56 protein-coding genes and 1 riboswitch (2 of these 57 running past the window's edge) are annotated in these 54,589 nt (G+C 73.0%); of the genes, 31 read left to right on the top strand and 25 right to left on the bottom strand.

Going from position 1 to position 54,589, the window contains the following annotated elements; all coding sequences use genetic code 11:
• Window positions 1–690, bottom strand: partial view of a helix-turn-helix transcriptional regulator gene (locus E6R62_RS14555; protein WP_168714049.1) — the 5' portion only. 582 nt of this gene lie to the left of the window's left edge; the window shows 690 of its 1,272 coding nt (coding positions 1–690); its start codon is at window positions 688–690; its stop codon lies beyond the left edge, outside the window.
• Between the two features lie 273 nt (window positions 691–963).
• Between E6R62_RS14555 and E6R62_RS14550 the strand changes: the two genes are divergently transcribed.
• Window positions 964–1,347, top strand: a complete 384-nt coding sequence (locus E6R62_RS14550; protein ID WP_136213818.1) for a hypothetical protein — start codon at window positions 964–966, stop codon at window positions 1,345–1,347.
• A 43-nt stretch (window positions 1,348–1,390) separates the two neighbouring features.
• Here the strand turns inward: E6R62_RS14550 and E6R62_RS14545 are convergent, their stop codons facing one another.
• Window positions 1,391–3,871 (bottom strand): HAD-IC family P-type ATPase, encoded by a 2,481-nt coding sequence (locus tag E6R62_RS14545; RefSeq protein WP_136213817.1) that lies wholly within the window; start codon window positions 3,869–3,871, stop codon window positions 1,391–1,393.
• Between the two features lie 132 nt (window positions 3,872–4,003).
• Window positions 4,004–4,288, bottom strand: coding sequence for a DUF2530 domain-containing protein (locus tag E6R62_RS14540; protein ID WP_136213816.1), 285 nt, complete (start codon window positions 4,286–4,288; stop codon window positions 4,004–4,006).
• Between the two features lie 184 nt (window positions 4,289–4,472).
• Between E6R62_RS14540 and E6R62_RS14535 the strand changes: the two genes are divergently transcribed.
• Window positions 4,473–5,900, top strand: a complete 1,428-nt coding sequence (locus tag E6R62_RS14535; protein ID WP_136213815.1) for an NCS2 family permease — start codon at window positions 4,473–4,475, stop codon at window positions 5,898–5,900.
• Between the two features lie 9 nt (window positions 5,901–5,909).
• Here E6R62_RS14535 and E6R62_RS14530 read toward each other — a convergent pair whose 3' ends face one another.
• Window positions 5,910–6,092 (bottom strand): hypothetical protein, encoded by a 183-nt coding sequence (locus E6R62_RS14530; protein WP_030156886.1) that lies wholly within the window; start codon window positions 6,090–6,092, stop codon window positions 5,910–5,912.
• A 157-nt stretch (window positions 6,093–6,249) separates the two neighbouring features.
• On the opposite strand from E6R62_RS14530, the gene E6R62_RS14525 reads away from it, so the two are divergent.
• The 4 genes from E6R62_RS14525 (at window position 6,250) to E6R62_RS14505 (ending at window position 10,064) form a co-directional block, all read left to right on the top strand.
• Window positions 6,250–6,687, top strand: a complete 438-nt coding sequence (locus tag E6R62_RS14525) for a MarR family winged helix-turn-helix transcriptional regulator (RefSeq protein ID WP_136213814.1) — start codon at window positions 6,250–6,252, stop codon at window positions 6,685–6,687.
• A gap of 102 nt (window positions 6,688–6,789) precedes the next feature.
• Window positions 6,790–8,046, top strand: coding sequence for an MFS transporter (locus E6R62_RS14520; RefSeq protein ID WP_306432428.1), 1,257 nt, complete (start codon window positions 6,790–6,792; stop codon window positions 8,044–8,046).
• Between the two features lie 157 nt (window positions 8,047–8,203).
• Window positions 8,204–8,785, top strand: coding sequence for an RNA 2',3'-cyclic phosphodiesterase (gene thpR, locus E6R62_RS14515; protein WP_136213812.1), 582 nt, complete (start codon window positions 8,204–8,206; stop codon window positions 8,783–8,785).
• Window positions 8,786–9,074: 289 nt separating this feature from the next.
• Complete coding sequence (locus E6R62_RS14505) at window positions 9,075–10,064, top strand: aldo/keto reductase (protein WP_136213810.1); 990 nt, start codon at window positions 9,075–9,077, stop codon at window positions 10,062–10,064.
• A gap of 130 nt (window positions 10,065–10,194) precedes the next feature.
• Here E6R62_RS14505 and E6R62_RS14500 read toward each other — a convergent pair whose 3' ends face one another.
• Window positions 10,195–10,884, bottom strand: coding sequence for a GDSL-type esterase/lipase family protein (locus E6R62_RS14500; RefSeq protein ID WP_136213809.1), 690 nt, complete (start codon window positions 10,882–10,884; stop codon window positions 10,195–10,197).
• A gap of 76 nt (window positions 10,885–10,960) precedes the next feature.
• Here E6R62_RS14500 and E6R62_RS14495 point away from each other — a divergent pair, with 76 nt between their 5' ends.
• The 3 genes from E6R62_RS14495 to E6R62_RS14485 all read left to right on the top strand — a co-directional run bounded on the left by E6R62_RS14495 (window position 10,961) and on the right by E6R62_RS14485 (window position 13,867).
• Window positions 10,961–11,971, top strand: a complete 1,011-nt coding sequence (locus E6R62_RS14495; RefSeq protein ID WP_136213808.1) for an esterase-like activity of phytase family protein — start codon at window positions 10,961–10,963, stop codon at window positions 11,969–11,971.
• 45 nt (window positions 11,972–12,016) lie between these two features.
• Window positions 12,017–12,223, top strand: coding sequence for a hypothetical protein (locus E6R62_RS14490; protein WP_136213849.1), 207 nt, complete (start codon window positions 12,017–12,019; stop codon window positions 12,221–12,223).
• 129 nt (window positions 12,224–12,352) lie between these two features.
• A complete protein-coding gene (locus E6R62_RS14485; protein ID WP_240801669.1) occupies window positions 12,353–13,867 on the top strand; it encodes a flotillin family protein in 1,515 nt (504 codons plus the stop codon).
• Window positions 13,868–14,090: 223 nt separating this feature from the next.
• Here E6R62_RS14485 and E6R62_RS14480 read toward each other — a convergent pair whose 3' ends face one another.
• Window positions 14,091–14,999 carry a DUF3027 domain-containing protein gene (locus tag E6R62_RS14480; RefSeq protein WP_136213807.1) on the bottom strand — a complete coding sequence of 303 codons (909 nt, stop codon included), beginning with the start codon at window positions 14,997–14,999 and terminating at the stop codon, window positions 14,091–14,093.
• Window positions 15,000–15,341: 342 nt separating this feature from the next.
• Here E6R62_RS14480 and E6R62_RS14470 point away from each other — a divergent pair, with 342 nt between their 5' ends.
• From E6R62_RS14470 to E6R62_RS14455, 4 genes are all read left to right on the top strand, one after another.
• Window positions 15,342–16,700, top strand: a complete 1,359-nt coding sequence (locus tag E6R62_RS14470) for an MFS transporter (protein ID WP_136213806.1) — start codon at window positions 15,342–15,344, stop codon at window positions 16,698–16,700.
• A 233-nt stretch (window positions 16,701–16,933) separates the two neighbouring features.
• Window positions 16,934–17,431: a DUF2771 domain-containing protein gene (locus E6R62_RS14465; RefSeq protein WP_136213805.1), complete on the top strand. Its 498-nt coding sequence runs from the start codon at window positions 16,934–16,936 to the stop codon at window positions 17,429–17,431.
• A gap of 7 nt (window positions 17,432–17,438) precedes the next feature.
• Window positions 17,439–18,170, top strand: coding sequence for a futalosine hydrolase (locus E6R62_RS14460; protein ID WP_136213804.1), 732 nt, complete (start codon window positions 17,439–17,441; stop codon window positions 18,168–18,170).
• The gene (locus tag E6R62_RS14455; protein WP_136213803.1) at window positions 18,151–19,020 is read left to right on the top strand and encodes a 1,4-dihydroxy-6-naphthoate synthase; all 870 of its coding nucleotides are present in this window, start codon (window positions 18,151–18,153) and stop codon (window positions 19,018–19,020) included. The genes E6R62_RS14460 and E6R62_RS14455 overlap by 20 nt, the downstream gene beginning before the upstream one ends.
• A gap of 90 nt (window positions 19,021–19,110) precedes the next feature.
• Here the strand turns inward: E6R62_RS14455 and E6R62_RS41740 are convergent, their stop codons facing one another.
• Complete coding sequence (locus tag E6R62_RS41740; protein ID WP_136213802.1) at window positions 19,111–19,494, bottom strand: cold-shock protein; 384 nt, start codon at window positions 19,492–19,494, stop codon at window positions 19,111–19,113.
• A gap of 175 nt (window positions 19,495–19,669) precedes the next feature.
• Here E6R62_RS41740 and E6R62_RS14445 point away from each other — a divergent pair, with 175 nt between their 5' ends.
• Window positions 19,670–19,942 (top strand): hypothetical protein, encoded by a 273-nt coding sequence (locus E6R62_RS14445; protein ID WP_136213801.1) that lies wholly within the window; start codon window positions 19,670–19,672, stop codon window positions 19,940–19,942.
• 2 nt (window positions 19,943–19,944) lie between these two features.
• On the opposite strand, the gene E6R62_RS14440 is transcribed toward E6R62_RS14445, so the two are convergent.
• Together E6R62_RS14440 and E6R62_RS14435 are read right to left on the bottom strand one after the other, a co-directional pair.
• Window positions 19,945–20,607 (bottom strand): HAD family hydrolase, encoded by a 663-nt coding sequence (locus tag E6R62_RS14440; protein ID WP_136213800.1) that lies wholly within the window; start codon window positions 20,605–20,607, stop codon window positions 19,945–19,947.
• 338 nt (window positions 20,608–20,945) lie between these two features.
• Window positions 20,946–21,956, bottom strand: a complete 1,011-nt coding sequence (locus E6R62_RS14435; RefSeq protein WP_136213799.1) for a hypothetical protein — start codon at window positions 21,954–21,956, stop codon at window positions 20,946–20,948.
• Window positions 21,957–22,053: 97 nt separating this feature from the next.
• Here E6R62_RS14435 and E6R62_RS14430 point away from each other — a divergent pair, with 97 nt between their 5' ends.
• The 3 genes from E6R62_RS14430 (at window position 22,054) to E6R62_RS14420 (ending at window position 27,092) form a co-directional block, all read left to right on the top strand.
• On the top strand, window positions 22,054–24,579 hold the full coding sequence (locus E6R62_RS14430) for a helicase C-terminal domain-containing protein (protein WP_136213798.1): 2,526 nt from the start codon (window positions 22,054–22,056) through the stop codon (window positions 24,577–24,579).
• Window positions 24,580–24,696: 117 nt separating this feature from the next.
• Complete coding sequence (locus tag E6R62_RS14425; RefSeq protein WP_136213797.1) at window positions 24,697–25,287, top strand: DUF4291 domain-containing protein; 591 nt, start codon at window positions 24,697–24,699, stop codon at window positions 25,285–25,287.
• A 161-nt stretch (window positions 25,288–25,448) separates the two neighbouring features.
• Window positions 25,449–27,092 carry a DNA repair helicase XPB gene (locus E6R62_RS14420; protein ID WP_136213796.1) on the top strand — a complete coding sequence of 548 codons (1,644 nt, stop codon included), beginning with the start codon at window positions 25,449–25,451 and terminating at the stop codon, window positions 27,090–27,092.
• Here E6R62_RS14420 and E6R62_RS14415 read toward each other — a convergent pair.
• Both E6R62_RS14415 and E6R62_RS14410 read right to left on the bottom strand, forming a co-directional pair.
• The gene (locus tag E6R62_RS14415) at window positions 27,058–27,888 is read right to left on the bottom strand and encodes a glycosyltransferase family 87 protein (RefSeq protein WP_136213795.1); all 831 of its coding nucleotides are present in this window, start codon (window positions 27,886–27,888) and stop codon (window positions 27,058–27,060) included. The genes E6R62_RS14420 and E6R62_RS14415 overlap by 35 nt on opposite strands.
• A 215-nt stretch (window positions 27,889–28,103) precedes the next feature.
• Window positions 28,104–28,289: a hypothetical protein gene (locus tag E6R62_RS14410; RefSeq protein ID WP_136213794.1), complete on the bottom strand. Its 186-nt coding sequence runs from the start codon at window positions 28,287–28,289 to the stop codon at window positions 28,104–28,106.
• 665 nt (window positions 28,290–28,954) lie between these two features.
• Between E6R62_RS14410 and E6R62_RS14400 the strand changes: the two genes are divergently transcribed.
• The gene (locus E6R62_RS14400) at window positions 28,955–31,024 is read left to right on the top strand and encodes an AAA family ATPase (protein WP_240801671.1); all 2,070 of its coding nucleotides are present in this window, start codon (window positions 28,955–28,957) and stop codon (window positions 31,022–31,024) included.
• Between the two features lie 192 nt (window positions 31,025–31,216).
• The gene (locus E6R62_RS14395; protein WP_136213792.1) at window positions 31,217–31,732 is read left to right on the top strand and encodes a hypothetical protein; all 516 of its coding nucleotides are present in this window, start codon (window positions 31,217–31,219) and stop codon (window positions 31,730–31,732) included.
• Window positions 31,733–31,886: 154 nt separating this feature from the next.
• Here E6R62_RS14395 and E6R62_RS14390 read toward each other — a convergent pair whose 3' ends face one another.
• Window positions 31,887–32,573 (bottom strand): copper homeostasis protein CutC, encoded by a 687-nt coding sequence (locus E6R62_RS14390; RefSeq protein ID WP_136213791.1) that lies wholly within the window; start codon window positions 32,571–32,573, stop codon window positions 31,887–31,889.
• A 110-nt stretch (window positions 32,574–32,683) separates the two neighbouring features.
• Here E6R62_RS14390 and E6R62_RS14385 point away from each other — a divergent pair, with 110 nt between their 5' ends.
• On the top strand, window positions 32,684–33,331 hold the full coding sequence (locus E6R62_RS14385) for a hypothetical protein (RefSeq protein ID WP_136213790.1): 648 nt from the start codon (window positions 32,684–32,686) through the stop codon (window positions 33,329–33,331).
• A 133-nt stretch (window positions 33,332–33,464) separates the two neighbouring features.
• A complete protein-coding gene (locus E6R62_RS14380) occupies window positions 33,465–34,670 on the top strand; it encodes a Cmx/CmrA family chloramphenicol efflux MFS transporter (RefSeq protein ID WP_136213848.1) in 1,206 nt (401 codons plus the stop codon).
• A gap of 169 nt (window positions 34,671–34,839) precedes the next feature.
• Here E6R62_RS14380 and E6R62_RS14375 read toward each other — a convergent pair whose 3' ends face one another.
• A complete protein-coding gene (locus E6R62_RS14375) occupies window positions 34,840–35,106 on the bottom strand; it encodes a DUF4031 domain-containing protein (RefSeq protein ID WP_136213789.1) in 267 nt (88 codons plus the stop codon).
• Between the two features lie 7 nt (window positions 35,107–35,113).
• On the bottom strand, window positions 35,114–35,488 hold the full coding sequence (locus E6R62_RS14370) for a hypothetical protein (protein WP_136213788.1): 375 nt from the start codon (window positions 35,486–35,488) through the stop codon (window positions 35,114–35,116).
• A 223-nt stretch (window positions 35,489–35,711) separates the two neighbouring features.
• On the opposite strand from E6R62_RS14370, the gene murQ reads away from it, so the two are divergent.
• From murQ to E6R62_RS14355, 3 genes are all read left to right on the top strand, one after another.
• Window positions 35,712–36,635 (top strand): N-acetylmuramic acid 6-phosphate etherase, encoded by a 924-nt coding sequence (murQ, locus tag E6R62_RS14365; RefSeq protein WP_136213787.1) that lies wholly within the window; start codon window positions 35,712–35,714, stop codon window positions 36,633–36,635.
• A 40-nt stretch (window positions 36,636–36,675) separates the two neighbouring features.
• Complete coding sequence (locus E6R62_RS14360; RefSeq protein ID WP_136213786.1) at window positions 36,676–38,196, top strand: PTS transporter subunit EIIC; 1,521 nt, start codon at window positions 36,676–36,678, stop codon at window positions 38,194–38,196.
• Window positions 38,197–38,286: 90 nt separating this feature from the next.
• On the top strand, window positions 38,287–38,784 hold the full coding sequence (locus E6R62_RS14355; RefSeq protein ID WP_136213785.1) for a GNAT family N-acetyltransferase: 498 nt from the start codon (window positions 38,287–38,289) through the stop codon (window positions 38,782–38,784).
• Here E6R62_RS14355 and E6R62_RS40825 read toward each other — a convergent pair whose 3' ends face one another.
• On the bottom strand, window positions 38,785–39,459 hold the full coding sequence (locus E6R62_RS40825; protein WP_240801668.1) for a hypothetical protein: 675 nt from the start codon (window positions 39,457–39,459) through the stop codon (window positions 38,785–38,787).
• Window positions 39,460–39,491: 32 nt separating this feature from the next.
• Window positions 39,492–39,710 carry a hypothetical protein gene (locus tag E6R62_RS14345; RefSeq protein ID WP_136213784.1) on the bottom strand — a complete coding sequence of 73 codons (219 nt, stop codon included), beginning with the start codon at window positions 39,708–39,710 and terminating at the stop codon, window positions 39,492–39,494.
• 113 nt (window positions 39,711–39,823) lie between these two features.
• Between E6R62_RS14345 and E6R62_RS14340 the strand changes: the two genes are divergently transcribed.
• Together E6R62_RS14340 and E6R62_RS14335 are read left to right on the top strand one after the other, a co-directional pair.
• Window positions 39,824–40,663 carry a helix-turn-helix transcriptional regulator gene (locus tag E6R62_RS14340; RefSeq protein WP_136213783.1) on the top strand — a complete coding sequence of 280 codons (840 nt, stop codon included), beginning with the start codon at window positions 39,824–39,826 and terminating at the stop codon, window positions 40,661–40,663.
• Entirely contained in the window at window positions 40,647–40,913 is a 267-nt protein-coding gene (locus E6R62_RS14335; RefSeq protein WP_136213782.1) for a DUF397 domain-containing protein, read from the top strand. Before E6R62_RS14340 ends, E6R62_RS14335 begins: the two co-directional genes overlap by 17 nt.
• Here the strand turns inward: E6R62_RS14335 and E6R62_RS14330 are convergent.
• Window positions 40,897–42,078: a S8 family peptidase gene (locus E6R62_RS14330; protein WP_136213781.1), complete on the bottom strand. Its 1,182-nt coding sequence runs from the start codon at window positions 42,076–42,078 to the stop codon at window positions 40,897–40,899. The two genes, E6R62_RS14335 and E6R62_RS14330, sit on opposite strands and share 17 nt — an antisense overlap.
• Window positions 42,079–42,320: 242 nt before the next feature.
• Between E6R62_RS14330 and E6R62_RS14325 the strand changes: the two genes are divergently transcribed.
• Complete coding sequence (locus E6R62_RS14325; RefSeq protein ID WP_136213780.1) at window positions 42,321–42,692, top strand: protease inhibitor I9 family protein; 372 nt, start codon at window positions 42,321–42,323, stop codon at window positions 42,690–42,692.
• A gap of 17 nt (window positions 42,693–42,709) precedes the next feature.
• Window positions 42,710–42,925 carry a WYL domain-containing protein gene (locus tag E6R62_RS14320; RefSeq protein WP_240801667.1) on the top strand — a complete coding sequence of 72 codons (216 nt, stop codon included), beginning with the start codon at window positions 42,710–42,712 and terminating at the stop codon, window positions 42,923–42,925.
• A gap of 38 nt (window positions 42,926–42,963) precedes the next feature.
• On the opposite strand, the gene E6R62_RS14315 is transcribed toward E6R62_RS14320, so the two are convergent.
• Complete coding sequence (locus E6R62_RS14315) at window positions 42,964–43,374, bottom strand: nuclear transport factor 2 family protein (RefSeq protein ID WP_136213779.1); 411 nt, start codon at window positions 43,372–43,374, stop codon at window positions 42,964–42,966.
• 147 nt (window positions 43,375–43,521) lie between these two features.
• Here E6R62_RS14315 and E6R62_RS14310 point away from each other — a divergent pair, with 147 nt between their 5' ends.
• Window positions 43,522–44,001 carry a hypothetical protein gene (locus tag E6R62_RS14310; protein WP_136213778.1) on the top strand — a complete coding sequence of 160 codons (480 nt, stop codon included), beginning with the start codon at window positions 43,522–43,524 and terminating at the stop codon, window positions 43,999–44,001.
• 65 nt (window positions 44,002–44,066) lie between these two features.
• On the opposite strand, the gene E6R62_RS14305 is transcribed toward E6R62_RS14310, so the two are convergent.
• From E6R62_RS14305 to thrC, 6 genes are all read right to left on the bottom strand, one after another.
• Window positions 44,067–44,804: a beta-glucanase gene (locus E6R62_RS14305; protein WP_240801666.1), complete on the bottom strand. Its 738-nt coding sequence runs from the start codon at window positions 44,802–44,804 to the stop codon at window positions 44,067–44,069.
• 70 nt (window positions 44,805–44,874) lie between these two features.
• A complete protein-coding gene (locus tag E6R62_RS14300) occupies window positions 44,875–45,501 on the bottom strand; it encodes a phosphoribosylanthranilate isomerase (RefSeq protein WP_136213777.1) in 627 nt (208 codons plus the stop codon).
• 197 nt (window positions 45,502–45,698) lie between these two features.
• The gene (groL, locus tag E6R62_RS14295) at window positions 45,699–47,321 is read right to left on the bottom strand and encodes a chaperonin GroEL (protein WP_136213776.1); all 1,623 of its coding nucleotides are present in this window, start codon (window positions 47,319–47,321) and stop codon (window positions 45,699–45,701) included.
• Between the two features lie 323 nt (window positions 47,322–47,644).
• Window positions 47,645–47,851, bottom strand: a complete 207-nt coding sequence (locus tag E6R62_RS14290) for a cold-shock protein (RefSeq protein WP_030009783.1) — start codon at window positions 47,849–47,851, stop codon at window positions 47,645–47,647.
• 397 nt (window positions 47,852–48,248) lie between these two features.
• Window positions 48,249–48,527 (bottom strand): MoaD/ThiS family protein, encoded by a 279-nt coding sequence (locus tag E6R62_RS14285; protein WP_136213775.1) that lies wholly within the window; start codon window positions 48,525–48,527, stop codon window positions 48,249–48,251.
• Between the two features lie 39 nt (window positions 48,528–48,566).
• On the bottom strand, window positions 48,567–49,841 hold the full coding sequence (thrC, locus tag E6R62_RS14280; protein ID WP_136213774.1) for a threonine synthase: 1,275 nt from the start codon (window positions 49,839–49,841) through the stop codon (window positions 48,567–48,569).
• A 17-nt stretch (window positions 49,842–49,858) separates the two neighbouring features.
• A riboswitch (SAM riboswitch) is annotated at window positions 49,859–50,016 on the bottom strand.
• A 208-nt stretch (window positions 50,017–50,224) separates the two neighbouring features.
• On the opposite strand from thrC, the gene E6R62_RS14275 reads away from it, so the two are divergent.
• Window positions 50,225–51,175: a glucosyl-3-phosphoglycerate synthase gene (locus E6R62_RS14275; RefSeq protein ID WP_136213773.1), complete on the top strand. Its 951-nt coding sequence runs from the start codon at window positions 50,225–50,227 to the stop codon at window positions 51,173–51,175.
• A 61-nt stretch (window positions 51,176–51,236) separates the two neighbouring features.
• Window positions 51,237–52,673, top strand: coding sequence for a trehalose-6-phosphate synthase (locus tag E6R62_RS14270; RefSeq protein ID WP_136213772.1), 1,437 nt, complete (start codon window positions 51,237–51,239; stop codon window positions 52,671–52,673).
• A 1,071-nt stretch (window positions 52,674–53,744) separates the two neighbouring features.
• Here the strand turns inward: E6R62_RS14270 and otsB are convergent.
• Window positions 53,745–54,589 carry the 3' portion of a trehalose-phosphatase gene (gene otsB, locus E6R62_RS14265; protein ID WP_136213771.1) on the bottom strand. It continues 7 nt past the right edge of the window, so only the last 845 of its 852 coding nucleotides appear in the window; its start codon lies beyond the right edge, outside the window — the gene reads right to left on this strand; it ends in the stop codon at window positions 53,745–53,747.

The following is a 54,589-nucleotide window of genomic DNA, read 5'->3' as shown; positions in this document are numbered from 1 at the left end:
GTCGGCGGCGGCCCGCGCCACCCAGGCGGCCGGCTCGTTCCCGGTCCGGGGGCCCGCGTCGGCGGCCACCGCCGAGGAGGGCGCCGGATTGGCCGTCGGCGGCGGACAGGGCTGCTCCTCCACCGGGAACCCCACTTTGACGCCGGCCGGCCCCCCGGCGGGGTCCACGCCGGCCAGGCCCTCCATGGCGCCGACACCGACGCAGACGCCGAGGAGCAGGCTCGCGGCATGCGCGAGCACCCGCTGCCGGGAGGGGCCGCGCCGAGGTCCCCGTACGGTCTCCGACGCCCCTTCCTCGGACCCGCCGCCCGCGGGGTCCCCGACCGCCGGGGCCGCGTCGGCTTCCGTCGGCGCCGCGTTCGCCCGCGCGGGCATCGCGTCGGACGCCTCCGAGGGGCCCCCGGCCCGCGCACCGGCGTCCGCCGCCAGCCGGAGCCCCGTCCACGCCCGCTTCCACCCCGGCAGCGCGGCCTCGTCCACCCCCAGGGCCCGCAGCAGGGCCAGGACCCGGTCCCACGGCGGCAGCGACGGCCGCTCCTCGCGCAGGGCGTGCGCGATGGTCGTCCGGGGCAGGCCGGTGCGCCGCTGCAACTCGCGCAACGACAGCCCCTCCACCGCCTTGAGCGCCCTCAACGCCCCGACGAACTCCGCGACCGACTCCGGCCTCCACGGCCCTTCCCGTTCCGGCATCGCCACGACTCCCCCGCTGGTCCCCCTGGGCCGGCCCGTCCGAAGGTGTCCCACGGCGGCCGGGTGGCCGGAGCCTACGAGGGTCCCGGCCCTCCCCGTAACGGCTCGACCGGCCAACTCCGCCGCGTCCGGCGGACCGTCCCGTCCGGGACCGTCCGGGCTTGTCCCAGCACGTCGAACGGCCTTGTCGGACACCGGCGCCGCTGCCGATGGTTGGCCCCATCGCCGGACCCGGTGGACGGGCCCGGCAGCCGACATCCGACAGGAGAACCCATGAAGTTCACGCTCGGGCGCCGCGGCGCCATGGCCGGTGCGGTCGCGGCGCTGACCGTAGGCGCGCTGGCCACGGGGATCACCACCGCCTCCGCCACCAGCGGGTGGACCCGCCTGTCCACCTCGCACGGCGTGGGCGTCTACGGCAACCACACCTCGACGGCGGGCAAGGTCACCTCGGACCTCTTCAACGGGGACTACATCGACATCCTGTGCTGGAAGCGCGGCGAGAACATCGCCAACCAGGGCAACGTCTGGTACTACATCGACAACGAATGGCACGCGAGCGGCTGGTACGGCAACAGCGCCGGCTGGGTGTACGCGCCGTACGCGGACGACTCCAACGCATGGCGCACCGGCATGAACGAGTGCAACTTCGGCTGAGCCGGCCCCCTCGCCCGCCGGTTCCCGGCCAGGTCCTGTCGACCTAGGCCGGGAACTTCCGGCCGACCCAGCGGAAGGCGAACTCGATCAGCACGGAGGCGGCGGCCGCGACGGCGACCGCCGTCCACGGCACGACCGTGCCCTCCAGCCGGAGCTGGAAGAACTCCTGGAGCCACGGCACGACCAGGACCAGGAGGAACGCCCCGCCCATCGCCCCGACCAGGGCGATCCGCCACCACGTGTACGGGCGGGCGATGATCACCAGCACCCACATCGAGGTCAGGAACAGCGTCAGCGTCGCGGCGCTGGTCTCGGCCTCCAGGCTGCCCGCGCCGGTGTAGTGGTGCCGGGCGAGCAGGTACGTCACGAAGGTGGCGACCGCGGCGATCACCCCGCCCGGGATCGCGTACCGCATCACCCGTTTCACGAAGTGCGGCTGCGCCCGCTCCTTGTTGGGGGCGAGCGCGAGGAAGAACGCGGGTATGCCGATCGTGAGCGTCGACAGCAGCGTCAGGTGGCGCGGCAGGAACGGGTACTCCACCTGGGCGCAGACCACGAGGATCGCCAACAGCACCGAGTAGACGGTCTTCACGAGGAAGAGCGTGGCCACGCGGGTGATGTTGCCGATGACCCGGCGACCCTCGGCGACCACCGACGGCAGGGTGGCGAAGCTGTTGTTCAGCAGCACGATCTGGGCGACGGCGCGGGTGGCCTCCGAGCCGGAGCCCATGCTCACCCCGATGTCCGCGTCCTTGAGGGCGAGCACGTCGTTGACGCCGTCGCCGGTCATGGCGACCGTGTGCCCCCTGGACTGGAGCGCGGCGACCATGTCCCGCTTCTGCCCCGGGGTGACCCGGCCGAAGACCGCGCGGCCGTCCAGCGCCTCGGCCATGTCCGCCTTCGTGTCCGGCAGCTCGCGCGCGTCGACCGTGTTCTGGGCTCCGGCCAGGCCGAGCTTCGCGGCCACCGCGCCGACGGAGACGGCGTTGTCCCCGGAGATGACCTTGGTCTTGACACCCTGGTCCTCGAAGTAGCGCAGCGTTTCGGCGGCGTCGGGGCGCAGCCGCTGCTCCAGGACCACCAGGGCGGTGGGCCTGACCCCGTCGGCCACGGCCGGGTCGTCCAGTTCGCGGGCGGAGCGGGCCAGGAGGAGGACCCGTAGCCCTTGTCGGTTGAGCGCCTCGATCTCCTCCAGGGCCGGGTCCCCCGGGGACAACAGCACGTCGGGGGCGCCCAGCAGCCAGGTGTTGTTCTCGCCGTCGCCCTCACTGAAGCTGGCGCCGCTGTACTTGCGGGCGGAGGAGAACGGCAGCGATTCGGTGCAGCGCCACTCCGCGTTGTCGGGGTAGGCGTCGATGACGGCCTGGAGGCTGGCGTTGGGGCGCGGGTCGGACTCCCCCAGCGCGCCGAGCACCTTCTCGACGTACCTCGCGTCCTCGCCGCCGAGCGGGCGCAGTTCGGTGACGTCCATGCCGCCTTCGGTGAGGGTGCCGGTCTTGTCGAGGCAGACGACGTCGACGCGGGCGAGACCTTCGATGGCGGGCAGTTCCTGGACGAGGCACTGCCGGCGGCCGAGCCGGACGACACCGATGGCGAAGGCGACGGACGTCAGCAGGACGAGCCCTTCGGGGATCATCGGCACGATCCCGCCGACGGTCCGGGCGATGGAGTCCTTGAGGTCGGAGTCCTTGACGACGAGCTGGCTGAGGACGAGGCCGATCGAGGTCGGGATCATCATCCAGGTGACGTACTTCAGGATGGTGGAGATGCCGGTGCGCAGTTCGGAGTGGACGAGCGTGAAGCGGGAGGCCTCTTCGGCGAGCTGGGCGGCGTAGGCCGCGCGGCCGACTTTGCCGGCGGTGAACGCGCCGCCGCCGGCGACCACGAAGGAGCCGGACATGACCTGGTCGCCGGGCTTCTTGAGCACCGGGTCGGCCTCACCGGTGAGCAGGGACTCGTCGATCTCCAGGCCTTCGGCCTCGCCCAGGGTCCCGTCGACGACGACCTTGTCGCCGGGCCCGAGTTCGATGACGTCGCCGAGGACGATCTCGGAGGTGGAGATCTCGGCGGTCCTGCCGTCGCGGCGGACGCTGGGTTTGGCCTCGCCGATGACGGCGAGGCCGTCGAGGGTCTTCTTGGCGCGCAGTTCCTGGATGATGCCGATGCCGGTGTTCGCGATGATCACGAAGCCGAAGAGGCTGTCCTGGATCGGCGCGACGAACAGCATGATCAGCCACAGGACGCCGATGATGGCGTTGAAGCGGGTGAAGACGTTCGCGCGGACGATCTCGGAGGTGGAGCGCGAGGAGCGTACGGGCACGTCGTTGACGTCGCCGCGGGCCACACGTTCGGCGACCTCCGCCGTGCTCAGACCGCCCGGCTTGAACCGCGGCGCGGGTGGGCGCATCGGGTGGACCGGGTCCAGTTCCGCCCCCGCGTCGATGGCCATTCCGAGGGCGGCCGCGCCTTCGCCGCCGCCGCCCGGCTCCGGTCCGTCGCTATCGGTCTTCGCCCGCTGCGTCATGCTTTCGACGGTAAAGGGCGTTCGAACGGTCCACCCCTTGAGCGGGCGGAAGATCCGACTTCGGGATGACCCGAATCGTCCCTTGGTATCCCGGGCGGACAGAGCGCCGTCGGGCCGCCTCCGGGGCCGCCGTCAGCCCTCGTGCCGCGGCCCGGCGCCCTCCGCGGCCTGCTGCTCCTTGTGCCGCTTGATCGCCGCCTCGCGGCCCCGGGCGTACCAGATGCCGAACAGGCCGAGCGCCGCGCCGGCCGCCGGGGTCCAGACCCACCACAGCATGCCCCGGTCGGCGAACCACCCGTAGAAGGGGAGCTGAACGAGGAAAAGGACGAACCAGATGATCGTGCCGCCGACGACGGTCGCGACGACGGGGCCCTCCAGGGGCTCGGGGGCCTCGTGCTGTGCGGTCCATTTCGCCATGCGGCCAGTCTAGGCGGGCGGGTGCGGACGGCGGCGGAGAGGCCATACCGGTGGGCCGCCGGGTGGCTCCGGCGTGGTCTACGCGCGGAGATGGACGGCCCTTCCCTCATGTGTTCATACTGAAACGGTTTGCCTGCGACCGGTTTTATTCGTATGAATAACCAAATGACCCTTTGAGGACCGCATGAGCACCTCGGCACCCGCCGCGGCCCCCACGAACGCCACGGACCGCTACTTCAAGATCTCCGAGCGCGGTTCGACCGTCGCCCGCGAGGTCCGGGGCGGCTTCGCGACCTTCTTCGCGATGGCCTACATCATCGTGCTGAACCCGATCATCCTCGGCAGCGCGAAGGACATGTACGGCCACCAGCTCAACGGCGGCCAGCTGGTCACCGCCACCGTCCTGACGGCCGCGTTCTCCACCCTCCTCATGGGCGTCATCGGCAACGTCCCGATCGCGCTCGCGGCCGGGCTCGGCGTCAACACCGTCGTCGCCCTCCAGCTCGCGCCCCGGATGAGCTGGCCCGACGCCATGGGCATGGTCGTCCTCGCGGGCTTCGTGGTGATGCTGCTGGTCGCCACCGGCCTGCGCGAGCGGGTCATGAACGCCGTCCCGCTGGGCCTGCGCAAGGGCATCGCGATCGGCATCGGCCTGTTCATCATGCTGATCGGCCTCGTCGACTCGGGCTTCGTCTCGCGCATCCCCGACCTCGCGCACACCACGGTGCCCCTCCAGCTCGGCGCCGGCGGCCACCTGCACGGCTGGCCCGTACTGATCTTCGCGCTCGGCGTGCTGCTCACGCTGACCCTGCTGATCCGCAAGACGCCCGGCGCCATCCTGATCTCCATCGTGGCCATGACCGTGCTCGCGGTCGTCGTCCAGCTGGTCACCGACCTTCCGGCCTCGGCCTGGGGCCTGACCGTGCCGCAGTGGCCGGGCAACCCGGTGGCCGCACCCGACTTCGGGCTCGTCGGCCAGGTCAGCCCGTTCGGCGGCTTCGGCAAGGTCGGCTTCCTCACCGGCGTCCTGTTCGTCTTCACCGTGCTGCTGTCCTGCTTCTTCGACGCGATGGGCACCATCCTCGGCGTCGGCGACGAGGCCAAGCTGACGAAGCCGGACGGCACCTTCCCCGGGATCAACCGGGTCCTGCTCGTCGACGGCCTGGCCGTCGCCTCGGGCGGCGCCACCTCCTCCTCGGCCACCACCTGCTTCGTGGAGTCCACGGCCGGCGTCGGCGAGGGGGCACGCACGGGCCTGGCCAACGTGGTGACCGGCGCCCTGTTCACCGTCTCGCTCTTCCTCACGCCGCTGGCGACGATGGTCCCCTCCCAGGCGGCGACGCCCGCCCTGGTGGCGGTGGGCTTCCTGATCCTGGCCGGCTCGGTCAGGGACATCGACTGGAGCGACTTCACCATCGCCGTCCCCGCCTTCCTGGCGATGGTGATGATGCCCTTCACCTACTCGATCACCAACGGCATCGGCATCGGTTTCATCAGCTTCTGCACCCTGCGCCTGACGACCGGCCGGGCCCGCGGCGTCCCGGTGGCCATGTGGGTGGTGGCGGCCGTGTTCGTCTTCTACTACGCGATGCCGGCCCTCGGCCTGACGTAGGCACCGGGCTCAGGTGAGCCCGTAGAACTTCTCCGTCTCGTCGACGGCCGCCTTGAAGCGCTCGTCGAAGTCATCGCGAATGAGCGTCCGGACCACGTAGTCCTGGACGCTCATTCCGCGTTTGGCGGCATGAGTCCGGAGGCGGTCGAGCAGCTCCCCGTCTATGCGCATGCTCAGCACATGAGTCCCCATGCCGCAAAGGGTCGGGGCACCGCCCCGGGACGCGCGTCGCTTTTCGCAAGCGACTCACCCGGACGAGTGACGAAGCCCGTCCGCTGTCCGACGGTGTGACGTGTGACGCCCGGAAACCGGTGTTCCTTAGAGAGGGTAATGAGTTATTCTAAGGAACATGCACGACCTTTCCCATGGCGTCGACGCCGCCGCCGTGAACGACCTCCGCTCGGCCGTCATGCGGCTGGGCCGCCGACTCAAGCACCAGCGCGTCGACGAGTCGCTGAGCCCGACCGAGATGTCGGTGCTGGGCACCCTCGCCCGCTGCGGTCAGGCCACCCCCGGCGAGCTGGCGCGGCGCGAGCACGTCCAGCCGCCCTCGATGACCCGCATCGTCGCGCTGCTGGAGGCCAAGGGACTGGTACGGCTGGAGCCGCACCCGGACGACCGCCGCCAGAAGGTGGTCAGCCAGACGGAGGAAGCCGAGGCGATGCTCGAAGAGAGCCGTCGCAAGCGCAACGCCTTCCTGGCCGGGCTCGCGGCCGAGCTCACCGAGGACGAATGGGCCAAGCTGCGTGCCGCGGCGCCCGTCCTGGAGAAGCTCGCGCACTTGTAACCGTCCGACGCCAGGAGGCGAACGCTTTTGAGTACGGGAACCGGAGCAGACTCCGCACCCGGCCACACATCCACCACTACGCGACCCGCGAGCCGGAACTCCATGTTCAGCTCGCTGAAGATCCGTAACTACCGGCTCTTCGCCACGGGACAGGTCGTCTCGAACACCGGCACCTGGATGCAGCGCATCGCCCAGGACTGGCTGGTCCTGTCCCTCACCGGCTCGGCCTCCGCGGTGGGCATCACCATCGCCCTGCAGTTCCTGCCGATGCTGGTGTTCGGCCTCTACGGAGGCGTACTCGCCGACCGGCTCCCCAAGCGGCCGCTGCTGCTGGCCACCCAGGGCGCCATGGGCCTGACGGGCGTCGCCCTCGCCGTGCTCACCCTGGCCGGTCACGTCCAGGTCTGGCACGTCTACCTCGCCGCGTTCCTGCTCGGCCTGGTCACGGTCCTGGACAACCCGGCGCGCCAGACGTTCGTCCCGGAGATGGTCGGCAAGGACCAGCTCGCGAACGCGGTCAGCCTGAACTCCGCCAACTTCCAGTCCGCGCGGCTGGTCGGCCCGGCGATCGCCGGTGTGCTGATCACCGCCGTCGGCTCCGGCTGGGCCTTCCTGCTGAACGGACTGTCCTTCGCCGCGCCGATCGCCGCGCTGCTGATGATGCGGACGCGTGAACTCCACCCGGTGGAGCGGCAGCCGCGCGGGAAGGGGCAGCTGCGGGAGGGCCTGCGCTACGTCGCCGGGCGTCCCGAGCTGGTCTGGCCGATCGTGCTGGTCGGCTTCATCGGCACCTTCGGGTTCAACTTCCCGATCTGGCTGTCCGCGTTCGTGGGCGACGTGTTCCACGGGGACGCCGGAACGTACGGCCTCTTCAACACCCTGATCGCCGCGGGTTCCCTGGCCGGCGCCCTGCTGGCGGCCCGCCGCGGCCACTCCCGGCTGCGGGTGTTGGTCACGGCGGCGGCGCTCTTCGGCGGGCTGCTGGTCGTGACGGCCTTCGCCCCCGGCTTCTGGCTGTTCGCGGCGCTCCTGGTCCCGATCGGGATGTTCGGCCTGACGGTCAACGTCACCGCCAATTCGAGCGTGCAGATGGCGACCGACCCCGAGATGCGGGGCCGGGTGATGGCGCTGTTCATGATGGTCTTCACCGGTGGCACCCCGCTCGGGGCCCCGCTGGTGGGCTGGATCACCGACACGTACGGAGCCCGGATCGGCATGGCGGCGGGCGGCGCGGTCTCCTTGGCCGCCGCCCTGGGGATCGCCCTGGTCCTCTCCCGCGTCGGCAACCTGAGCGTGCGTCTCTCCCGTCGCGGCGTCGTCTTCGTCCCGACCCAGCGCACCCTGGTCAAGGCGGCCTGACGCGCCACCGCCGGCGGGCGCGCCTTCGCCCCGCCGGCGCCGCGGGCGCCCCTTCGGCCCGGCGGGCGTTCGCGGCGCGGGGCCCCGGAACGGCCCGGCGCGGCCGGGGCCGGGCGGCGGGACGGCGCCGCCCCACCACGGGCACTAGGGTCACCCCATGAGGCTGTTCGCCGCCGTGATGCCCCCCGCCCCCGCCGTCGCGGAACTCCGCGAGGCCGTCCGGGCGGCGCGCGCCGCGTCGCCCCACGCCCCGCACCTGCGCTGGACCGAGGAAGCGTCCTGGCACTTCACCCTCGCCTTCATGGGCGAGGTGCGCGAGGAGCTCCTTCCCGACCTCCACGCCCGACTGGCCCGCGCGGCGGCCCGGACCGAGTCGTTCCCGCTGCGCGTCCACGGCTGCGGCCACTTCGGCGACACCGCCCTGTGGGCCGGCGCGGCCGGGGACCTCGACCGGATGCGGCTCCTCGCCGAACGCGCCGACGCCGCAGCCCGCCGGGCCGGTGTCCCGATGGAGCAGCACCGCCGCTACACCCCGCACCTCACGCTCGCCAGGGGCGCCCGCGGCGCCTCCCTCCGCCCCCACCTCGACGCGCTCGCCGCGTTCGAGGGCACGCCCTGGCGGGTCGACACCCTCAGCCTCGTCCGCAGCAACCTCCCCACGGGCGGCGTCCCCGGCGAGCGGCCCCGGTACGAGGTCGTCGGCGCCTGGCCCCTCGCCGTCAACGTCCCGCCCGCCTGACCTCCTCGTGGGGGCACCGCCCCTCCCGGGGCGCGCGGACGGCCACTCGCGCCGGCCGGGTCCGCCTGTGTGAGCGGTCTCGCAGCCCCACGGCCGGGAGCGGGCGGCTGCCGCGTTACGCTCGACGGGTGGATCCGAAGACCAGAAACCGTGTCATGGCCGGTGTGCTCGTCCTGATGTTCGTCGTCGTCGCCGTGGCGGCCGCCGTCGGCCAGTAGCCCCCCGCGCCCGCGCCCGACTCCCGCGCGCTCTTGCCTGGAGTCGACTCCAGGCAGTTGGCTTGGGTCCCATGAAGTACACGCAGCTCGGACGCACCGGACTCAAAGTCAGCCGACTCGTCCTCGGCACGATGAACTTCGGTCCGCAGACAGACGAACCGACCAGCCACGGCATCCTGGACGCCGCGATCGACGCGGGTCTGAATTTCGTGGACACCGCCAACGTCTACGGGTGGGGTGAGAACAAGGGCCGCACCGAGGCGATCATCGGTACCTGGTTCGCCCAGGGAGGCGGCCGCCGGGACAAGACGGTCCTGGCCACCAAGGTGTACGGGAACATGGCCGCCGAGGGCGACCCCTGGCCCAACCACGACAAGCTGTCGGCCCTCAACATCCGTCGCGCCGTCGACGCGAGCCTCAAGCGGCTCCAGACCGACTACATCGACGTCTACCAGTTCCACCACGTCGACCGCCGGACGCCCTTCGAGGAGATCTGGCAGGCAGTCGACGTCCTGATCCAGCAGGGCAAGATCCTCTACGCGGGTTCGTCCAACTTCCCCGGATACAAGATCGCCCAGGCCAACGAGACCGCCGCCCGGCGCGGCTCGCTCGGGCTGGTCAGCGAGCAGTGCCTGTACAACCTCGCCGAACGGCGGGCCGAGATGGAGGTCATTCCGGCCGCCCGGGAGTACGGCCTCGGCGTCGTCCCCTGGTCCCCGCTCCACGGTGGCCTGCTCGGCGGTGTCATCAAGAAGGAGACGGAAGGCGGCCGCCGCGCCTCGGGCCGCTCCGCGGACGCGCTGGCCAACAGCACGGTTCGGGGGCAGGTGCAGGCGTACGAGGACCTCCTCGAAAAGCACGGCCTGGAGCCCGGGGAGACGGCCCTGGCGTGGTTGCTGACCCGGCCCGGCGTCACCGGGCCGATCGTCGGCCCCCGCACGTCCGAGCAGCTCGACAGCGCCCTGCGCGCGCTGGAACTGGAGCTGAGCGAGGAGGTGCTGACGGCCTTGGACGAGATCTTCCCCGGCCCCGGCCCGGCTCCGGAGGCCTTCGCCTGGTAGCCGTCCGTCCCTGACCGCGCCGGCCGTCGTCCCGTTCGTCAGGGGCGACGGTCGCCGCGCGCCGGCATCCTCGTTCGGACGGCCGCCCGCGCCGACCCTCGTTCGGACGGTCGCCAGCGCCGGCGCCCGCTCAGACGGTCGCCGCGCGGTAGGGGCCGCCGATGGACCAGGCCTGGTGGAGGGCCGAGGCGAACTCGGCCGCCAGGCGGTGCTCGCCGGAGGCGTTGGGGTGGGTGCCGTCGTAGGTGTCCTGCCCCAACTCGTAGCCCTGCGGGCGCGCCGCGAGCAGGATCGGCGAGGCGGGGGTGGACAGGTCCGCCACCGCCTTCGCGAGCAGCTCGTTGAAGGCCGTCACCTGGGCGGCGAAGGGCGCGTCGGAGTCGGCCCGGACGTTCGGGATGACGGGGAGCAGCACCATCCGGATGTCGGGGCGGGCCGCGCGGGCCTGCGCGATGAACCGGCGGACGTTGACGGCGGTCTGGGGTGCGTCGGTGTAGAAGCCGAGGTCTATCAGCCCGAGCGAGACGAGCAGCACGTCCGGCTCGGCGGAGGCGACCGCCGGGCCGATCAGCGGCGCCATGTGCTGCCAGCCCTCACCCCACCCGGCCAGGTGGCGGCGGGCGTCCTGCGGGAACGCCGGGTCGGCGTACGCGTCGCTGACGGGCGCGTCGGCGGCGGCGTCGTAGAGCGCGTCGCGCGGGCCGACGACGCTGAAGGAGTCGCCCAGGGTGGAGCGCAGGTGCTGCCACATCCGGTAGCGCCAGGTGTAGTCGCCGGCGCGTCCGATGGTCATGGAATCGCCGACGAACATGAAACGCATCCGGTCATCATCGCGGATCACCGGACCACGGCCGCTGTGATGCCCGCCACGCCGGACGGCCTGGCAGGCTTGGGGAATGCGCCTGCTGCCGCTCCTGACCGCGTTCACCGCCGCCGCCGTCCTCACCGCGACACCGGCCGCCGCCGCCGCGACCGCCACCGCCGCGACCGACGTCTCGGACTTCACCATCCGGGACCCGCGCATCACGGAGTCCAGCGGACTCGCGGCGAGCCGCGTCCACCCGGGCGTGTACTGGACGCACAACGACAGCGACGACGGCCCGTACGTGTACGCCGTGGACTCCGCGACCGGCAAGACCGTGGCGCGGGTGACGATGACCGGGATCGGCCGGCCGCGCGACGTCGAGGCGATCTCGCTGGGCCCGGACGGGCAGTTGTACGTGGCGGACATCGGCGACAACCGGGACGGCACCTGGGACCACGTCTGGATCTACCGCTTTCCGGAGCCACGGGAGTTGGCGGACGTGACGGTCAAGGCGGAGCAGTTCACGGTGCGGTACGCGGACGGCCCGCGCAACGCGGAGGCGCTGATGGTGCATCCGGTGACGGGCCGGGTCTACATCGCGAGCAAGAACGAGCGGACGGGCGGGCTCTACGAGGGCCCCGAACGGCTGTCGGCCGAGGGCGCCAACGTGTTCCGGCGGATCGCGGACGTGCCGTGGGTGACGGACGGGGCGTTCTCGCCGGACGGCGGCCGGCTGACGCTGCGCGGCTACTTCTTCGCGAAGACCTACCCGTGGAGGGACGGGCGCCCGGAGGGGACGGGCGAGCCGGTGGCCGCGCCCTGGCAGGGCCAGGCGGAGTCGGTGACGTACTCGCCGGACGGCTCGACGCTGTTGTTCGGCTCGGAGGGAGTGAACAGCCGGGTCATCGCGGTGCCGGTCCGCCCGACGGCCGGCGCCCCCTCGGCACGGCCCGCCGCACCGTCCGGAGCCCCGCCCGGGAGCGGGGCTCCCGGCGCTGCCGCGAAGCCGGAGGGCGGCGCCTTCACCAAGGGGGCGATGGTCCTCGTCCTGGCCACGGCCCTGGTGCTCGGCGGCCGTCGGCTCGTCCGGCGCAAACGCTGAAGGGGCGCGGGGCCGGCCGCGTAACCTGCGGGTGTGGCCGATGACATGGTGGGGCTGAGCGGGCGGGTCACCGGGACGGTGGGGCCCGGCCTGGTGGGCGAGGTCATCGTCCGCATCCGGGGCGGAGCCGAGCACTTCCTGGCGTATCCGGCACTGGGGGAGCAACGGCCCCTGCCCGTGGGGACGGTGGTGACGGTGGTGGAACACCTGCCGCCGCGCACGGTGTACGTCAGCGCGTCGTACGTCAACTGACCCACAGCTCCACCTGCGCGTATCAAGATTGCGACAAGACCGCGCCGACGACTTCACGCCGGATGCCGGCAGGCGCAGACTCGCCTTCACCGGTGCCGCAACGGCACCGCTCTAAGGGGGCGTTTGCCGATGGACATCGGCGTCGTGGCGGGAGTCGTTCTCGCCGCCGTACTTGTTCTGGTCGGTCTGTTCAAGCTCATGTGGCGGGTCGCCGAACCGAACGAAGCACTCGTCATCTCCGGTTCCGCGCACCGGACCGAGGGCCTGGGCGACGGGATGGGGTTCCGGATCGTCACCGGGCGCGGGACGCTCGTACTGCCGGGGGTCCAGGCCGTGCGGAAACTGTCACTGGACCTGAACGAGACCCAGCTGGTGGTCGACTGCGTGACCCACCAGGGCATCCCGCTGAAGGTGCGCGGCGTGGTCATCTTCAAGGTGGGGGACGACACCGTCTCGATCGCCAACGCCGCACGCCGGTTCCTGGACCAGCAGAAGATGATCCCCGACCGCGTGCACATCGTCTTCGCGGGTCATCTGCGTTCGATCGTGGGCGGACTGACCGTCGAGGACATGATCCGCGACCGCGAGAAGCTGACCGGCCAGACCAGGGCGGCCTGCGGGAGCGAGATGGAGAAGCTCGGCCTGATCGTCGAGTCGCTCCAGATCCACGAGATCGAGGACCCGACCGGTTACATCAAGAACCTCGCGATGCCGCACGCGGCGGCCGTGCAGCGGGACGCGCGGATCGCCCAGGCCGACGCGAACCTGCTGGCGACGGAGGCCGAGCAGGCCGCCTTCGCCCGGATGTCGGAGGCCACGCGGGACAGCGAGATCCTCCAGGCCGGTTACCAGGCCGAGCGGGACAAGGCCGCGGCCGCGGCCAAGCAGGCGGGCCCGCTCGCGGAGGCGGCCGCCCGGCAGGAGGTCGTCGTCCAGGAGACCCGGGTCGCGGAGCTGGAGGCCGACCGGCGCGAGCAGCAGCTCCAGGCGGACGTGCGCAAGCCCGCGGACGCCAAGGCGTACGAGCAGCGCACGCTCGCCGAGGCGGACCGCGACTCGCGGATCTCGGCGGCGCAGGCCAAGGCCCAGGAGACGGAACTCGCGGCGGCGGCCGAGGCCACCCGGGTCAAGGCGGCCGCGGCGGCCGAGGCCCAGGCGGCGGAGACGCGCGGCCTGGCCAACGCGAAGGCCACCCGGGCGACGGGCGAGGCCGAGGCCGCGGCGACGCAGGCCAGGGGCCTCGCGGAGGCCGAGGCGGCGAAGGCCCGCGGTCTGGCGGACGCGGCGTCGGCGAAGGCGAAGGGCCTCGCGGAGGCGGAGGCCATCAAGGCCCGGGCGGCGGCGCTGGCGGAGAACCAGGAGGCGGTGGTCGCGCAGCAGCTCGCCGAGAACTGGCCCAAGATCGTGGAGGCCGGGGCGGGCGCGTTCGGCAACGTGGAGCACATGGTGCTGCTGAACGGGGCCGAGGGCATGTCGGAGATGTTCGCGAAGGCCCTGACGATGGGCGGCACCGGCCTGGGCCTGGCCCGGCAGCTGCTGTCCTCGATGGCTCAGTCCCCGAACCACCCGACCACCACCGCCCCGCCCGCGCCGGCATCCGCCGGGGAGGTCATCCCGATCTCGGAACAGGCCACCGGGGCCTGACGACGGTGCCGGAACCGCGCGGCAGCCGGTGCCTGACGACGGTGCCGGGGGCCGTGCGGCCCGCCGGGGCGGTCATGCCGATACCGGACGACGCCGTGCGGACGTGACGCGACGGGCCCGGGGCGAGTCCCACAGCGTGGGGCCTGCCCCGGCCCGCCCCCTCACCGCCGGCCCGGCCGGGCGCGCCGAAACCGGCCCCGTGCGGGCGCCGCGGCGCCGCGGGCTACGAGTGGCCCAGGTCGGACGGCGGAAGGTCGGACACCGGCACCGAGCCGGTGTCAGGCGCCGGCCGCAGCAGGAACTCGTCCGAGGCCATGGAGTCCAGTACCGGCGGCGCCGGCCGCGGCGGCTTCGGCATGACCGCGGCCTCCGAGTGGCCCCCGCACCCGTAGGACAGCGACACCAGTCGACCGTCCGCCGGACTGAACTCGTTCGCGCAGACCCCGAAGGCCTGGCCCAGCGAGCCGCCGATCGCGACGAGGAACCCGCACGACACGCACGACGCCGGGGCCGCCTGCGCCATCGGGGTCTTCGCCCCGAATCCCTCGTCCCAACGGTCGGCCGCACTGTGCAGCCCGTACCGCGACAGGACCCGTGCCCGGCGCATGCCGAGCTCCTCGGCGACCGAGGTGATGGAACCCCGTACCGGGACCACCGTGCGGTCGGCGACGTCCGCGTCCTCCGCCTCGACCAGCTCGGCCATCTCCTCGGAGACCACCGAGTTCGGCGGCGGCGCGTCCTCGCCCGTCCAGCCCGGCTCCAGCCGCAGGTCGTCGGCCTCCGTGGGCAGCAGATCGCCCGGGCCCAGGTCCCCGGGCCGGAGCCGCTCGCTCCACGGCACCCATTCGGGGGCGAGGAGCGCGTCGTCGCCCGGAAGCAACACCGTTTCGTCGAGGGTGACGAGTTTCGCGCGGGACGCCCGCGTCACGGTGACGGCCCACCGCCAACCCCGGTAGGCGGGGTCCTTGCACTCGAAGAAGTGGGTGACGACCCGGTCGCCCTCGGAGACGACGGAGACATGCTCGCCCACCACTCCGGGGGCGGCGGCCTCCTCGGCCGCCGCACGGGCGAGGTCTACCGCCTCGGCACACAGGCGGTCGGGGGTACGGCTTCGCGTCGTCGCAGCACTCACAGGTCTCGTTCTCTCCTACGCCGTCTCACGAGTGCGCCGTCCGTACTGTCGTCCACAACGACCCGTCGGTCTTGTCCGTACGTAGCGCGGGCGGAGCGGACCAGAGGGCCGCGTCGACGTCCGCACCCGATCGGCCTCGGGCGCACCTACCTGCAATCCATTCTGCGGGATCGCGAAGAGGCGCGCGGCCAAGAGCAACCGCCGGTGGCGCGCTACGCACGCTACCTCCTCCGACGCCTTCGGCCCACATGCAAGGTCCGATTCGCGGACAACCCGGGACCGACGGGAGCCCGAAACGCGCCGGGGCGGGCCCGGGAGGGCCGAGTGGGGCACTATGGCCAGGTGGCACCCGTACGGTCGTCCGCAGACGGCCCGGGACCGGCCAGTCGGGCCGGCCGGGCCGTCGGTCGTGCCCTGCACCTCCCCATCACCGGTACGGTCCGCGGGATTCGGCGGGCCACGCACGCGCACGGGGCCGGCGAGTCGGGTCTCGGCAAACTCATCGAGCTGCACGCCATCAACGGCGCCGGCGACGTGATGATCACGGTGGCGCTGGCGTCGACGGTGTTCTTCTCGGTACCCACGGACGAGGCCCGCGGCCGGGTGGCCCTGTACCTCGCCATCACCATGGCCCCCTTCACCCTGCTGGCCCCGGTGATCGGCCCGCTGCTGGACCGGCTGCCGCACGGGCGGCGGGCCGCCATGGCGGCCGCGATGCTGGCGCGGGCCCTACTGGCGGTGATGATGTCGGGCGCGGTGGCGACGGGCGGACTGGAGCTGTATCCGGCGGCACTCGGCGTACTGGTCGCGTCCAAGGCGTACGGGGTCGTGCGCAGCGCTGTGGTCCCCAGACTGCTGCCGCCGAAGTTCTCGCTCGTCAAGGCGAACTCCCGGGTCACACTGGCCGGGCTGCTGGCCACGGGCGCCGCGGCGCCCGTCGGCGCCGGGCTCCAGGCGATCGGGCCGCCCTGGCCGCTGTACGGGGCCTGCGCCATATTCATCTGGGGGACCTTCGCGGCGTTCACGCTGCCGCACAAGGTGGACGAGGCGAAGGGGGAACGGCGGGCGCGGCTGTCCACGCACGAGGCGCACTCGCGCAAGCCGGGGCTGCGGACGATCAGCCGGCCGGTGCTGTGCGGACTGTTGGCGAACGCCGCGATGCGCGGGTTGTCCGGCTTCCTGATCTTCTTCCTGGCGTTCCTGCTGCGCGAGCATCCGCTGGGGGGGCAGAGCGCGGCGGTCTCGCTCGGCATCGTCGGCGTGGCGGCGGGCGTCGGCAACGCGGCCGGTACGGCGGTGGGCGCGTGGCTGCGGGCGCGGGCGCCGGAGACCATCATCGCGGCGGTGCTGGCGGTGACCCTCGGGGTCGCGGTGCTGGCGGCGGTTTTCTTCAGCGGGCTGTTCGTGGCGGTCCTCGGAGCCACGGCGGGCTTCTGCCAGGCCCTGGCGAAGCTCTCCCTGGACGCGATGATCCAACGCGACGTGCCGGAGGCGGTACGGACCTCGGCCTTCGCCCGGTCGGAGACGCTGCTCCAGATGGCGTGGGTGCTGGGCGGCGGAATCGGGATCGTGCTGCCGCTGAACGGCGTACTCGGCATGTCGGTCGCGGCGGCCATAGTCGCGACGGGCACCCTGATGGCCTTCCGCGGCGCCCTCACCACCGCCCACCACCCGAGCTCCTCCCATCCCCGCGTGGCCTAGGCCCCCAGCGGCGATCGGGGGCGAAACCAGCCCCGCCGGCGTTCGATGCGCGGGGTGCGGGGCGGAGCCCCGAGAGCCCGGGCGCAGCCCGGGGCCGCACAGCGCGGCGGCACCGCACCCGCCCGGCCCCGCCGCCGCCCGCAGGGAGCCACCCGCCGCCGCCCCGCAGGGAGCCACGCCCCGCGCACCCCCCGTGCGGCGACCCGGCCCACCGGCCCGATAGCCTTCGGCTCATGACCGCACCGCTTTTCCCGGGTAGGGCCCACCGCAGCGTCGCGGCCCTCGGAGCCGTGTCCGCCGGCCTCCTCTTCCTCTCGGCCTGCGACACGACCAAGCCGACGCCGCTCGCGACCGTGACCGTCGGCAGTTCGACGGTGTCCTCCGAGGCCGCCTGCCGCCCCGGCAGCGGCGAGGAGCTCTCCGTGGAGAGGGTCCAGAACTGCCTGACCAACGTCAAGAACGCCAAGACCATCGAGTACGGCCGCGGCGACACGCTGCGCCTCGGTGTCGACCCCGACGTCGTCAAGGACGGCAAGAAGTGGCAGGCGGTCCTCGACGGACAGCCGATCACCGAGCCGTCCGCGAACACCTACCGCAGCTTCCAGGGCGCCGACGTCTTCGCCACCGGCGGCCAGGGCGAGGCCCCGGCCTCGAAGATGCTGGGCTTCGTCCAGCTCGACGCGAGCGGCAAGCCGCTCGCCGTCTGGACCTTCAAGGTCAAGCTCAAGTAGCCGCACCGTGCGCGCGCTCATCGTGACCGCCGTGGCCGCGGAGGCGGACTCCGTGGCCGCCGGTCTCACCCCTCATCCGGACCCGGTCACCCCGGAGCCGCGCACGCTGCCCGGCCGTTATCCGATCCACCGCCGTGACCTGCCCGGTCTCGCCGCCGACGTCCTCGTCGGCGGCGTCGGGCCGGCCGCCGCCGCGGCCGCCACGGCCACCGCCCTCGCGCTGGCCGACTACTCACTCGTCGTCTCCGCCGGCATCGGCGGCGGGTTCGCGCCCGCCGCCCCGCCCGGCACCCTCGTCGTCGCCGACGCCCTCGTGGCCGCCGACCTCGGGGCCGAGACACCGGACGGCTTCCTGCCGGTGGACGCGCTCGGCTTCGGCCACAGCGTGCACCTGCCCCCCACCGAGCTGGCCGCCCGGGCCGCCGAGGCGACCGGCGCGCTGCTGGCACCCGTCCTCACCGTCTCCACCGTCACCGGCACCGCCGCCCGGGCCGCCGAGCTCGCCGCCCGCCACCCCCTGGCCGGCGCCGAGGCCATGGAAGGCTTCGGCGTGGCGGAAGCGGCCGTCGCGCACGGCCTGCCCGTCCTGGAGATCCGGGCGGTGTCCAATCCCGTCGGGCCCCGCGACCGGGACGCCTGGCGGATCGGGGACGCCCTGGTCGCGCTGACCGACGGCTTCCGCGCGCTGGGACCCGTACTCGTCCACTGGGGAGAACAGCATGACCGGCAGCAACACTGACAACGGCGGCACGCCGGTACGCATCGCCTATTCGCCGTGTCCCAACGACACCTTCGTCTTCGACGCCTGGGCGCACGGCCGGGTCCCCGGCGCGCCCGCCCTCGACGTCACCTTCGCGGACATCGACATCACCAACGGCATGGCCGAGCGCGGCGAACTCGATGTGCTCAAGGTCTCCTACGCCGTGCTGCCGTGGGTGCTGGAGGAGTACGCGCTGCTGCCCTGCGGCGGCGCGCTGGGACGCGGTTGCGGCCCCCTCGTGCTCACCCGTGAACCCGGCGTGGATCTCGCCGGGAAGACGGTCGCCGTGCCGAGCGAGCGCTCCACCGCCTACCTGTTGTTCCGGCTGTGGGCGGCGGACGTGCTCCCCGCGCCGGTCGGCAAGGTCGTGGTCCTGCCCTTCCACGAGATCATGCCGGCGGTGCGCGACGGCCGGGTGGACGCCGGACTGGTCATCCACGAGGCCCGGTTCACCTATCAGGACTACGGGCTGCACCGGCTGGCCGACATGGGCGAGCACTGGGAGTCCACCACCGGCCTGCCCATCCCCCTCGGCGCGATCATCGCCAAGCGCTCGCTGGGCGCGGACGCGCTGCGCGCGCTGGCCGAGTCGGCCCGTGCGTCGGTGCTGATGGCCTGGGACGATCCCGAGGTGTCCCGCCCGTACGTCCGGGCGCACGCGCAGGAGCTGGACCCGACCGTCGCCGACCAGCACATCGGCCTGTACGTCAACGAGTTCACCGCCGACCTCGGCGACGACGGGTACGCGGCCGTGCGCGGGCTGCTGACCCGGGCCGCCGCAGAGGGTCTGGTTCCGGCCATCGCGCCCGACGCGCTGCGCTTCCCGTAGCCGGACGCCCCGCCACCGCGAAAACCGGTGCCCCACCCCGTTTCACAGGGGCGGGCACCGGTGTCACCTCACCTGGTGCGCCGGGGCGCCTCAGACGTCGAGCTGGTCGGCGACCGCCCGCAGCAGCCCCGCGATCTTCGTGCCGTGCGTCCTGTCGGGGTAGCGGCCCCGCTCCAGCATCGGCGTGATGTTCTCCAGCAGGGTCGTCAGGTCCTGCACGATGGAGGCGAGCTCGTCCGGCTTACGGCGTTGGGCGGCTGCGACAGAGGGCGCCGGATCCAGCACCGTCACCGAAAGCGCCTGGTCACCGCGCTGGCCGGCGACCACGCCGAACTCCACGCGCTGGCCGGGCTTGAGGGCGTCCACCCCGGCGGGGAGCACCGACGAGTGGACGAAGACATCGCCGCCGTCGTCGCGGGAGAGGAAGCCGAAGCCCTTCTCACTGTTGAACCACTTGACCTTGCCGGTAGGCACGTCCGTCCTCTGTTCTTGTGCGTGTCGGGTCCGGGAGCCGTGTGACGGCTCCGGACAGCAGTGAAGCGGGTCCCCATGACCCGCCACCTCCAGGCTAATGCTCAGGAAACGGGTGACAAGTCGTTACCCGGTCCTTCCGGCACTGCTGCTTCGGCCAGGGAACTACCCTGGTGAGGTGACTGCTACTCCTCATCCCGATCACGACGATGACGCGCCCCGGGCGGGCGACGGACTGATCCGGGCCGGCGGCATCCTGTTCATCGTCGGCGCCGTCGCCACGCTCGTGACGATGGCGCCGTTGTTCCTCGACATCGCCCCGTTCCCGTCGGCCGCGTGGGCGGTGTGCATGCTGATGGGCGTCGGGTTCGCCGTCTCGGCGGCCGGCGTGGTCCGCTCCGCCGCCGCACAGCGCAGGGCGGCCCGGGAGTCCGGGGCCGCCACCGGCTGAGGTCAGACCTCGCGGGTACGGACGTACTCCTCAAGCCATTCCGGCAGCGCGGTGAGGTCCGTCAGTACGACGTCGGCACCGGCCGCGCGGAGCTCCGGCTCGGCGCAGGGGCCGGTCGGCACGGAGACCGACACGGCGCCGGCGGCGCGTGCCCCGCGTACGTCGCCGACGTGGTCGCCGACGTAGACCTGGGCCCCGTACTCGCGCAGGGCCTCCGCCTTCGCCTCGGCCCACAGCCAGCCGACGACGGCGTCGGGCTCGATGCCGAGGTGTTCCAGGTGCATGCGGGCGTTGGGCTCGTTCTTGGCGGTCACGACGATCGCCCGACCGCCGAGCCCCTGCACGGCCTTGATCGCCTCACGGGCGCCGGGCATCGCGGGGGTGGTGTGGATCGCGTGGGTGGCGTAGATCTCCCGGTACCGGTCGACCATCGCGGGGATCTCCTCCTCGGGGAACCAGCGGGCGATCTCCTCTTCCAGCGGCGGCCCGAGCCGGGTGACGGCCTCGTCGGCGTCGATGAAGGTGCCCGTCTCGGCGGAGAGCGCCAGGTAGTTGGCCCTGATGCCGGGGCGGGAGTCGATGAGAGTCATGTCGAGGTCGAAGCCCACCGTCAACGGTGGGACGGCGGGGGCGGCGGGGGGCGTCTCGGAACTCATGGGAGCCATTGTGCCGAGACGGTCCGGACCGGTGGGTACGCGGTCCGGCGCCCGCCCGACCGGGGCGTGAAATGTACGGAGTCTTCGTACCGAAGTGATCCATGACGCGGCGTCGAACTAACCGGAAACCCCGCCCCCACTTCCCGGCCGCCCAGTCCTGAACCCACCCACTACCCGACGCCCCGCCGGGCTTGCGGCGCGGGCCGCCGATCCAGCCCCGCCGGCGATCGAGGCGCCGGGTACGGGGCGGAGCCCCGCAAAGCCCGGCGCGGCCGGGCCGTCCGCGCGACGGCGCCGCACCCGTCCCCGCAGGGCAGCCCGCCCCGCCGGCGCTCGCCGGACGCGGTTCAGACCCGCCGCGCCCGCCACGCCAGGTACACCGCCGCCACCACGCCCGACCCCCGCGCCAGCCACGGCCACATGTCCTGGAACACCACACCCAGCTCCTGGTCCCCCAGCGCCTCCCCCCACCGCCCGGCGTGCCGTCCCCACAGCCACACCACCGCCCCCGCGAAGACCGTGCCCGGCACCCCGAACACCACCGCCTTGCGCTCCGTCGGCCCGAGCACCCGGGACGCGTACGCCAGCAGGAAGCCGGCCGCCAGGACCGGCCAGTACCCCGTCACCGCCCCCGCGACCATGGCCGCCGCCGCCAGCAGCAGGAACAGGTTCGGCTTCGGCCGCGCGGCCGCCACCACCACGTCCCCGACCGGCGCCGGCGCCACCGCCGCCGCCTTGCGCCGCTCCCGCAGGGCCCGTACGACCACCCGCACGCGGGACGCCGGAGCCGACGGCCCATCGGCGACCGGGGCCCGCGGCCCCTCCTCGTCCTCCGCGTCCTCCTCGTCCCGCGCGAACCGGTCCGGGATCTCGATGCCCCCCGCGAAGCCCTCCACCTGCGGCCCCGCCCCGTACCCGGCCGGTCCCAGCCGCCACCAGTCCGGCTCGCCGCCGTCGCCGTCGCCGAGCTCGTCCAGCCCGGCCAGGTGCGGTGGCACGTTCTCCGCCGGCCGCGGCTCCGGCCCCTGCTTGCGCGACCCCCGCAGGCCCCCGCGGCCCCCACCGCGCTGCTCCGGCACCGCCGGAACCACCGGGGCTACCGGAGCCGCCGTCGTCGCCGCCTCCCCGGCGGGGCCCGGCAGCGCGGACAGCACCTCCTCCGGCGTGCCGATCCGCTCCAGGATGCGCCGCACCGCCGCCGGGGTCTCCGGTTCGTACTTGGCGCGCCGCCGGTCGATCTCGTCCCGCAGCCCCGCCACCAGCCGCATCCGGTCCCCCGACGACAGCTGCCGCCGCTGTGCCAAGTCCCCGACCCTGCTCAAGTATTCGTAGACCAGCTGGTCGCTCTCGATCCCCACGCCCCGCCTCCTCCCGTCCCGCCTGACCCGAAGGTAGCGCGTACGCCGTGGAGCCGCTGGCGGCGCAACGGAGACCACAGCGGATACCGTTGACCGGATGGGGACCGGCCGACGGACCGGCCGACGCGACCAGGAGGCGACCGTGCCCGACCCAAGCACCGCCGAGCCAAGCACCGCCGAGCCAAGCACCGCCGAGGCCCGCGCCACCGCGCCCGCCGCGCCGCGCTCCCTCGCCGAGGCGCTCCGCGCCCGCGACGACGTGGCCCTCGCCGCGCTGCTGCACGCCCGCCCGGACCTGCTGACCCCGGTGCCCGGCGACGTCACCCAGCTCGCCACCCGCGCCGGGACCCGCGCCTCCGTGGTCCGCGCCCTGGACCGCCTGGACCGGTTCGCCCTCCAGACGGCGGAGGCCCTCGCGGTCGCCCCGGACCCCTGCCCGTACCCGGTGCTGGAGTCGCTGCTGGCCGGCGACACCGGCAGTACCGGCGAGGACAACGGAGCCCGCGCCGCCCTCCCACGGGCCCTCGGCACCCTGCGCGACCAGGCCCTGGTGTGGGGGGACGACGACCGCATCCGCCTGGTCCGCACCGCCCGGGAGCTGCTCGCCCCGTCCCCGACCCGCCCCTCCCCCACCGGGTTGGGCCCGACCGTCGCCGAAGCCACCTCCGGGATGTCACCGACGCGAGTCCAGGAGATCGTCGCGACCGCCGGGCTGCCCGCCACGCACGACCCCGTCTCCGCCGTGGCCGCGCTGACCGGCCTGTTCACCGACCCCGAGCGGATGTCGGCGCTGCTGGACGAGGCCCCGGCGGAGGCGCACCAGGTGCTGGGCCGGCTCGTGTGGGGGCCGCCGTACGGGGAGGTCACCCCCGATCCGACGCCGCCGGTGCGCTGGCTGCGCGATCGGGGTCTGTTGCTGCCCGCCTCGGCGCGCACCGTCGTACTGCCCCGCGAGGTGGCCCTGTACCTGCGCGGCGGGCTCGCGCACCGGGTGACGGAGCCGGTCGCGCCGACCGTGCTCGTACACCGCGAGCACCGTCCACAGCTTGTGGACGCGAACGCGGCGGGCCAGGCGCTGGCGGCGCTGTCGACCGTGGAAGAGCTGGTGAAGTCCTGGGAGCACGCCGGTCCCCCCGTGCTGCGGGCCGGCGGTCTGTCCGTACGGGACCTCAAGCGGACGGCGGCCACGCTGGACACCACCGAGCAGTCGGCGGCGTTCTGGGCCGAACTCGCCTATGCCGCCGGACTCGTGGCCGGTGACGCCGAGGCCGACGAGCGGTACGCGCCCACCCCCGCCTTCGACGGCTGGCTCGAACTGCCGCCCGCCGAACGCTGGACGGTGCTGGCCCGGGCGTGGCTGCCGGCGACCCGCACGGCCGGGCTGGTCGGCGAACAGGACAGCAAGGGCCGCACGTTGTCGGCGCTCGGCCCCGACCTCGACCGCTCCGCCGCCCCGGAGGTCCGCCACCGGGTCCTCGATCTCCTCGCCGAGCTGCCCGAGGGCGGCTCCCCCGACCCGGACGCGCTGCTCGCCCGACTCGCGTGGGAGCGCCCGCCGCGCGGCACGAGCGATCTGCGCACCCGCCTCGCGCGGTGGACGCTGACCGACGCGGAGGTCCTCGGCGTCACCGGCCGGGGCGCGCTCAGCGCGTTCGGCCGCGCCCTGCTGGAGGGCCGCGACCCGGCGCCGCTGCTCGCCCCGCAGCTGCCCGAACCGGTGGACCACGTCCTGTTGCAAGCCGACCTGACGGCCGTGGCCCCCGGCCCGCTGCGCCGGCCGCTCGGCGACACCCTGGCGGTGCTCGCGGAAGTCGAGTCCAAGGGCGGCGCGACGGTGTACCGCTTCACGCCGGGCTCGGTGCGCCGGGCCCTGGACGCCGGGCACACCGCCGTCGACCTGCACGACTTCCTCGCCGAGCACAGCCGTACCCCCGTCCCGCAGCCGCTGTCGTACCTCATCGACGACGTGGCCCGACGCCACGGGCACCTGCGGGTCGGCGCCGCCTCCTCGTACCTGCGCTGCGACGACGACGGCATGCTGAACGAGATCCTGGCCGACAAGCGCTCCACCGGGCTGGGGCTGAGACGGCTCGCGCCGACGGTGCTGGCCGCGCAGGCCGAACCGAAGGTCCTGCTCGACGGATTGCGCGCGATGGGCTACGCACCGGCCGCCGAGTCCCGTACGGGCGATGTCCTGGTGGCCCGGGCCGACGCACACCGCTCCCCGGCCCGCTCGGCGCCCGCGCCGGTCCCGGACGGCCCGCCGGTGCCGGACGCCACCCTCCTCGGGGCGGCCGTACGGGCGATCCGCGCGGGCGACCTGGCGGCGACGGCGGTCCGCAAGGAACCCACCACCACCCCCTCGGGGGGCGCCGCCCCGGGCGAACTCCCGCGCACGAGCGCGGCGGAGACCCTGGCGACGGTGCAGGCTGCCGCGTTGACCGGCTCGGCGGTGTGGATCGGCTACGTGAACGCGGAGGGCGCGGCCAGCCAGCGGGTCATCGCCCCGGTCCGGGTGGAGGGCGGCTTCGTCACCGGCTACGACCACACGGCGGACGAGGTGCGCACCTTCGCCCTCCACCGCATCACGGGCGTGGCGGAACTGGCGGAGGACCAGGTCTAGGCCGCCCGTGGGGCCGGTGGGGTCGGTCCTCAAGGCCTCGGGCCGCCCGCCTGGCCGCCTGCGCGTGCGGGCGGAAAACCGCCGGCGCGGCGGCCGGGCGCCCGGCACCCTGGGCGCATGTCCGCACAGCCGGGTCGCGCGGTACGCGCCGCCCACACCGCCACCACCGTCACCGTGTACCAGGCGTACGCGCCCGCCCTGGGCCTTCCCGCCGCCCGCGACGGGCGTTTCCCGGCCGCCTGGAAGCGCGAGCGGATGACCTGGGTCAAACCGTCGTTCCTGTGGATGATGTACCGCTGCGGCTGGGCCACCAAGGCCGACCAGGAGACGGTGCTGGCCGTCGAGATCACCCGCGAGGGCTTCGACCAGGCCCTGGCCGGGGCCTGCCTGTCCCACTTCGAACCCCGCACCCACACCGACCGCGCGTCGTGGCGGGAGGAGCTGTCCCGCTCCCCCTCGCGCGTGCAGTGGGACCCGGAGCGCGACCTGCACCTGAACCCCTTGCCCTACCGCTCGCTCCAGCTCGGCCTGTCCGGTCCGGCCTCCCGCGCCTACGCCGACTCCTGGACGGTCTCCATCCGCGACGTCACCCCGCTCGCGCGGGAGATCCACGGTCTGGTCCGGTCCGGTCGGACCGACGCGGCGCGCGCCCTGCTTCCGGCCGAGCCCCCGTACCCGACGGGCCCCCTGCCCCACCTGGGCGCCTAGCCGACGGGACCCGGCTCCGGGAAACCCCGCCGGCCGGGCCCCGGGGGCCGCCGGGCGGCCCCCGGGGCCCGGGAACCACCCCGACCGCGCGGCGATGCGGCAGACTGGAGGTTTGGCCGTCCTCCTCAGGGCGGTCCACCCCACGCCGGAAAGGGACGCGTGTGAACGGGCCTCTCATCGTCCAAAGCGACAAGACCCTCCTCCTGGAGGTCGACCACGAGCTGGCCGGAGCCGCGCGCCGCGCCATCGCACCCTTCGCCGAGCTGGAGCGCGCTCCCGAGCACATCCACACCTACCGGATCACCCCGCTCGGGCTGTGGAACGCCCGCGCCGCCGGGCACGACGCCGAGCAGGTCGTGGACGCGCTCGTCGAGTTCTCCCGCTACCCCGTGCCGCACGCGCTGCTGGTCGACGTCGCCGAGACCATGGCCCGGTACGGGCGGCTGACCCTGTCCAAGCACCCCGTCCACGGACTGGTGCTGACCAGTACCGACCGACCCGTGCTGGAAGAGATCCTGCGGTCCAAGCGGATCACCCCCCTGGTCGGGGCGCGACTCGACCCGGACACCGTGGCGGTGCACCCCTCCGAGCGCGGCCAGATCAAGCAGACCCTGCTCAAGCTGGGCTGGCCGGCCGAGGACCTCGCCGGGTACGTCGACGGCGAGGCGCACGCCATCGACCTGGTCGAGAACGGCTGGGCGCTGCGGCCCTACCAGCAGCAGGCCGTCGAGGGGTTCTGGCACGGCGGCTCCGGCGTCGTCGTACTGCCCTGCGGAGCCGGCAAGACGCTGGTCGGCGCGGGCGCCATGGCGATGGCCAAGGCGACCACGCTGATCCTCGTCACCAACACCGTCTCGGCCCGGCAGTGGAAGCACGAGCTGGTCAAGCGGACCTCCCTCACGGAGGAGGAGATCGGCGAGTACTCCGGTACCCGCAAGGAGATCCGGCCCGTCACCATCGCCACCTACCAGGTCCTGACGACCAAGCGGAAGGGCGTCTACCCGCACCTGGAACTGTTCGACTCCCGTGACTGGGGCCTGATCCTCTACGACGAGGTGCACCTGCTGCCCGCGCCGGTCTTCAAGTTCACCGCCGACCTGCAGGCCCGGCGGCGGCTCGGCCTGACCGCGACCCTGGTCCGGGAGGACGGCCGCGAGTCGGACGTGTTCTCCCTGATCGGACCCAAGCGGTTCGACGCTCCGTGGAAGGAGATCGAGGCCCAGGGCTACATCGCGCCGGCGGACTGCGTCGAGGTGCGGGTGAACCTCACCGACTCGGAGCGGCTCGCGTACGCGACCGCCGAGACGGAGGAGAAGTACCGCTACTGCGCGACGACGGCGACGAAGCGGAAGGTCACCGAGGCGCTGGTGCGCAAGCACCAGGGCGAGCAGACCCTGGTCATCGGCCAGTACATCGACCAACTCGACGAGCTGGGCGAGCACCTCGACGCCCCCGTCATCAAGGGCGAGACCTCCAACGCGCAGCGCGAGAAGCTCTTCAACTCCTTCCGCGAGGGCGAGATCAGCGTGCTGGTCGTCTCTAAGGTCGCGAACTTCTCGATCGACCTGCCCGAGGCCACCGTCGCGATCCAGGTGTCCGGCACCTTCGGCTCCCGCCAGGAGGAGGCGCAGCGCCTCGGCCGGGTCCTGCGCCCGAAGGCGGACGGGCACGAGGCACGGTTCTACTCGGTCGTCGCACGCGACACGATCGACCAGGACTTCGCCGCGCACCGCCAGCGGTTCCTGGCGGAGCAGGGCTACGCCTACCGGATCATGGACGCCGACGAACTCCTGGCGAGCGACTGACCCCGCCCCGGCGGGCGTCCCCTTCCGCGACGGGCGACCTCGGTGAGGGCACCCGCGCGGCCGGGGCCCGCCGGCGACCGGCCGCGCGGGTCAGGAACGCCAGCAGCGGCACGCACCAGACCCACAGGTGCGGCAGCTCCGGCACCAGGGCCCGGCCACCGGAGGCGAGGTGGCGGGTCCAGTAGTCGGCGGAGTCCTGCGGGAGCACGACCAGCCCCAGCAGGCCGGTACCGACGAACGCGGCCAGTGCCGTCAGGCCGGTCCTGATTCGGCCCGTCAGCAGCAGGTACGGGATGAGGACCGCCGGGGTCAGGGAGATCCCGGCGGCGGTGCCCAGCGCGAAGCCCTTGCCGAGCGCCGCGTGCGACCGGCCCAGGTCCCAGACGGCGACGCAGGCCAGCGCCAGGTTGATCTGACCGGGCAGCGGGCTCTGGAACAGCGGCTCCACCCACAGCCCGGCGACGGTGGCGGCCAAGACGTACCCCGGCCGGGCCCGCAGCCGCGCGAGGCGGAAGGACGACAGGATCAGCAGGGCGAGCAGGGCCGCGCTCCCCAGGACGAGCACGGCCTTGAGCACCCCGGCCGGCAGCCAGGCGGCCGGCGTGAACAGGATCGCGGCGAACGGCGGGTAGGCGGTGGGCGGGCGCCACTCGGCGGCGGAGAAGCCGTGGACGAGGGCGTCGGCGATCGGGACGCGCGGGGCGATGCAGAGCACCCCCAGCGCGAGCAGCGAGCCGGTGATCAGCAGGCGGTAAAGGGGCGACGGCGAGCGGGCGGGCTCGGGGCTCGGGGTCACGCGCGTGACCCTAGTGGATCAGTGACCCGATGCCGCCGGGATCAAGCCAGTCCACCGCGCGCGCCGCCCACGACCGTCCGCCCGGGTACCCCCGGATGCCGCAGGCGCGCCCTGGCGAACGCCCCGGGTCCGGCAGGCGCGCGTCCCCGGTCCCACGGGTGCACGCTCCCCGCCCGTCCCCGGCGCGGCTTGTGCACGTCCCCGGTCACGCCTGATCAGCGGCGTATGAGGCCCGTCTCCTCGGAGTACTCGCCCAGGACGACGACGCTCACGGCGGTCGCGGCGAAGACCTTGGCGGCGCGCAGGGCGTTGCCGAAGCGGTGGCGGGCAGGGTGGTCGGATGTGGCGGTGGCGCCGCTAGGGCGGCCGCCCTGGATCGGTGTGAAGGTTGCGGTGCTCATGTACCCATGGTGCGTTTTCTCCGGGGATGTCACATCGCCCTGGAGACGGAATCCCCGGGCGTCCCGTCTCCTCCTCCCGGCGCATGCCGGCCCCTAGGGCCCTCCCAAAGGTCTGACACTCCCCCGTATGACACCCACACGGAGGTACCGGCCGGTGGGCCGCTAATCCATTCGCGCACCGGCCTCGCGGTGGCTACACTCGCCGCTCTTGCCGCCTCCCTCCGCCCCATCGGGAGAGCGCCCGCCGGCCGGTACCGGCGGGCATGTGTCCGTACCGCACCGCTCCCCGGAGCGAGCTCCCGCAGACCAGCCGTTGGAGGCAGTCCGTGCCCGCGCACGCCCCCGAGCCCGCCGGCCGCACCCGCGCCGAAGCCACCACCGAAGCCCGCGCCGAAGCGCCTGCCCAAGCGCCCGCAGCCCACCCCGCCGCCGTCTCCGTCACCCCTGCCACCGTCTCCGCCGTCTCCGTCACCGCCCTCGCCTCCACCACCACCACCGGCACCGGCACCACCACCGGCACCGGCACCGGCACCGGCACCGGCACCGGCACCGGCACCGGCTCCGACAGCGGCGCGGGCAACGCCCCCGGCAGCGACACCGACCCGGCCCGCCCCCTCGCCCGCGAGCAGGCCCACCTCACCGCCTCCCGCGCCGCGCTCCGCGCCATGCGCGAGGACGTCGAGTCCCTCGACATCCGCGACGTCACCGCGAACTGGGTCAACGCGGTCGTCCTCCAAGGCCAGATCGACGACCGCATCAAGGCCCTCGCCGACCTCGCCCACACCCCCCTCTTCTTCGGCCGCCTCGACTACCTGCACGCGCCCGGCGCCGACCTCGCCGAAGGCGCCGGAGGCGAGCAGTTCTACATCGGCCGCCGCCACGTCCACGACGCCGACGGCGACCCCATGGTGATCGACTGGCGCGCGCCCGTCTCCCAGCCCTTCTACCGCGCCTCCAAGGCCGACCCGCAGGACATCGCCCTGCGCCGCCGCTTCGGCTACACCGGCGGCGAACTCACCGCGTACGAGGACGAGCACCTCAGCGACCCCGCCGAGAGCGCGGCGACCGTCAGCAAGCTCCTCCAGCAGGAGATCGAGCGCCCGCGCGTCGGACCCATGCGCGACATCGTCGCGACGATCCAGCCCGAACAGGACGAGATCGTCCGCTCCGGCCTCTCCGGCTCGGTCTGCGTCCAGGGCGGCCCCGGCACCGGGAAGACGGCCGTCGGTCTGCACCGCGTCGCGTACCTGCTGTACGCGCACCGCGAGCGCCTCGCCCGCACCGGCACCCTCGTCATCGGGCCGAACCGTTCCTTCCTCCACTACATCGAGCAGGTCCTGCCGGCCCTGGGCGAGTTGGAGGTCAAGCAGGCCACCGTCGACGACCTCGTCGCCCGCGACGGCCTGGAGGTACGCGGTACGGACGCCGCCGAAACCGCCGTGGTCAAGGGCGACGCCCGGATGGCGGAGGTGCTCCGCCGTGCGGTCCGCTCGCACGTCAACGAACCGGTCGAGCCGCTGATGGTGGTGCGCGGCTCGCGCCGCTGGCGGGTACCGGCGTACGAGCTGGCGGAGATCGTCTCCGAGCTCCTCGACCGGGACATCCGCTACGGCGCCGCCCGCGACGCGCTGCCGCAGCGGATCGCGCACACCGTCCTCGTCCGCATGGAGCAGGCGGGCGAGGCGCCCGACGACCGGGTGCAGGACGCGGTGGCCCGCAACCCGGCGGTCAAGGCGGCGGTACGGGAGATCTGGCCTCCGGTGGAGCCGGCGAAACTCGTGCTGCGGCTGCTGTCGGACGCGGAGTTCCTGGCCGCCCACGCCGACGGGCTCCTCACGGACGACGAGCAGAAGTTGCTGCTGTGGCCGAAGCCGTTCCGCGGCGTGAGATCGGCGAAGTGGTCGGCCGCGGACCTGGTCCTGATCGACGAGGCGGCGGACCTGGTGGAGCGCACGCACTCGCTGGGCCACGTCGTGCTCGACGAGGCGCAGGACCTCTCGCCGATGCAGTACCGGGCGGTGGGACGGCGTTGCACGACTGGCTCGGCGACCGTACTGGGCGACCTGGCGCAGGGCACCACCCCGTGGGCCACGCGCAGTTGGGGCGAGGCGCTGACGCACCTGGGCAAGCCGGAGGCGGTGCTGGAGGAGCTGACGGCCGGTTTCCGCGTGCCGCGCGAGGTGATCGCGTACGCGTCACGGCTGCTGCCGGCGATCTCGCCCGGACTGGCGCCGGTGTCGTCGGTCCGTGAGACGCCGGGCTCGCTGGTCGTGTCGGAGGTGGCGGCGGCGGAGCTGACGGCCGCGGTGGTCGAGGCCTGCCGGACCTCCCTCGCCTACGAGGGCTCGATCGGCCTGATCGCGGCGGACGCCCGCGTCCCGGAGCTGGCGGGGGCCCTGGAGGCGGCCGGGTTGCCGTACCTGGGCCCGGGCGAGGAGACGACGGAGCGGGCCCGGCTGACGCTGGTGCCGGCGTCGCTGGCCAAGGGCCTGGAGTACGACTACGTCGTACTGGACGAGCCGGCGGCGGTCGTCTCGGGCGAACCGGACGAGCGCACCGGCCTGCGCCGCCTCTACGTCTGCCTCACCCGAGCCGTCTCGGGCCTCCACCTCCTCCACGCGGCCCCGCTCCCGGCGGCCCTCGCACCCGGAGCGGGCAACGGAGCGGACGTCTGCTCACCTGTAACTCCGGTGGACAGGGGGCGGGGACGGCCGGACGATGGAACCACCTCGTGAAGGTGCCCCGGGCCGCCCCTGCGGGCGGGGTCCACGAGGTGCGGGGCCCGTGAGGGGCCACCGCTCCGGGAGGCCCGTGGGCTCCCGTTCCCGCCGGGCCGGCCCGCGCCGCACGCTGGTCGCCGCGTGGTGCCCGCTCAGCCGTCGCGTGGTCCCCGCTCGGCCGTCTTGTCTCCGAGAGAAGGACGAACAATGAACCGACGTGTACGACTGGCCGTACTGACGCCGCTGGCGGTGTCCTCGCTGGCCTTCGGGTCGGTGTCGCTCCTGGCGGGTTCCGCGCAGGCGGCGGCGCCCTCGCTCACCTGCAGCGTGAAGCAGGCCCCGACCGCTCCGGGCCGCTACGACGTCAACGTCACGGGCGCCCAGCCCGGGGTGCAGGTGGTTGTCCACGGCGGCACCGCCACCAACTCGTTCACCTCCAGCGGCCCTGCCGACGACGACGGTGTGTTCAACTCCATAGGCTTCATCCCGGCCGGCAAGGTGACCGCCTCTTCGGGCGACGACAAGGCCACGTGCGGCACGGTCAAGGAAGCCGAGCAGAAGAACGCGCAGGACCAGTACTCCAAGGGCTACGCGAAGGGCTTCAGCGACACGAAGGCCAACTGCAAGGTGATCACGCAGAACAACCTCACCCAGCTCGACCCGAACTACGAGAAGGGCTACAACGCGGGCGCGAAGGCCGCACTGGAGAGCAAGTTCTGCTGACTCCGCCCGACCGCCGGACATCGCGCCGCCCGCCCCGGGGTTGACGTGTCGTCAACCCCGTTGCGCGACGGCCCTGCGACACCCGGCGCCCCGACCCCTCGGCGCGCGGCCGCTCGGATGAGGACCGCGCGCCGGCTCCGCGTCGGAGCGCCGCTCAGCCGAGTGCCGTGCGCCACTCGGCCACCGCGGCGGCCGAGACCGGGCCCGACCAGCCCGAGGGGCGGGCCGCGCCGCCGATGTGGAAGGCGTCGATGCCCGCCTCCCGCAGCGCGGGGACGTGGTGCAACGCCAGGCCGCCGCCGACCAGGATGCGCGCCGCGTACCCCGGTTCGCCCTGGCGGGCGGCCTCCGCCGCCAACACCGGCAGGCCCGCCTCCACGCCCGCCGCCGCCCCGGCCGTGAGGATCGTGTCCAGCCCCGGCAGGTCCGCGAGGGCCTTGCGGGTCTGGTCCCGGTCGGCGGCCCGGTCGATCGCCCGGTGGAAGGTCCAGCGGCAGCCGTCCAGCTCCGCCACCACCGCCTCCACGGCGGTGAGGTCCGGCCCTCCGTCCGGATTCAGGAAGCCGAGTACGAACTCCTCCGCGCCCTCCGCCCGCAGCTCCCGCGCCTGCGCGACGAGCAGGTCGACCCGGCCGGCGGCGAACCCGTCCGTCCGGCGGAGCATCACGCGCAGCGGGATGTCGACCGCCGCCCGGATCGCCGCGAAGGTCTCGCGCGGCGGGGTGAGCCCGTCGGCGGCCATGTCGGTGACCAATTCGAGTCGGTCCGCCCCACCGGCCTGGGCCGCGACCGCGTCCTCCGCGTCGAGGGCGATCACCTCCAGGAGCGCACGGTTGCTCATTCGATCGATCCCATCCTCAAGAAGCACAAAATAGGTCTAGTCCAATCTCAGAGTACGGGCCCGTGCCCACCCACCACCAGCACCCGTCACGCCACCCCCACAATGTGCCCATGACCTCAGACCTCCGCGACCGCTGGCGCGCCACCGCAGCCGCCGCCGGCGCCGCCCCCGACCTCGACACGACGCCCTACGCCGACCGCCTCCTCGCCGCCTGGGCGGAGCCGCACCGCCGCTACCACACCACCGCGCACCTGGCCGACGTACTCGCACGGCTCGACGTACTCGCGCCGCACGCCCAGGACCCCGCAGCCGTCGAGCTCGCCGCCTGGTTCCACGACGCCGTCTACCGTCCCGACCGGTCCGAGAACGAGGAGCGCAGCGCCGTCCTCGCCGAGCGCGCCCTGCCCGAGCTGGGCATCGACGCCGCCCGCACGGCCGAGGTGGCCCGGCTGGTCCGGCTGACCGTCACCCACGACCCCGCGCCCGGCGACACCAACGGCGAGGTGCTCTGCGACGCCGACCTCGCCGTCCTCGCAGGCGCCCCGGAGGCGTACGCCGCCTACGTCGCCGCCGTCCGCGCCGAGTACGGCTTCGTCCCCGACGACGCCTTCCGCGCGGGCCGCGCCGCCGTACTGCGCCAGTTGCTCGGCCTGCCCCGCCTCTTCCGCACCCCCCACGGCAGCACCCGCTGGGAGGCACCGGCCCGCCGCAACCTGGCCGCCGAGCTGGCCACCCTGACGGAGCCCGACGGCGCGTGACACGGCCCGGCGCGGCACGAGGGAACCGACGGAGGCACCCACCGCGACCTGACGGACGACACGGGGTACGGGAATGCGCCACCGTTGCGGCTGGTTTGTACCGAACATGCCCGCAGCCTCCGCACGCTCCCGCATGCCCGTCGCCGTCTACGTCCTCGGCCTGTCCGTCTTCGCGCTCGGCACGAGCGAATTCATGCTGTCCGGGCTCCTGCCACCCATCGCCGACGACATGGACGTCACCATCCCGCAGGCCGGCCTGCTGATATCCGCCTTCGCGATCGGCATGGTCATCGGGGCACCGCTGCTGGCCGTCGCCACCCTGCGGCTGCCCCGCCGTACGACCCTGGTGGGCCTGATCTCCCTCTTCGGCCTCGGCCAGGTCGCGGGCGCGCTCGCCCCCTCGTACGAACTGCTCTTCGCCTCCCGCGTGGTCTCCGCGCTCGCCTGCGCCGGCTTCTGGGCGGTCGGCGCGGCCGTGGCCATCGCCATGGTCGACAAGGACCAGCGGGCCCGCGCCATGTCCGTCATGATCGGCGGGCTGTCGATCGCCAACGTCCTCGGCGTGCCCGCCGGTGCCTTCCTCGGTGAGCAGCTCGGCTGGCGTTCGGCGTTCTGGGCGGTCGCCGCGGCCTCCGCCGTCGCCCTCGCCGGCATCCTGGCCCTGATCCCGCGCATCCCGCTGCCCGCCGAGCAGCCGCGGCTGCGCCGTGAGCTGCGGATCTACCGGGACCGACAGGTGTGGCTGTCGGTCGCCGTCACCTCGCTCGCCGCGGGCGGGGTCTTCTGCGCCTTCAGTTACCTGTCGCCGCTGCTCACGGACGTGGCCGGACTGGAGGCCGGTTGGGTGCCGTGGGTCCTGGGCCTGTTCGGGGTGGGCGCGCTGGTCGGTACGACCGTCGGCGGGCGGGTCGCGGACGCGCACCTGTTCGGGGTGCTGCTGTGGGGCATCGCCGCCTCGACGGTGTTCCTCGTCGCGCTGGCCCTCCTGGCCTCCGTCGCGGTGGCGGCGGTCGCGCTGTCGTTCCTGATCGGCGTCTCGGCCTTCTTCACCGCCCCCGCGCTGAACGCCCGGCTCTTCAACGTCGCCGGGGCCGCCCCCACCCTGGCGGGCGCCACGACCACGGCCGCGTTCAACCTCGGCAACACCGGGGGCCCCTGGCTCGGCGGCACGGTCATCGACGCCGACTTCGGCTTCGCCGCCACCGCCTGGGCGGGCGCCGCGATGACGATCACCGCCCTCGCCCTGACGGCCCTCGCCCTCCGCCTCGACCGCCCCACCCGCCCCCTCCCGGCGGCCACCGCCCCGCGCCACACCGCCGACGCCCTGGCCGGCCGCTAGGCGGGGCCGGAACGCCCGAACGCCGAGACGCCCGAACGCCCGGGCCAGGACGCCCGGGCCGGGACGCCAGGGCCGGGACACGGGGAACCGGGACACCGGGACCGGACCAGGACGCCCGGGTCCGTACGCCGGGACGGCAGCGGGCCGCGCGCCCGCCCCGGGCCCCTGATCAGGCCGTACGGCCCTTCGGGCGGCGCAGCCCCGCATCGGTGATCCGCCGGACCAGCTCCTTGCTGCCGATCTCCACCGCGCCCGCCGCCACCGCGTCCGCGTACCGGTACGACGGCACGTCGTAGTGGTCCCGCTCGAACGCCCGCGGCGGGCAGCCGATCGACGCCGCGAAGGCGTGCAGTTCCTCGTACGAGACGTCGCTGACCAGGTGCGACCACATGCGGCCGTGACCCGGCCAGGTCGGCGGGTCTATGTACACCGTCACCCGCCGCTCACCGCCGGCCGAACACGGGGCCGAGCCCGCCCACCGCCGCCACCCGCACGCCCGCCTCGGAGCACACCCACTGCGGGTCCGGCCCCAGCTCCGGCTCCACGTCCAGCGAATGCGGTTCGCCGTGCGCGCAGACGGGGCACAGCGGCCAGCGGCCGTACTTCTCCAACAGCGCGTCCTGCACGTCCTGCGCGACGAGTCCGGCGAGGTAGTCGACCCCCTCCGGCCACTGCTCCACCCACCACCGGCGGTGCGTGACCGCGTCCTCCACGAGGGACACGACATCGGCCTCCGCGACCTCGCCGGCGACGAGATCGGCGAGTACCAGGGCACGGGCGGCATGGAGTGCCTGCTCAATAGGGGTCGCGTGGTCCATGGGCCCATTGTGAACCCGTACGGGCGAGTACGAGCAAAGCCGAGGCCACTTCCACGGGCGCGGGCCGCCAGGGCATGGCGCCTTGACCCCCACAGCGGACGAAAATACGGTGCCGACCTCAGCCATCCGCCCGAGACCGAGACCCGAGACCGAGACCCGGAACCCGAGACCCAGACCCGACCGAGCGACACCCCGAGCGACACCCCAGCGCGAGGAACCGCCCATGACCGCCCACGCGGAACTGCGTGCCCAGCTCGACACCCTCACCACCGAGGCCTTCCGCCCCGACCTCGCCGAGATCGACCGGCTGCCCACCCTCGACATCGTCCGACTCATGAACGCCGAGGACGCGACCGTCCCGGCCGCCGTCGCCGCCCGGCTCCCCGACATCGCCGCGGCCGTCGACGCGATCGCCGCCCGCATGGCGCGCGGCGGCCGGCTCCTCTACGCCGGCGCCGGCACCGCCGGCCGCATGGGGGTGCTCGACGCCAGCGAATGCCCGCCGACCTTCAACACCGACCCCCAGCAGGTCGTCGGCCTGATCGCGGGCGGCCCCACCGCCATGGTCGAGGCCGTCGAAGGCGCCGAGGACTCCGCCGACCTCGCCGCCGAAGACCTCGCCGCACTCGACCTCACCGCCGCCGACACCGTCATCGGCATCTCCGCCTCGGGCCGCACCCCGTACGCGATCGGCGCCGTCGAGTTCGCCCGCACGCGCGGCGCACTCACCGTCGGACTGTCCTGCAACGCCGGCTCGGCCCTCGCCACGGCCGCCGAACACGGCATCGAGGTCGTCGTCGGGCCCGAATTCCTCACCGGCTCCACCCGGTTGAAGGCCGGCACCGCGCAGAAGCTCGTACTGAACCTCATCTCGACCGTCACCATGATCCGTCTCGGCAAGACGTACGGGAACCTGATGGTCGACGTCCGCGCCACCAACGAGAAGCTGCGCGCCCGCTCCCGCCGCATCGTCGCCCTCGCCACCGGCGCCCCGGACGACGAGATCGAGGCCGCGCTCGCCGCCACCGACGGCGAGGTCAAGAACGCGGTCCTCGTCATCCTCGGCGGGGTCGACGGCCCCACCGCCACCGCGCTCCTCGCCGAAACCGGCGGCCACCTGCGCGACGCCCTCCCCCGGACCCGCTGACAGCCCCCTCCACCGACCCGCAGCGAGGCGAACCACCACGATGTCCCCCGACCCGCACCGCGCCACCGCCGCCGCGATCCTCCCCCTGGTCGGCGGCCCGGACAACGTCAGCTCCGTCGCGCACTGCATGACCCGCCTGCGCGTCGGCCTGCGCGACCGTTCCCTCGTCCGGAGCGAGGAGCTCAAGGCCCTGCCCGCCGTACTCGGCGTCGTGGACGACGACACCTACCAGATCGTGCTCGGCCCGGGCGCCGTCGCCCGCGTCACCCCCGAGTTCGAGGCACTGGTACGCGAGGCCGGCCCCCGCACCGCCGAAGCCGTCCCCGAGGCCCCCACCGACGCCCCCTCCCCCTCCGTGCCCCCCACCGCCACGGCCGAGGCGCTCCGCTCGCGCGGAACGGCGCTGAAAGAAGCCCGCGCGGCGCGCAACTCCACCCCCGTCAAACTGCTCCTGCGCCGGATCGCGAACATCTTCGTCCCCCTCATCCCGGCCCTCATCGGCTGCGGCATCATCGCCGGGCTGAACGGCCTGCTCACCAACTCCGGCCTGCTGCCCGCCGTCGTCCCCGCGCTCGCCGCGATCGCGTCCGGGTTCATGTCCCTGATCGCCGTCTTCGTCGGCTACAACACCGCCAAGGAGTTCGGCGGTACGCCCGTCCTCGGCGGCGCGGTCGCCGCGATCATCGTCTTCCCGGGAGTCGCGAAGATCGAGGCGTTCGGCCAACACCTCGCCCCCGGCCAAGGCGGCGTCCTCGGCGCGCTGGCCGCCGCGCTGCTCGCCGTGTACGTCGAGAAGTGGTGCCGCACCTGGGTCCCGCAGGCCGTCGACAACCTGGTCACGCCCACCCTCACGGTCCTCCTCCCCGGCCTGGTCACCCTCTTCGGCCTGATGTACGTCGCGGGTGAGGTCGCCGAGGGCATCGCCTGGTTCGCCGACCGCCTCCTGGCCACGGGTGGCGCGTTCGCCGGTCTCGTCCTGGGCGGTCTCTTCCTCCCGCTGGTCATGCTCGGTCTGCACCAGGCCCTGATCCCGATCCACACGACCCTCATCGAACACTCCGGCTACACCGTGCTGCTGCCGATCCTCGCCATGGCGGGCGCGGGACAGGTCGGTGCGGCCATCGCCGTCTACTACCGCCTGCCGCACAACCGTTCCCTGCGCACGACCATCAAGTCGGCGCTCCCGGCCGGTTTCCTGGGCGTCGGGGAACCGCTGATCTACGGGGTCTCCCTGCCGCTGGGCCGCCCGTTCGTCACCGCCTGCGTCGGCGGGGCGGCGGGCGGCGCCTTCGTCGGCCTCTTCAACCAACTCGGCGCCGGCTTCGGCTCGACGGCCATCGGCCCCTCCGGGTGGGCCCTGTTCCCACTGCTGGACGGCCCTGCCGGGCTGGGCACGGCCATCGCCGTCTACGCGGGCGGCCTGGCGGTCGGCTATGCGGTGGGCTTCGCCGCGACCTACTTCTTCGGCTTCACCCCACGGATGCTGGCCGACCTCGACACCGACCCCGGTCCCGACGCTCCCCCCGCCGCCGACCCGGCGCAGGAACCGGCGATGGCCTGACTCCCGCCACCGCGCTCCCGACACCGGAGCACGTCCCCGCCCGACCGTTTCTCCCGCCCGCCACGAGGACGCCCGGCGTAGGGTGATCGGATGATCGAGATTCGTCGCGCGTCCCTGGCCGACGGGGACGCGCTCGGGGAGATCCACGCCGCCTCGTGGGAAGCGGCGTACGCGCCCTTCTTCGAACAGGACTTCGCGGCCCGCGAGGTGAGCTCCCGACGCACCCGCTGGCACGCCCGCGTCGCCGACGAAAGCAGCACGATCCTGCTCGCCGAACTCGACGGCCGCCCGCTGGCCCTGTCCTGGACCGTCCCCTCCCCGGACCGGCCGGGCCTGGCGGAGATACGCACGTTCTTCGCCCACCCCGACGCCTGGGGAACCGGCCTCTCCGCCGCCCTGATGGGCGCGACGCTGGACCGCCTGCACGACGACGGATACGACGGCGCCCACCTCTGGACCCTGCGCGACACCCCCCGCTCCCGCCGCTTCTACGCGAAGTCCGGCTTCACCGAATCCGGCTCCGTGCGCACCCACGACTTCGGCGACGGCGCCCCCCTCGCCCAGGTCGAGTACCTCCGCCCCCGCTGATCACGCCCCACACCCCCCGGCGGCGGTGCGCAGGTAGGCCACCAGGTCCTCGACGCCGTAGCCCAGCTTCGGGCCCCGCTCGGCGGCCATCAGCAGCAGTTGCCCCACGATCTCGGCGCCCCAGCCGTCCGCGCCGTCCCGCGACCACTCCCACAGCTTCTCGATGCCCAGACCCGACATCTGGAGCCCGTACCCGGCCCTGATCTCCCCGCACAGCGGAGCCACCGCGTCGAGCAGCCGCGCCCCCGGACGCTCGCAGCGCAGCCCGAAACACCCGCCGAAGTCCTCGACCACGCACCCGGTCGGCGGCCGGGCCTTGATGGCGTCGTAGCGCCGGTCGTCGAACCCCGGGGACTCGTCCACCGGGGTGTGGACCAGCGAGAACCGCTGCCAGCCGGGCGGCGGAGGTGGCTGCGGACGCCAGGCCTTGAGCCCGAACGCCTCCTGGACCAGGGCCGTCGCCTCGTCCGCCGTGTCGGCCGTCTCACACACTCTTCGCTTGCCGTCATCGCCCACAGCGGTCCACAACCCGCTGCGCTCGTCCCGCGCGACCCGCACCGACAGACCCATACCCGCACGCTTCCACCCGTCCCTGACCATCCCCTTCTCCAGCCAGCACAGCTTCCACGCCAGCTCGAACTCCCACCCGCGCGCCGCCTCCGCCAGCCCCCTCAAGACCGCTTCGCAACGCGCCCGTTCGTCACCCGTCACGGGCGGGCCCGCTCGTGCAGCACGGCCGCGAGCCGCAGCGCGGTGTCCAGGTTGCACCGCCCGAGGTCCACCAGCGGCAGCCCGTAGGTCCCGGCCGCCGACACCCCGTCCACGCCGAGCGAGGGAAACACCACGCCCACATCCCCGAGGGCCTCCTTCAACTGCCCCACGGCCTCCTCGGCCGCCAACAACCGTTCCTTGGGCGAGAGCACCATGACACGTCCCTTTCGCTCTGAGTAATCGCGTTCCGCACACAGAGTGGTCACTCGGTCACTAGCCTTTCAACGTCGGGCAGCGCACAAACGCACTTGTTGGACCAGGAGTTGCCATGCCAGGGCCGAAGAACCTCGATCCCGCCTCCTCACCGCGCGCCCTCCTGGGCGCCGAACTCCGCGTCGCCCGCGAACGCGCGGGCCTCACCCAGGCCGAACTCGCCGAACGGCTCTACGTCAGCGGCTCGTTCATCGGCCAACTCGAAGCGGGCACCCGCAGGATGCTCCCCGACGTGGCACGCCAGATTGACGAGGTCCTCCGGACGGACGGCTTCTTCGCGCGAAACTGTGCGGCAGCCGCCACATCCAAGTACCCGGACCACTTCGCGGCGGCAGCCGAGGCGGAGGCGCTGGCGAAGACGATCCGGGAGTACGCGCCGCTGATCATCCCAGGCCTGTTGCAGACGGAGGCGTACGCGCGGGAGGTGTTCCGCGCCTACCAGCCGACGGCAACGGAGGAAACGATCGAGGAGCTGGTCAGGAACCGGCTGGAGCGGGCGGCCCTGCTCAGTGATCCAACAACCCCCGTGTTCTGGTGTGTGCTTGACGAGGCGATCCTGCGCCGTAGCGGGGACGACCCGGCGATCCTCGCCGACGCCCTACTCCACATCGCGCGCCTGATCCGGTCGCACCGGATCATGGTGCAGGTGCTGCCGTTCAGCGCGGGCTTCCACGCGGGACTGCTGGGCTCGCTGAAACTCATGGCCTTCGAGGACGCTCCCCCGCTCGCCTACATCCAAGGCAGTGGCACCGGGCAGCTGTTCGACGATCCGGCCACGGTCGCCCAGCGCACCCTGACCTACGATCTCCTCATGGCCAACGCGCTCTCCCCGCGGAAGTCGCTAGCCCTGATCGAGTCGGTGGCGGAGGAATACCAACATGACCAGTACGCCTGAGTACGACCTGTCGGCCGTCGTCTGGCACAAGTCCAGCTACAGCGCTGGTGACGGCGGCAACTGCCTCGAAATGGCCACCTGGCGGAAGTCCACCCACAGCGGAGGCGACGGCGGGGACTGCCTCGAAGTCGCCGACGGCCTCCCCCACATCGTCCCCGTCCGGGACTCCAAGCGCCCCGAGGGCCCGCACGTGGTGTTCCGCGCGCGGGCCTGGGCCGACTTCGTGGGGTCGCTCAGAGACCGTTGGTGAAGAGCAGCTCGTTCGGGCTGCCCGTGCCGACGCTGCTCAGCACGTCCTTGCTGGACCCGGTGGTGAGGAATTCGGTGATCTCCGCCGGGGTCGCGGCCGGGTGCGCCTGCTTGTAGAGCACCGCGACGCCGGCGACGTGCGGCGAGGCCATGGACGTACCGCTCAGGGCCACGCCGCCGCCGCCGAGCTTCGCGGAGGTGATGTCCTGGCCCGGGGCGTAGAGGGTGACGCAGGGGCCGTAGTTGGAGAAGCTCGTCTCCGCGTCGTACACGTCGCTCGCCCCCACCGTCACCACGCGCGACGCCGACGCGGGTGAGACGCCGCAGGCGTCCGCCGAGGAGTTGCCCGCCGCGAGGACCGGCAGTACGCCCGCGTCCGAGAGCGCGGTCGCCGCGTTGTTGACGGCGTCCGACTTCGCGCCGCCGAGGGAGGCGTTCAACACGGCCGGCTGCTTGGCGTTCTTGGCCACCCAGTCCAGGCCGGCGATGATCCCGGAGTAGGAACCCGTCCCGTCACAACCGAGTACGCGGACGCTGACCAGGTTCGCCTTGCGTGCCACGCCGTACGTCGAGCCCGCGACCGTGCCCGCGACATGGGTGCCGTGCCCCTGACAGTCCATGCCCTCCTTGCCGTCGTCCATGGCGTCGAACCCGAACGTCGCGCGACCGCCGAACTCGACGTGCTTGTAGTCGATGCCGGTGTCGAGGACGTACGCCGTGACTCCCGCGCCGTTGCCCTTGGTGGTGAAGGTCTTGTCGAGCGGCAGTTCCTTCTGGTCGATCCGGTCCAGGCCCCAGAGTTCGGTCGGGGAGCCCAGCTCCCGCCTGTCGCCCCCCACCGACGACGCGACGACCTTCGTGTCCTCCTCGATCGCCTTCACCCCGAGGGCCGCCCGTGCGATCCGCAACTGGAGCGGGGTCATCTTGACGGCGAAGCCGTTGATGGCGTGGCTGTAGAGGAACGTCGCCCGCAGGCCCAGCTTCTTCGTCAGCGCCGCCGGGTCCACGCCCTTTTCCAAGGTCACGATGTACTGGCCGGGTACCGCGTTCGCCGAGGCGATCAGAGGTGCCGGGGTCGGCTCCGGGACGGCGGCGGACGCGTTTCCGGCCAGGGCCGGGGTCATGGCGAGCAGGGCGGCGGTCGTCACACGGGCGAGCAGGCGCATGGAGGAACTCCCTGGATGCGGGCGGAGGGTGCGGGGCCCGCCACCTCACGGACGGGTGTTCGGGGTGCGCGCCCCTCCCCTGCATCGGGCGACCGTCGATGGGACTTGAGGGAGCCTTCCGCCGTATGGCCCCGGTCGCGTAAGCCCCGGGTGGGGGCGCATTCGGCGGTCACCCCCGGCGGCCGGGGCCACGCCGCCGGACGTCGTTGACCGGGGCACCCCCGCGTGATGGCCTCGCCCCCATGCGCACTCGACCGAGTTGGACCCGCCGGGCGGCCGTCGCCGTCACCGCACTCGCCGCCGTGGCCGCCCTCCCCCTCACCGCCGGCTCCGCCACCGCCACGCCCGTCCCGGCGCCCGGTCCCGGTTCCGTCACGGCCCCGGCTCCCGCTCCGGCGCACTGGCCGACGTACCTCGTGACCGTTCGGCGGGGCATCGACCCGGCCCTCCTGGCGAGCCACCACGGGATCACACCGGTCCACGTCTTCCACGACGCCATGAACGGCTTCGCCGCCCCGCTCTCCCCCGCCCAGGTCACCGCCCTGCGGGCGAACCCCCTGGTGGAGTCCATCGAGGAGGACGGCGTCGGCTCCTCGTTCGGCATCCCCGCCTGAGCCGACCCGCCGGGAGTGTGAGGCGGCTCACCGCCGACGGCCGCTGGTACCTCATCGCGTGGTGCCGCTCGCGACGGGCCGGCCGGGGGTTCCGGTTGGACCGCATCACCACGGTGGCTGCCTCCACCGAACGGGCCGGGTCCCACGGGCTGACCGAGCTGTTGCGCGGCTCGGCCGCGGCGGGCGCCGTCCCGCCCGCCGCTCTGGCTTCCCTCGCGGCCGCCCCGCCGTGACCGACGGGACGCAGGTGACAGGCCTCGGGTGACGGGGCTCAGGTCTGGTCGGTCTCCAGCGTGTCCGCGTGGCGGTGGGCGACCTTCCACTCTCCGTCCTCGCGGCGGTATACCTGGGTCGCGCGCAGGACGTACCGGCGGGGCTCGCCGTCGACCGACGCCTGCGTGCGCTCGTAGCCGACCGTGTAGGCCGCGTCGCCGACGACGTCGACCGCGACGATCTCGTGCTCGTAGGAGGTGCAGTCGGAGAACGTCTCCGCCAGCTTGTGGAAGAGCGCGCTGACGTCCTCGTACCCGACGACCGATTTCCAGGCGCCCATCACCGAGACCGGCTCCCGCCGGGACCAGATCGCGTAGCGCGGCCCGGCGTCACCGTTGTGGAGGGCGATCTCGGCCTCCCGCAGACGTGTCCGCGTCCACTCCAGGAACGCGTCCCGTTCCTCGCCCATCGTCGGCCTCCCGGGGATCTTCCGCCTCCCTTCCCACCGTACGCTGGTGTTGCCGGGCCACCGGAACCCTCCGGGAAAGACTGGAGGGGAGAGGTGAGGGGTGAGGAGACGCGGGTGGGCGACTCCGCGACCGATCTTGGAGGCGTCATGACACATGTCGAACGGGTCCTTTGGAGTTCGCACGCCTCGAACCGGTGGATGCAGGCGACAGCCGCCCTCCTCGGCCTGATCGCGGTCGGGCTCGCCGTCGCCGGGACCGTGGGGACGGCGGGCGCGATGTGGGCGCCGGCCGTGGTGCTGTTCTTCTCGTCCCTCCTGCTCCTGGTGTTCGCCTCCGTGACCGTGCGGGTCACCGGCACGGCGCTGGAAGTGGCCTACGGCCCGCTCGGGCGGCCCGTGCGGCGCTGGTCCCCCGAGGAGATCGAGGTCCCGGCCCGCGTGGAGGAACGCCGACCCTCGCAGGTCGGCGGCTGGGGCTACCGCGTCAGCAGGCTCGGTACGACGGTGATGGTGCGAGGGGGCCCGTGCCTGGTGATCCGCTCCCGGGGCCGGGACTTCGCGATCAGCGTCGACGACGCCCAACGCGGCGCCACCCTGGTGAACGCCCTCCCCCGCCCCGCCCCCTGACCCCCGGAACCGGCCGCCGGGCCACGCCCACCGGCCGGGCCGGCGGTGGGGGGGGCGGCCGGGGGCTAGCCGCGGTAGACGCGCAGTTCGGAGACCTCGTAGGACATCTCCGTCACCTCCGGCTCGGGAGCCGGGTGGTAGTTGCCGGCGCACACCGACAGGTTGACGATGAGGTACGCGTGCCAGCCCCGCCCCACGCCCCGGCGGTCGGAGAAGACGCGGGCGCCGTTGACCCACCAGACGACCGAGTTCCGCCCGAACTCCACCTTCAGGTCCACCCAGGCACCGGGCCGGACCGTGGGGTCGCGGTGGTAACGGTGCGCCTCGCGGACGTGGTTGGAGAGTTCCAGCAGGTCGGGGTTGTCGGGGTGGTACTCGAAGACGTCGATCTCCTGGCCGCCGTCCCGCCAGGTCCAGATCGCCGGCCAGGCGCCCGTCTCCACCGGGAGCCGCACCCGCGCCTCCAGTTGGTCGCCGGTGCGGACCATGAAGCCCTCGTCGCTGCCCTCGGTGGTGAGCAGTCCGGTGTCCCAGTTGCCGTCCGGGCGGCGCGTGGCGCGGAATACGCCGCCGCGGCTGTAGGTGGGGTCTTCCACGAGGTGGTCGAGCTTGTTGTCGCCCGGGTTGACGGGGCCGCCGTCGGGATAGGCCCAGGAGCGACCGGCGACCCATTGGGTGAGGGAGGTGAAGTCGGCGGTGAAGACGGGGGCGCGGCGGGGGGAGGGTACCGCCGCTCCGCCACCGCCCCCCGGGGCGAGGCGGGACGTCAGACGTCCCAGCCAGCCGAGCAGGTCCGTGTCCATACAGGGTGTCTGCCCGGCAGCGGAACGAGCCATGCCGGATTCATCGCCCTGGGTAGTTGGACGGTTGCGTTCAGCTATCGGTGTCGCCGGTATCGTGCGCCGCCGCCAGGAACGCGCGGATGAGCTCCGGTGACTTCACCCCGCGCTCCCGTTCCACGCCGCTGGAGACGTCCACGCCCCACGCGCCGGTCGCCCGCAGCGCCGCGCGCACGTTGGCGGGGTCGAGCCCACCGGCCAGCAGCCAGCGGCCCCGGGGTGCGGTGAACTCGGCGGAGCCCCAGTTCCACGGCTTGCCGGAGCCGGGGTCGGGGGCGTCTACCAGCAGCAGGTCCTCGCCGTACTCGCCGGTCGCCGCGACGGCGGCGGCCGTGGCGCGGATGAGGGTACGTCCTTCGGCGCGCAGGGCCTCGTAGTACTCGGGGCCCTCGTCGCCGTGCAGCTGTACGGAGCGCACCCCGCTCTCCCGAGTCAGCCGCCCGACCTCCTCCACGGACTGCCCGCGGAACACCCCGACGGTGAGCATCCCCGCCGGCACCCGCGCCGCCAGCTCCCGCGCCGTCGCGGCGTCGACGGTCCGCGGACTGCCCGGGGCGAACACGAACCCGACGGCATCGGCCCCGGACTCGACGGCCACGTCGACGTCGTGCGCGGTCTTCAACCCGCAGATCTTGACGAAGGGTGCGCTGCTCTCGCTCATGCCTCCGAGTCAACCAGACCGCCGCCCGACCCGCGGTCCCGTCCCGCGTGCCGGGCACGCCCACGGCCGCCGCGCCCACGGCCGGCCGGTCGGCACCGCACTCCGGCGGTCGGGAACGCCCGAGGGCGGCACCCCCAGTGGGGGTGCCGCCCTCGGAACGTGATGCGTGAAGCGGACTACCGATCAGCCGGGGCCGATCAGAAGTCCATGTCGCCGCCCGGCATGCCGCCCGGCGCACCGGCGCCGGCCTTCTCGGGCTTGTCGGCGATGACGGCCTCGGTGGTCAGGAACAGCGCGGCGATCGACGCGGCGTTCTGCAGCGCGGAGCGCGTGACCTTCGCCGGGTCGATGATGCCCTCGGCGATCATGTCGACGTACTCGCCGGTCGCGGCGTTCAGGCCGTGACCGATCGGGAGGTTGCGCACCTTCTCGACGACGACGCCACCCTCAAGACCACCGTTGACGGCGATCTGCTTGAGCGGGGCCTCCAGCGCGAGCTTCACGGCGTTGGCGCCGGTCGCCTCGTCACCGGTGAGCTCCAGCTTCTCGAAGACCGAGGAGGCCTGGAGGAGGGCCACGCCACCACCGGCGACGATGCCCTCTTCGACGGCCGCCTTCGCGTTGCGAACGGCGTCCTCGATGCGGTGCTTGCGCTCCTTGAGCTCGACCTCGGTCGCGGCACCGGCCTTGATGACGGCCACGCCGCCGGCCAGCTTCGCGAGGCGCTCCTGGAGCTTCTCGCGGTCGTAGTCCGAGTCGGAGTTCTCGATCTCGGCGCGGATCTGGTTGACGCGGCCCTGGACCTGGTCGCTGTCACCGGCGCCGTCGACGATGGTCGTCTCGTCCTTGGTGATGACGACCTTGCGGGCGCGGCCGAGCAGGTCGAGACCGGCGTTCTCCAGCTTGAGGCCGACCTCCTCGGAGATGACGGTGCCGCCCGTGAGGATGGCGATGTCACCGAGCATGGCCTTGCGGCGGTCGCCGAAGCCCGGGGCCTTGACGGCGACGGACTTGAAGGTGCCGCGGATCTTGTTGACGACCAGGGTCGACAGGGCCTCGCCCTCGACGTCCTCGGCGATGATCAGCAGCGGCTTGCCGGACTGCATGACCTTCTCCAGGAGCGGCAGCAGGTCCTTGACCGAGCCGATCTTGGAGTTGACGATCAGGACGTACGGGTCGTCGAGCGACGCCTCCATACGCTCCATGTCGGTGGCGAAGTACGCCGAGATGTAACCCTTGTCGAAGCGCATGCCCTCGGTGAGCTCAAGCTCCAGACCGAAGGTCTGCGACTCCTCGACGGTGATGACGCCTTCCTTGCCGACCTTGTCCATGGCCTCGGCGATGAGCTCGCCGATCTGGGTGTCGGCGGCGGAGATGGAGGCCGTCGAAGCGATCTGCTCCTTGGTCTCGACATCCTTGGCCTGCGCGAGCAGGGCGGCGGAGACGGCCTCGACGGCCTTCTCGATACCACGCTTGAGGGCCATCGGGTTGGCGCCGGCGGCCACGTTGCGCAGGCCCTCGCGGACCAGCGCCTGGGCCAGCACGGTGGCGGTGGTCGTACCGTCGCCCGCGACGTCGTCCGTCTTCTTGGCGACTTCCTTGACCAGCTCGGCGCCGATCTTCTCGTACGGGTCCTCGAGCTCGATCTCCTTGGCGATGGAGACACCATCGTTGGTGATCGTGGGGGCGCCCCACTTCTTCTCAAGGACGACGTTGCGACCCTTGGGGCCAAGGGTGACCTTGACGGCGTCGGCGAGCTGGTTCATGCCACGCTCGAGACCGCGCCGGGCCTCCTCGTTGAACGAAATGATCTTGGCCATCTGAAGTGGTCCTCCAGGACTGGGGTGGATTGCTCCTGGACCGCGCCCGCGCCCGCGACGGACGGCCTGCGAGCCCGGCGGTTCCTTCCCGCCGGACCCTCGGGCCTCACCGACCCGGTCCTCGTTTCAGTAGCACTCTCGACTGGAGAGTGCTAACGCCAATGATTAGCACTCGACCCCGTCGAGTGCAAGCGGCTTCGGGCAACGCCGGGCGAAGTCCCCGGCCGGGACGCACGAGGGGCCCACATCCCGTGTCCGGGATGTGGGCCCCTCGTGCGTGTGTGGTCCTGAGACCTGTTGCGTCGGTGGTCGATCGCGCCGGGTCAGCCGAGTGCGAGCTTGACCATGTCCGCCTGAGGACCCTTCTGGCCCTGCGAGATCTCGAACTCGACCCGCTGACCCTCTTCAAGGGTGCGGTACCCGTCCATCTGGATGGCGCTGTAGTGGACGAACACATCCGCACCACCGTCGACCGCGATGAAGCCGTAGCCCTTCTCCGCGTTGAACCACTTGACGGTGCCCTGAGCCATGCCTAACTCCCCTATTACTGGCCCTTGCGCAGGACCGCACTTCGCGGACCCGGGTCAGAACTTGCGCCGGAACGCCTCGACCGCGGCTGAATGTATCCGCACCGATGCTGTCTGCAACAGGTCATTCCGACGAGAATTCTGGACAAGAAGGAATAGGGATATCAAGCGAAATTTACGCATACTCCGGGGCAACTCGGGCCCGACATCCGGCACCAAAGGCCCATATCAGGCTCGCATGTTGACTCAATGTCAACCATCCGGCGGCCCGCTCATATGCGGCGGGCAAGAACAGCGGAGGGGACTTCCCCAACCCTACCGCGCCCAATCAACCAGAATTACCCCCTCCGCTTTTAGCGGAGGGGGCAATTCTGTTTGCGTCGGTGTCGGTGGCCCGGCGTCAGCAGCCGCCCGCCACGGCGGGGATGATCGAGACCCCCGCGCCGTCCGGCGTCGCCGTCTGCAGCCCGCCCTCGAAGCGCACGTCGTCGTCGTTGACGTAGACGTTCACGAAGCGACGCAGCTTGCCCTGGTCGTCCAGGACGCGGGCCGCGATGCCCGGATGGTTCTTCTCCAGGGACTCGATGACCTCGGAGAGGGTCGCGCCCTCGGCGGGCACCTCGGCCCGGCCACCGGTGTAGGTGCGCAGGATGGTGGGGATGCGGACGTTGACGCTCATGGCGCTACTGCCTTTCCGGGAACAGGGGTGGGTCGGGCCTCAGGCAAGGCCGGCTGCGCGGAACGCGTCCAGGCTGGGGCGGATGGTGGCGGTCTGACCGCTGTCGGCGGCCACCGCCTCCAGGGTCTTGAGGCCGTCGCCGGTGTTGAGGACGACCGTGGTCAGCGAGGGGTCGAGCTGCCCGTTCTCGATGAGCTTCTTCGTCACGCCGACGGTCACACCGCCCGCGGTCTCGGCGAAGATGCCCTCCGCCCGCGCGAGGATCTTGATGGCCTCGACGACCTGCTCGTCGTTGACGTCCTCGACGTAACCGCCGGTGCGCCGGGCGATGTCCAGGACGTACGGGCCGTCCGCCGGGTTGCCGATCGCCAGGGACTTGGCGATGGTGTTCGGCTTCTGCGGGCGCACCACGTCGTGACCGGCCTTGAAGGCGGTCGACACGGGCGAGCAGCCCTCGGCCTGCGCACCGAAGATCTTGTAGGGCTTGTCCTCGACCAGGCCGAGCTTGATCAGCTCCTGCAGACCCTTGTCGATCTTCGTGAGCTGCGAACCGGAGGCGATCGGGATCACGATCTGGTCGGGCAACCGCCAGCCGAGCTGCTCGCAGATCTCGTAGGCCAGCGTCTTGGAACCCTCGCCGTAGTAGGGGCGCAGGTTGACGTTGACGAAGCCCCAGCCCTCGCCCAGCGGGTCGCCGATGAGCTCGGAGCAGAAGCGGTTGACGTCGTCGTAGTTGCCCTCGATGCCGACGAGGTCGCCGCCGTAGACACCGGCCATGACGACCTTGCCCTGCTCCAGGTCGTGCGGGATGAACACGCAGGACCGGAAGCCGGCGCGGGCGGCAGCGGCGCCGACGGCGCCGGCCAGGTTGCCGGTGGAGGAGCAGGAGAGCGTGGTGTAGCCGAAGGCACGGGCGGCCTCGACGGCGATGGCCACGACGCGGTCCTTGAAGGAGTGCGTCGGGTTGCCGGAGTCGTCCTTGACGTAGAGCTTGCCGGTGACCCCGAGCTCCTTGGCCAGGTTGGCCGCGTCCACGAGCTTGGTGAAGCCCGGGTTCAGGTTCGGCTTGGAGGCCACGTCCGCGGGGACGGGCAGCAGCGGGGCGTAGCGCCAGATGTTGTCGGGTCCGGCCTCGATCGCGGCGCGCAGCGCCTCCGGATCACCGGTGGGCAGGTCGTAGGCGACTTCCAGCGGTCCGAAGCACTCGACGCAGGCGAAGATCGGGCCGAGCTCGAAGCGGGTACCGCACTCACGACACGAAAGGCCGGTGGCAGGTCCGAGATCGACAGAGGTGGCGACAGTCTGTGCAGCCATGATGGCGAGGCCCTTTCTCCTCATCTTCCCCATGGCGCACTTCGCCATGAGACGGAATTGGCACCTTCCCTAGCCGGGGACCTCGCTGACGTCGCGTGGTGCGCGATCGCGAGAACCGACTGGAGGGTTGCCGGGGCTTCAACGGGCCGTGTCCCTCTGCCCCTCTGGATGAGCGGTATGGCACCGGGCCGCGCGCTCTGTGGCGCACCCGGGCGTTTGTGCACGAGGACCCCGGCATGCCGTGGTCCTTCGCGTTGTTCAAGACTGTAACCGAAGGGCCGCGCGGTTGAGACAGCCGTCCGAACGGCGAGATGGATCATATTTCGCCCGAAAACCACCGGCCGTTCCGTCCATCCCGTCATCGATCCCCTGGAGTGTCCGAAGTGCTGGAAGAGGTGGAGCGCTGGCTGGCCGACCGGTCCTGGTCCGCCGCCGACCGACCGCTCGACCAGCTGCTCGACCGCAAGCGCGCGTCGGGGGCCACGGTCAGCGTGGTGCTGCCCGCGCTCGACGAGGAGGCCACGGTCGGCGCGATCGTCGAGGTGATCCGCCGCGACCTCATCGAAGGGCTGCCGACTCCTCTGGTGGACGAGCTGGTCGTGGTCGATTCCGGGTCGAGCGACCGTACGGCGGAGGTCGCCGCGAAGGCCGGCGCGCGGGTCGCGCACCGCGACGAGATCCTGCCGCGGCTCCCGGCGGTGCCCGGCAAGGGCGAGGTGCTGTGGCGCTCACTGCTCGCGACCACCGGCGACATCGTCTGCTTCGTGGACGCCGACCTGCGGGACTTCTCCTCCACCTTCGTCTCCGGCATCCTCGGCCCACTGCTGACCGAGCCGGACGTGCAGTTCGTCAAGGCGATGTACGACCGGCCGCTCGGCGACGCGCCGGGGCAGGGCGGCCGCGTCACGGAACTGGTGGCCCGCCCCCTGCTCAACCTGCACTGGCCGCAGCTGGCCGGATTCGTCCAGCCGCTGGGCGGCGAGTACGCCGTACGACGCTCCCTGCTCGAACGTCTCCCCTTCCCGGTCGGCTACGGCGTGGAGCTGGGGCTGCTGGTGGACGCGCTGCACACGGTCGGGCTGGACGCGCTGGCGCAGGTCGACGTGGGCGTACGGGTGCACCGCCACCAGGACGGTCAGGCGCTCGGCCGGATGGCCGCGGCGATCTACCGCACGGCGCAGTTGCGGCTCTCGCGCGGGCACCTGATCCGGCCCGTGCTGACCCAGTTCGAGCGGGGCCCGGACGGCTTCGTGCCGCGGACGCACGCCGTCGACACCGAGGAACGGCCGCCGATGCTGGAGGTCCGGGAGTACGCGATCCGCCGCGTGGCGTGATGCGGTGTGGCGTGAGGCGGCGGCGGGTTTGAGGCGGGTGCGGCGGGGTTAGGTTCGCGGCATGGCTTCCCAGGTACTCGTCGCCGCGAACCGCGGCCCCCTCTCGTACGCCCACGCCCCCGACGGCACCCTCAGCGCGCGGCGCGGCGGGGGCGGTCTCGTCTCCGGGCTCTCCGCCGCGCTCGCGGAGCAGCCGGACGCGGTGTGGATCTGCGCGGCGCTGTCGGAGGGCGACCGGGAAGCGGTGCGGCGGGGGGTTTCCGAGCCCGGCGTCCGGATGTTGGACATCGATCCCGCCGTGTACGACGCCGCGTACAACGGCATCGCGAACTCAGTGCTCTGGTTCACCCACCACCACCTGTACGACATTCCGCGCGAGCCGGTCTTCGACGCGGAGTTCCGGCGGCGCTGGGACGCGTACGTCCTGTACAACCGGGCCTTCGCGGACGCGCTGGCGGCGGAGGCCGACGAGGGCGCGGCGGTGCTCGTGCAGGACTACCAGCTGGCGCTGGTGCCGGGCATGCTGCGTGTCCTGCGGCCCGACCTGCGCATCGCGCACTTCACGCACACCCCGTGGGCCTCGCCCGACGTCCTGCGGATGCTGCCGCGGTACGTCGTGGAGGAGCTGACCTGGGGCATGCTCGGGGCGGACCTGCTGGGCTTCCACACCGGGGAATGGGCGCGGGCGTTCCTGGCGGCGATGCCGTTCGACGGCGCCGAGGGCAGCGCGGAGGAGGTCCGGGAGGGGACCGTGGAGCACCGGCGGGAGTCGGTGTGGCCGCGGCGCACGACCGAGGTCCGGGCGTTCCCGCTGGGCGTGGACGGGGACGACCTGCGGGCGCTGGCCCACCGGCCGGAGGTCGACGACAAGCTGGCGGGGCTGCGGGCGGAGGTCGGGGACCGCAAGACGATCGTCCGGGTGGACCGGACGGAGCTGTCCAAGAACATCCTGCGCGGCCTGCTGGCGTACCGGGAGCTGCTGACGACGCACCCGGAGTGGCGCGAGCGGGTGGTGCACATGGCGTCGGCGTACCCCTCGCGGCAGGACCTGGCGGTGTACCGGGAGTACACGACGGCCGTGCGGGACCTGGCGGCGGAGATCAACGCGGAGCTGGGGACGGCGGACTGGCAGCCTGTGCTGGTGTCGGTGGAGGACGACTTCGCGCGCTCGCTGGCGGCGTACCGGATGGCGGACGTCGCCCTGGTGAACCCGGTGCGGGACGGGATGAACCTGGTGGCCAAGGAGATCCCGGTGGTGTCGGAGGCGGGGTGCGCGCTGGTGCTGTCGACGGGGGCGGGGGCGTACGAGGAGCTCCGCTCGGACGCGCTGACGGTGAACCCGTACGACGTGTCGGAGACGGCGGCGGCCTTGCACGCGGCGCTGTCGATGCCGGAGGCGGAGCGCGCGGAACGCACGAAGCGCCTCTCGTCGGCGGCCACGTCCCTCCCCCCGACGGCCTGGTTCACGGCCCAACTGTCAGCCCTCCGCGAGTCATGACCCCGCCGCGCCCTGCCGGGCGGGGGCGGCGGACGCGCGGCTCCGACCTGGCGGGGCCTGCCCGGGCGCGTGCCTTGGCGGTGCCACCCCGACGGCCCCGGTGCGCGCGCCTGCCCGAGGGCAACGGGACCGGTGTGCGGCTCCGGGCGCGGCGGGAGCGGCCGGCGCGCGCCTTCGTCGGGGTGCGGCCTGACCGCGCGCGGCTTGATCGGGCGCGGCCGTGCGTGTGCCTTGACCGGGGCGGGGGCTAGCCGGGCGCGGGACCGGGGCGCGGCTCCGGACGGGGTGGGAGCGGCCGGCGCGTGCCTTCGCCGGGGTGCGGCCTGACCGAGCGTGGCCTGACCGGCCGCGCCCGTGTGTGCCTTGGCCGGGGCGGGGCTGCCCGGGGCGCGGCTTGATCGTCTGCGGCGCCGCCGCGCAAGCGCCCCCGGGCTCCGCCCGGGCCTCGCGGGGCTCCGCCGCGCCCCCCCACGCCTCAATCGCCGGCGAGGCTTGAAAAAACCGACCCCGCCGGAGCACGAGGTCGAACCCGACCGAAGCCCAGGCCCCTCCGCGCAGACGGGGTGCCCTTCAAGCGCCGGTCAGGCCGGGAGGCGCCTGAGCCGCCGACCCGACACGACCAGCCCCGCCGGCGATTGGGCGCAGCAGGCCCGGGCGGAGCACAGGCCCGCGTCGAGCAGCACACGCGCCACAACCCCAGGAGACTCACCGCTCCGCCGGCAATCGGGGCGCGCCCCGGGGGCACATCCAGCCCCGCCGGCAGGCGTGGCGCCGGCCCCGCACAACCAGCCCCGCCGGCGACTGAGGCGCGGGGCTGGGCGGAGCCCAGGGCCTCAAGCCGGGTCCGCATAGGCGGCGCAGCCCGACCGCCAAGCGCGGCGCGCGCCCCGCACGCCCAGCCCCGCCGGCGTTTGAGGCGCGCGGACCGGGCGGAGTACCGACCCGCGTCGAGCAGCGCACGCGGGACGGGGCCAGGCGGAGCCCCCACATCCGGCACCGCCGGGTGAGGCGGGGGGCTGGGCGGAGGCCAGAGGGGTCGGCTTCGGGCGGGCCGGGTCCCGGGCTCGGCGGTCAGGCCCGCAGGGAGGCGGCCAGGGTCGCGAGGAACGCCGCGACCTCCGCCGGCCCCGGGAGGACCAGGTCCGCGCGGGAAGCCAGCTCCGGGACCTCCGACGAACTGCACACCAGCAACCCCGGCAACCCCTCCGACCGCCGCTTCTCGACGGCGGCGTACGCCGCCAGGTCCCCGAGGTCGTCGCCCGCGTACAGCACCGCCTCCGCTCCGACCTCCTCCAGGTACTCCGTCAGGGCGACGCCCTTGTCGACGCCCGGCGGTCGCAGCTCCAGCACCGCCCGCCCCGGCTCGACCATCAGCCCGTGTCGGGCCGCCAGCTCCGCCAGCGGCTCCCGCAGCGCCTCGAACGCCGCCTCCGGGTCCTCGGCGCGCCGGGTGTGGACGGCCAGCGCCCGGCCCTTCTCCTCGATCCAGGTCCCGCGCCACGCCCCGATGGATTCCAGGAACCCGGGCAGCTCGGCCCGTACGGCCGCCACCCCCGGGTGCTCGGCGGGCGCGTGGACCAGCCCGCTGACGGCGTCCCACCGCTCGGCCCCGTAATGCCCGAGGACCACGAGGTGTTCCAGGCCCGGGACCCCCGCGAAGCCCCCGTGGCGGACGGCGACCCCGGCCGGTCGGCCGGTGACGACCGCCACGGACAGCACCTGCGGCGCGAGCGCGGACAGCGCCGGCACGGCGTCCGCGTGGGCACGGGCCTGGTCGGGGTCGGGAACGATGTCTGCGAGGGTGCCGTCGAAGTCGAGGGCCACCACGGATCGGCGCGGCGCGCGGAGGAGGGCTTCGAGTCCCTCGCGTCCGGCGGCGGTGGCGGGCACGGGCATCGGCATATCGTGCGCATTGC

It is taken from the genome of Streptomyces sp. A1136, from assembly GCF_004795055.1.
Lineage (GTDB): Bacteria > Actinomycetota > Actinomycetes > Streptomycetales > Streptomycetaceae > Streptomyces.
The sequence above is the reverse complement of the archived record's forward strand: the minus strand, read 5'-3'. Positions and strand labels throughout refer to the sequence as shown.

Coding starts and splice junctions, on each gene's coding strand:
- E6R62_RS14485 (WP_240801669.1), top strand. CDS start 12,353: ATGGACATCGGCGTCGTGGCGGGAGTCGTTCTCGCCGCCGTACTTGTT.
- E6R62_RS14545 (WP_136213817.1), bottom strand. CDS start 3,871: ATGACGCAGCGGGCGAAGACCGATAGCGACGGACCGGAGCCGGGCGGC.
- E6R62_RS14330 (WP_136213781.1), bottom strand. CDS start 42,078: ATGCGCCTGCTCGCCCGTGTGACGACCGCCGCCCTGCTCGCCATGACC.
- E6R62_RS14290 (WP_030009783.1), bottom strand. CDS start 47,851: ATGGCTCAGGGCACCGTCAAGTGGTTCAACGCGGAGAAGGGCTACGGC.
- E6R62_RS14550 (WP_136213818.1), top strand. CDS start 964: ATGAAGTTCACGCTCGGGCGCCGCGGCGCCATGGCCGGTGCGGTCGCG.
- E6R62_RS14335 (WP_136213782.1), top strand. CDS start 40,647: ATGACCAGTACGCCTGAGTACGACCTGTCGGCCGTCGTCTGGCACAAG.
- E6R62_RS14495 (WP_136213808.1), top strand. CDS start 10,961: ATGCGCCTGCTGCCGCTCCTGACCGCGTTCACCGCCGCCGCCGTCCTC.
- E6R62_RS14465 (WP_136213805.1), top strand. CDS start 16,934: ATGACCGCACCGCTTTTCCCGGGTAGGGCCCACCGCAGCGTCGCGGCC.
- E6R62_RS14490 (WP_136213849.1), top strand. CDS start 12,017: ATGGTGGGGCTGAGCGGGCGGGTCACCGGGACGGTGGGGCCCGGCCTG.
- E6R62_RS14285 (WP_136213775.1), bottom strand. CDS start 48,527: ATGAGCGTCAACGTCCGCATCCCCACCATCCTGCGCACCTACACCGGT.
- E6R62_RS14300 (WP_136213777.1), bottom strand. CDS start 45,501: ATGAGCGAGAGCAGCGCACCCTTCGTCAAGATCTGCGGGTTGAAGACC.
- E6R62_RS14270 (WP_136213772.1), top strand. CDS start 51,237: ATGGCTTCCCAGGTACTCGTCGCCGCGAACCGCGGCCCCCTCTCGTAC.
- E6R62_RS14505 (WP_136213810.1), top strand. CDS start 9,075: ATGAAGTACACGCAGCTCGGACGCACCGGACTCAAAGTCAGCCGACTC.
- groL (WP_136213776.1), bottom strand. CDS start 47,321: ATGGCCAAGATCATTTCGTTCAACGAGGAGGCCCGGCGCGGTCTCGAG.
- E6R62_RS14345 (WP_136213784.1), bottom strand. CDS start 39,710: ATGGTGCTCTCGCCCAAGGAACGGTTGTTGGCGGCCGAGGAGGCCGTG.
- E6R62_RS14535 (WP_136213815.1), top strand. CDS start 4,473: ATGAGCACCTCGGCACCCGCCGCGGCCCCCACGAACGCCACGGACCGC.
- E6R62_RS14520 (WP_306432428.1), top strand. CDS start 6,790: ATGTTCAGCTCGCTGAAGATCCGTAACTACCGGCTCTTCGCCACGGGA.
- E6R62_RS14305 (WP_240801666.1), bottom strand. CDS start 44,804: ATGGACACGGACCTGCTCGGCTGGCTGGGACGTCTGACGTCCCGCCTC.
- E6R62_RS14530 (WP_030156886.1), bottom strand. CDS start 6,092: ATGGGGACTCATGTGCTGAGCATGCGCATAGACGGGGAGCTGCTCGAC.
- thpR (WP_136213812.1), top strand. CDS start 8,204: ATGAGGCTGTTCGCCGCCGTGATGCCCCCCGCCCCCGCCGTCGCGGAA.
- E6R62_RS14380 (WP_136213848.1), top strand. CDS start 33,465: ATGCCCGTCGCCGTCTACGTCCTCGGCCTGTCCGTCTTCGCGCTCGGC.
- E6R62_RS14425 (WP_136213797.1), top strand. CDS start 24,697: ATGTCCGCACAGCCGGGTCGCGCGGTACGCGCCGCCCACACCGCCACC.
- E6R62_RS14315 (WP_136213779.1), bottom strand. CDS start 43,374: ATGGGCGAGGAACGGGACGCGTTCCTGGAGTGGACGCGGACACGTCTG.
- E6R62_RS14395 (WP_136213792.1), top strand. CDS start 31,217: ATGAACCGACGTGTACGACTGGCCGTACTGACGCCGCTGGCGGTGTCC.
- E6R62_RS14400 (WP_240801671.1), top strand. CDS start 28,955: ATGCGCGAGGACGTCGAGTCCCTCGACATCCGCGACGTCACCGCGAAC.
- E6R62_RS14355 (WP_136213785.1), top strand. CDS start 38,287: ATGATCGAGATTCGTCGCGCGTCCCTGGCCGACGGGGACGCGCTCGGG.
- thrC (WP_136213774.1), bottom strand. CDS start 49,841: ATGGCTGCACAGACTGTCGCCACCTCTGTCGATCTCGGACCTGCCACC.
- E6R62_RS14540 (WP_136213816.1), bottom strand. CDS start 4,288: ATGGCGAAATGGACCGCACAGCACGAGGCCCCCGAGCCCCTGGAGGGC.
- E6R62_RS14430 (WP_136213798.1), top strand. CDS start 22,054: ATGGGGACCGGCCGACGGACCGGCCGACGCGACCAGGAGGCGACCGTG.
- E6R62_RS14410 (WP_136213794.1), bottom strand. CDS start 28,289: ATGAGCACCGCAACCTTCACACCGATCCAGGGCGGCCGCCCTAGCGGC.
- E6R62_RS14455 (WP_136213803.1), top strand. CDS start 18,151: ATGACCGGCAGCAACACTGACAACGGCGGCACGCCGGTACGCATCGCC.
- murQ (WP_136213787.1), top strand. CDS start 35,712: ATGACCGCCCACGCGGAACTGCGTGCCCAGCTCGACACCCTCACCACC.
- E6R62_RS14310 (WP_136213778.1), top strand. CDS start 43,522: ATGACACATGTCGAACGGGTCCTTTGGAGTTCGCACGCCTCGAACCGG.
- E6R62_RS14340 (WP_136213783.1), top strand. CDS start 39,824: ATGCCAGGGCCGAAGAACCTCGATCCCGCCTCCTCACCGCGCGCCCTC.
- E6R62_RS14500 (WP_136213809.1), bottom strand. CDS start 10,884: ATGCGTTTCATGTTCGTCGGCGATTCCATGACCATCGGACGCGCCGGC.
- E6R62_RS14360 (WP_136213786.1), top strand. CDS start 36,676: ATGTCCCCCGACCCGCACCGCGCCACCGCCGCCGCGATCCTCCCCCTG.
- E6R62_RS14370 (WP_136213788.1), bottom strand. CDS start 35,488: ATGGACCACGCGACCCCTATTGAGCAGGCACTCCATGCCGCCCGTGCC.
- E6R62_RS14525 (WP_136213814.1), top strand. CDS start 6,250: ATGCACGACCTTTCCCATGGCGTCGACGCCGCCGCCGTGAACGACCTC.
- E6R62_RS14385 (WP_136213790.1), top strand. CDS start 32,684: ATGACCTCAGACCTCCGCGACCGCTGGCGCGCCACCGCAGCCGCCGCC.
- E6R62_RS14325 (WP_136213780.1), top strand. CDS start 42,321: ATGCGCACTCGACCGAGTTGGACCCGCCGGGCGGCCGTCGCCGTCACC.
- E6R62_RS14390 (WP_136213791.1), bottom strand. CDS start 32,573: ATGAGCAACCGTGCGCTCCTGGAGGTGATCGCCCTCGACGCGGAGGAC.
- E6R62_RS14440 (WP_136213800.1), bottom strand. CDS start 20,607: ATGGCTCCCATGAGTTCCGAGACGCCCCCCGCCGCCCCCGCCGTCCCA.